Genomic DNA, 57,671 nt, shown 5'->3' on the forward strand with positions numbered 1-57,671 from the left:
TGTTATTTTTCTTCAGTGCAGTAGGAGCATTCAACGGACTTCTGCTGGGGATTTATCTGTTGTTTGTTAAAAAACTGAAGTATCTGCCGGATTTTTTCCTTGGTCTTCTTCTTCTCATGCTAAGTTTAAGAGTAGGAATTTCCGTATGTATTTACTTTTATCCCGACTTGCCGAGAATTATTCCTCATTTGGGGCTTTCAGCCTTATTTTTCACCGGACCGGCTCTATATTACTATGTGAAATCTTCCTTTCAGCAAGACCAGTTTGATTGGAAGAACTGTCAGAAATGGTTTGGAATACTAACCCTGATTTTAGGAGCGGTCGGTTTATTATATCTGCTTTTCCCTGTTACATGGGAACATTATTTTGGAACATTTATTTATACCGCTTGGTCTATATTTGTATTCCTTACAGTTTACCAGTACTATAACTTTTCAAAGCAAAACCGTAAGAGCCCGAACAAATTTATTCTTCCGGTACTGATCAGTAATGTGATTATCTTTTTGACGTATCAGTTGATTTCAACGGGTTGGGTACAGATATACTGTGCAGGAGGAAGTCTGGTGTTTTCATTTGTGTTGTATGCCAACTTTTTAATCTTATTCAATAAAAAATATCAGCAGCTTCCGGTAAAAGAAACAGAAAAATACTCCAATAAAAAAATTTCCGGAGAACAGGTGGACAATTTTGTATCAAGATTAGAAAGATTAATGGATACGGAAGAACTCTATAAAAATCCGAATTTAAAACTGAGCGATCTCGCTTCAAGAATGAATATGTCATCTCATCAGCTTTCCCAATTGCTGAATGATAATTTGGGGAAAAGTTTTGCTACCTGCATTAATGAATACAGGATCAATGAAGCCTGTGAAATGATAGAAAACGGATCTTATTTAAAAATTGAGGAGATTGGTTATGAAGTAGGATTTAATTCCAAGTCAACTTTCTTTTCAACTTTCAAGAAAATTAAAAATACAACCCCTCTTTTGTATAAACAGTCTCAAACCGTTACTGAGCCTAGGTTTCAGAGTTCAAATTTATAATTCAGTACTGCGGAATTTCAATTTCAAAACCGCTTTTTTACGACAAGCCGATACTTTTGATTTCATAAAATTTAAAATTTATGATCATCAAATTGTGGCTTTTGTTATTTCTGCTATTTCTCTCCATTTTTGGAAAAGCACAGGAAATTGTAAAAAGTAAAGTTTCGGATTCTCTGGCTCAGGTAAGATCTTCCACCACAAATATTTCTGAAGTCATTCTTCAATCAGCTCCGCGAAAGATGAAATTGAATGATGGAAACCTGGTTGTATCTGTTGTCGGAAACAGAGATTTTAAAACCTCTACCCATCTTCTTGATGTTTTAAGAAAAACACCCGGTGTTACAGTAGACCAGGAAGACGGGATTTTTATTGGTGGAAGAATTGCTCCGGCTGTTCTTATTGATGGAAAACCTGTTGTAATGAGCAATCAGGAATTGCAGACCTATTTGCGGTCTTTATCTCCGGATATGGTGGAATCTGTAGAAGTGAATACCAATCCGTCTTCAAAATACGATGCCGAATTTAAAGGGATCATTGATATTAAATTAAAAAAGAATATCAGTCTCGGCTGGAAAGCAAGCTATAATGGTAATGTGTATATCAATAAATTCAATTACAAGGAAAATGTATTCAATACATCTTATCATACGGAAAAAGTGACATACACTCTTCAGACAGGTTATAATGAAGGGATTTCTACCTATCGTTATCATGCGTTGCAGCGGTTGGCAAATACCAATATTATGCGTACCCATACCTATCAGGAAGATTTTGGAAAGGTATACAATATTCAGACTGGAGCTGATTTCAGAATGAATGATAAAAACAGGCTTGGGATCAATCTGAGAGGTAATTTCAGGGATAATGACCGTACACGGGACGGCTCTCTTTTTACTACCGATAAAAATGAAACCCAGACAATATTGAATACCGCCAGTGAAAATCCCACCCGTTATTCACAGAATAATTACGGAATTACCACCGATTATTCTTTTCAAAACAAAGGATTTAAAATCAATTTTTTAGGGAACTATCTTTCAGTTAAAAATAAACAGAATGATGATTTTATCAATAGAGATAAGACTACAACTGATCTTCTGTCTTACTGGAAATCTGATTTGATTAATAAAATTAATATCTATACTGCACAGATAGATGCTTCACAGAAAATTGATCATGCAGATCTTGAAGCAGGAGTCAAATACAGCAGTTCAGATACTCAAAACAACATCAGGTACGATACACTGTCTGCCGGAAATCAATTTGTCTTTGATCCTGCGAGAAGTAATGTGTTTTCATATAAAGAAAAAATCTGGGCAGGTTATCTGGCGTACAGACAGAAAATAGGAAACTTACAGATCAATGCAGGATTAAGATTTGAAAATACCAACAGTATTTCCAATGCAGTTACCGTGGATTCCGTTGTTACAAGAAATTATCTGAAATGGCTGCCTTCATTAAGTGCAAATTATACTTTTAATAAATCCAGTGAGTTTTCCCTTTCTTACAGCAGGAAAATAACGAGACCGGTTTTCTCTCAGCTTAATCCGTTCCGGTTTTATTTCAGTCCGTTAAATTACTGGATAGGAAATCCTTATCTGCTTCCTTCCTTTACAAGCCAGATAAAAGCAACCTATCGATATAAAAACTGGATCACCAGCTTTACAGTTGGAAAAGAAAAAGATGTGATGACACGTTATCCATTGTACAACCCGGAAACGAATGTATTGGAGTATCTGGGAACGAATCTTCCGTACAGGAACTTTGCTGTTTTGGAAACCAGCTTTCCAATCCGAATTACAAAATGGTGGAATATTACCAGCCAGATCACGGGATATTATAATGATGAATTCAGGCCTTATCTGGATGAGGTTTTTGCATTGAAAATTTACAATTTTGAAGTAAGGCTAAACCAGGTGTTTTCCCTTCCAAAAGGATTTACCGTAAACGTATTTGCTAACTATGAATCAAAAACGGGAAATAGTCTTTACATTATCAAACCAAGATATACCGTAGATGTATCAGTGCAAAAGTCGTGGTTTGATAACCAACTGAACACTAAATTGGGTTTTAATAATCTTTTGGATTCTTATGAGCAACGATTGGAATTCCGGCACAAGCAGATTATGGATAATCGTTTTACCCATTGGTGGGATAGCCGCCGATTGGTATTTTCTCTCAGTTATAATCTAGGAAGTTCAAAATATCAGGTTAAAGAAACCCAGAAGACAGAAGAAGAAAACAGAACGAGATAAGAAAGCCTGCTTTTTAAAGCAGGCTTTCGTTTTTATTATGGACATTGACATCTGTCGCATGTCCAGATATAACAATTTCCTGCATCATCCCACTCGCAGCATCTTCTGCCTGTTGAGATTGGTGCGCCTCCCATTACGGATTTCTGTTGCTCTCTTCCTAGTTTTTGTGCATTTTTCAGCACCGGATTGTTCTTGTTCATGACTTTGATTTTTGGTGTTAATAGTTAAGTTTTAAGAAATATAATTTCGCGAAAATTATATCACTAATATAGGAAATTAAATAATATGATTATCTGTTTTTTTGTTCTTATGTAGATGGAAAATAGTAAGTTGTAGATGTTTTTGGAGCTATTCACTACAGTTGGCTTTACAGACAAGGAAATTTTGTTGAAGGGTGCTGATTTTAGAGATCAAATTTAATGCATAAAATAATCCAAAAGTTTTACAGGTAGAGACCTTTACTTATATTTGTAGTATTGCATAAATCTTTATGAGACTAAACATTAAAAACGAAACGGGTAGGCTGAAGTCAGTAGTTCTAGGCCAGCCTAATTCATTGGGAGCAGTTCCCACACTAGAGGAAAGTTATGACGCAAAGTCATATTACTCAATCGAACACAATATTTATCCTAAAGAAGAGGATATTATTAATGAAATGAACGCTTTTGAAGCAGTTTTAAAAAAGTATGACGTTGAAGTACTGCGTCCAAGTATCATCAAAGATTACAACCAGGTTTTCTCAAGAGATGTAGCCTTTGTGATTGACGATAAGATGATCATTTCCAATGTGATCGCGGACAGAGCAGACGAGCAGGAGGCATACAAAAGCGTTTTTGAGAAAGTAGCATGGAGAAAGATCATCAACCTTCCGGAAACAGCTCATATTGAAGGAGGAGATGTGATCGTATGGAATGATTTCCTTTTTATAGGAACCTGCTTCAGTGAAGATTACAGAAACTATAAGACGGCAAGAACAAACGAATATGCCATTGAAATCTTAAAAGAATATTTTCCAAAGAAAAGAATTATTGACCTGGAACTGAAGAAAAACGATAAAGTTCCGTTTGAAGGTATCCTGCATTTGGACTGTACATTTAATCCCGTAGGAGAAGACAAATGTATCATTTATAAAAACGGATTTGTAGATGAAAGTGATTACCGCTTAATCATCGATATTTTCGGAGAAGAAAACTGCTTCCATATCAATGATGAAGAAATGTTTGAAATGTTCCCGAATATCTTCTCAATTGCTCCTGATGTAGTAGTTTCAGACAAAGCATTCACAAGAATGAATGACCATTTGAGAAACGTATGGGGAATGACCGTTGAAGAAATCCCTTACAGAGAAATCTCTAAAATGGGTGGTTTGTTGAGATGTTCTACAATGCCGCTTGTGAGAGAATAATGGAGTAGGAGTGTTTTAGGGTTTGAGAGTGGGAGAGTTGTAGTCTTTCAATCTTCAATCTTTTAATTTTTTAAATCAAAAACAATGCAAACAACAGATACAGTATTAATGATAGAACCGATTGCATTCGGTTACAACGCTGAGACAGCAAAAAACAATTATTTTCAGGTAGAACAGACGGGTTCTGATATCCAGTCAAAAGCTTTGGCCGAGTTCAATACCTTTGTTGGAAAGCTGAGAGGAAAAGGAATTAATGTGATCACTATAAAAGATACATTAGATCCTCATACTCCCGATTCTATTTTCCCAAATAACTGGGTAAGTTTTCACAAGGATGGAAAAGTGGTTTTATATCCGATGTTCGCTTCCAACAGAAGAGTAGAAAGAAGAGATGATATTATTGAAAGCATCAAAGATCAGGGCTTTGAAGTTACAGAAATTGATGATTGGTCTTTTCCTGAAACTCAGGGACATTTCCTGGAAGGAACAGGAAGTATGATTTTCGATCACGATAACAAAATTGCTTACGGATCTGTTTCTTTGAGACTGGATGAAAAACTGTTCAGAGAATTCTGTGCAAAATTCGGATTCACTCCGGTTGTATTCCATTCATTTCAGACAGTAGGAACAGAAAGGCTTCCAATCTATCACACCAACGTAATGATGTGTGTGGCAGATAAATTTGTTGTAATCTGTCTTGATTGTATTGATGATGAATTGGAAAGAGAAAAAGTAGTGGAAACTATTAAAGGTTCCGGAAAAGAAATCATCGAAATTTCAGAAGAGCAGATGCAGCAGTTTGCAGGAAATATGCTTCAGGTTCAGAATAAGGATGGTGAGAAATTCCTGGTGATGAGCCAGACTGCTTACCAGTCTTTAACTACAGAACAAGTTGCAGCTATTGAAAAATACTGCGAAATTATCTATTCAGACCTGAATACAATTGAAGTAAATGGAGGAGGAAGTGCAAGATGTATGCTTGCTGAGGTTTTTCTTCCAAAAAAATAATATATTTACGAAAAAATTAATTGAACCCATTATCAAGTAAAGGTTTACATATTCTTCTGACTTTGGAAACGGAGTCAGAAGATTTGTTATTAGACAGCAAAGGTTTTCTGGCGTTTACAGAAGAAATTCTGAAAACCAAAGAGGTAGAAATTGTAGGAGTAACCAATCATATTTTTGAAAATGACAGTTTTACTTCCGCAGTAATCCTTAAAGAGTCTCACCTTTGTATCCACACGTGGCCGGAATTTAAACAGCTTACTTTTGATGTTTTCCTTTGCAATTATACACAGGACAACACCACAAAAGTAGAGCAGATTGCAGATGAGGTGGTTCAGTATTTTAAAGCTAATACCATTCAAAAACACAAAATTTACAGATAAAAATGCACTATGTCTGCCCAGCATGCGAATCAGAAAATACATTAGATCTCACCTTTCCTATCGAGGAATATGTTTGTAAAACCTGCTCTCACCTCATTGATGTAGCAGGAAATAAAAAGACTAAACATTTGAAAGTACCGACAGAAAATGTTGTCTTGGATGTCGGACAGAAAGGAGAAATTAACGGTGTAGAATATACGGTCGTTGCAATTACTGTCAAAAGATACGGAAACAGTATTTTCTGGCGGGAATATTCTTTAAAAGACAGCAAAGGAAATGATGCTTTCCTGAGTGAAAGTGACGGACATTGGGTTTTCCTGACCTCAATGCACCCTGATGATTTTAAAGGTAAAAATTCAAAATTGCCAACCTATCTCGGACGAACTTATCGCTGGTATGAAAATACTCCATGCAGTATCGATGCGGCAGCCGGATTTTTTGATGAACATCTGGATTTCAATCTTGCTACTTACCAGGAATACGTCAACGGAACCCGTATGATCTCACAGGAGACGGTGGGTAAAAAAAATCAATACTTCTACGGAGTTCACATTTCAAAACATGAGGTTAAAAGAGCTTTCAAAATAGCTCATATGCCTTATTATACAGGAATTGGGATTGTTCAACCTTATTATTTTGATATCAGACAGGCGATAAACATTTTTTGTATAGCAGCGTTATTGATATGCCTGCTTCAGCTGTATGTTTATGCATCAAGAACTAACGAAACCGTTTTTGCGGAAACCATCAATTTTTCTGATGTAAAAGATAAGGAATTGGTCAGCAAAAGCTTCACCCTCTCAGGAGGCTCAGCACCGTTAAAAGTCAATGCATTTTCAGGAGTTGATAATTCCTGGGCAAATATCCAGTTGAGTCTTGTGAATGAAAAGACCAATGAAATTATCTATACTTCCAAAGATATCGAACAATATCATGGTTACGAAGATGGAGAAAGCTGGTCAGAAGGAAGTCAGTCCGAAGATTTTAATCTGTGTGGGGTAGGCTCCGGAAAATATCACTTCATTATTTCAGCCGAAAAAGAAGGAGGCTTACCTTCATTTTCAGGTCTTACATCGCCTGATTCAAAGATCATGATATCACGGGATAAATCAGGAATCATTGAGATTACTGATATATTCAAGGTGCAGACCAAAACTTTTACAGACGGACAGACGCTGGAAAAAGATACCTCGGAAGTAATCAGGCTTGCCAAAGCATCGTTCGGAACTCAAAAGCTGGACTCCCTGATTAATACTGAAGCACTTAGACTCACTACAGACCCCATTTCAAGCAATACCTATGTACAGCTCAAAGCAACCTGGCTTCCCGTTTCATTCTGGAACTTCGGATTTATTTTATTCATAATGGTTGTTCTCTTTGTAGCGATGTGGATAGGAAGACATTTCTTTAATGTGAATAAATGGAAGAATAGTTCAAATACCCCTTATGCCACATCATGATGACTAATATTTTAAATTACATAAGACAAAACTGGATAATCTGCCTGATCGGAGGATTCTGCCTGACTTGGTTTGTATATCTTACCTATCAGGGAAATCAGGTCTGCGACTGTGCCAAGACAGAAACATACCGCGACGGAACCACAAGAAGCCATTCCAGAGTAGGATTCTACAGATACTATCACAAATAAAAATATAAAAACTATGGACAACATCAATTTCTTACCCATATTAAACTCGGTTCTTTATTCATTTTTAGGAATCGCCATTTTGCTTGCATGTTATTTCATTATTGAAAAAATTACTCCTGAAAAAACATGGCATGAGATCGCCCAGAACAAAAATATAGCAATTGCTATTGTCTTCGCGGCATTTATTATCGGGATTTCAATGATTATAAGCGCTGCAATTCATGGATAAGAAGAGGATTCCTCTTGAGCTGCTTTTATTGTTTTCAGTATTCGTCATTGCTACATGTGGATTGATTTATGAACTGGTGGCCGGAGCCCTGGCGAGCTATCTTTTAGGAGACTCTGTAAAGCAGTTTTCCTTTATTATCGGGGTGTATTTATTTTCAATGGGAGTAGGTTCCTATTTTGCGAAATTCATCAAAGGGAACCTGATCGATAAATTTATTGAGATTGAGATTCTGGTAGGAATCGTAGGCGGAATCAGCTCTGTTGTGCTCTTTACTTTGTTTAATACACTTGCACATTTTGAAAGCGTTCTCTACCTTTTCGTCTTTTTCACAGGATGTCTCGTTGGAGTGGAAATTCCGCTTTTAATGAATATTCTGAAAGATAGAGTACAGTTTAAAGATTTAGTTTCCAATGTCTTTGCCTTCGATTATATCGGGGCTTTGCTGGCATCCATTCTATTTCCGCTGGTTTTGATTCCGAAGCTGGGAATTGTCAAGACACCTTTGTTTTTCGGACTCATTAATATTTCGATCGCTATATTCTTATGCTATTACCTTAAAAGAGAACTGTCAAAACCGTTTTCATTAAAAGTAAAATCAATTTCAGCATTTATTGTATTGGTAGGACTTTTTATTTTCTCTGATACTATTTTGTCTTATTCTGAAGAAAAATTATATGGTGAAAATGTAGTCTATACCAAAAGCTCTCCTTACCAAAGGATTGTTTTAACAAGAAATACTCATGAATTTCGCTTGTATTTGAATAATAACTTACAGTTTTCTTCCACTGACGAATACCGCTATCATGAAGCTTTAGTACATCCGGCGATGTCTATGGCAAAAAAGATTGATAACGTTCTGATTCTGGGAGGTGGCGACGGTTTTGCAGCGAGAGAAGTGTTAAAATATAAAGACGTTAAAAAAATCACACTGGTAGATCTTGATGGAGAAATGACTCAGTTTTTCAAGACCAACGAAACCATGCGAAGACTGAACCAGAATTCTTTTTCCAATCCGAAAGTGGAGATCATTAATAAAGACGCTTACATTTGGGTAAAGGAGAGCAAAAAAAAGTTTGATGTTATCATCATAGACTTTCCGGATCCATCCAATTACAGCTTAGGAAAACTATACTCCCTGCAGTTTTATAAAGAATTGGAAAGACTGACTACCCTTGATACAAAGATTGTGGTTCAGACCACCTCTCCGTATTTCGCGCCTAAATCTTTCTGGTGTATAGAAAAAACGATCAATCAGATTTTTCCTTTCACAGCAGCGTATCACACCTATGTTCCGTCTTTCGGAGAATGGGGATTTTCTATGGCTTCATTTGAGCCCATCAACAACAGGATTTACAGAAAACTTCCCGGTTTGAAATACTATGATTATAATTTTTCACAGATGTCTTATTTCAATAAAGATATGAAGGTGAAAGATGTAGAAGTTAACCGTCTGGATAACCAGATACTAGTTCGTTATTTTGATGAAGAGTGGGGAAAAGTACAGTAGAAAGGATTTTCTTAAAACTATATTTTTAGGTAGCCTTATGCTTCCCTTTTTGCAGTATTGCGGAAAGAAAGTAAAATCATTGCTGCTGAAGATCACCGGAACCAATCATGTTCTCGGACATCGGCTGTGGGCAAAAGATTTTCCACAGTTTTCGGAAGTTGTCCACACTAAGTATCTTATTGTCGGAGGTGGAATCTCCGGTCTTTCAGCGTGCAGGTTTTTCAGTCAGAATAATGAACAGGATTATCTTCTCCTTGAAATGGAAAATCATCTGGGAGGAAATTCTTCCAACGGCCAGAATTCATTTTCAAAATTTCCGTTAGGAGCCCATTATTTACCGTTGCCGAACAAAGAGAATATAGAAATCATCGAATTCCTGAAAGAATGCGGAATCTGTTTAGGAATTGAGGATAGCGGAGAACCAATCCTTGATGAATACCAAATGACTTTCCCACAGCAGGAAAGACTGTTCTATAAAAACTCCTGGCAGAACGATATTGTTCCACAAAGAGGAATTTCAGCAGAAATCCAGCAAGAGCTTAACCGTTTTTTTAAGTTGATGGACGAATTTCGTTTAAAGAAAGATGCAGAAGGAAAATATTGGTTTGCTATTCCTGTACATGATTCTAGCAAAGATGATGAGGTTTTGAAGCTTGAAAAGGTCATTTTTAAAGACTGGCTCAAAGAAAATAATTATCACTCCGAAGAACTCCTTTGGCTGCTGGATTATTCCTGCAGAGATGACTTCGGATTAGGAATAGATTACGTTTCTGCATGGGCAGGAATTCATTATTTTGCAGGAAGAAAAAACAATTGGAGTACGAAATATAAAGATCAGGTCTTCACATGGCCTGAAGGAAATGCAAGATTGGCAAAACATTTTTCAAAATATACAGAAGGAAAGCATAGGTCCGGAAATCTGGTTTTTGATGTGAAAATTAATGATAAAGTTGAAGTTCTTAGTTTTGATAACACTCAGAAAAAAACAAAGAAAATCATTGCAGATAAAGTACTGTTTGCATCACCGCAGTTTGTAAACGAAAGGATTTTTAATCATCAGAAAGCGGCTTCATTCAACTATGTTCCCTGGCTTTTAACAACCATTACCCTGAAGAATGAATTCGGAGGGGATGAAGAGTTGGCCTGGGATAATGTGATTTATGGATCTTCGGGATTGGGGTATATTTTTGATCAGCATCAGAATCTGAATCAGATTATGGGTGAAAAAGTGATTACCCATTATAAGAGTTTTTCAACCGGAGATTGTAGGAAAGCAAGGAAAAAACTGTATGCTATGAAAGATGCTGAACTGAAAACTTTAGTTTTGGAGGATCTGAAGAAAGCACATCCTTTGATAGAGGATTTTATTCTGGAAATGCAGTTTCATAAAATAGGACATGCCATGATTGCTCCGGTTCCTGATCAGATTTTTGGAGAAAAAACCAAAACAGCAAAAGAACCTATTGAAGATAAAATTTTCTTTGCTCATTCCGATATTTCAGGAATATCTATTTTTGAAGAAGCTTTCTATCAGGGAATCCGGACTGCAGAAAGAATGATTTAAAATAATACAATGAAACAGCCCTGGATACATAATGCAAAAACAGACTGGTGGTTTATCTTATCACCGCCTTTTGTGGTATTGCTGATTATCTTTCTTTTTCAGAAACAGATTCAGGGGCTGGAAAATCATTATTCCTTTTACACATGGCTTTTTCTGATTGTTTTTGTAGATGTGGCTCACGTGTATTCTACACTGTTCAAAACCTATTTTGTAAAAGGAGAAGTACAGAAGAATAAGCTGCTTTATCTCGGTATTCCTGCTGTAAGCTGGATATTGGGAATTGCCCTGTTCCAATTCGGGAGTCTGACATTCTGGTCGGTACTGGCACTGGTTGCCGTTTTTCATTTTATACGGCAGCAGTACGGATTTATGAGAATCTATGCCCGTTTTGAACCGAATAATTGGAGCAAGAAAATAGATGAGGTGGCTGTTTATTCCGCAACAATCTATCCTATGTTATACTGGTTCAGTACACCGCGTGCTTTTACCTGGTTTGTTAATAATGAATTTGACTGGCTTAAAAATCTTCCGGATTATACTCATTTACTCACAGTCATATATTTTAGCATTCTGATTATCTGGATTGTTAAAACTGCTTTTGAAGCTTTTAAAACCAAAAGAATTAATATTCCCAAAACAGCACTGATCTCGGGAACTTTTCTTTCCTGGTATTTTGGAATAGTGTATTTCAACAATGATCTTCTTTTTACTTTTCTGAATGTGGTTTCCCATGGGATTCCTTATATCGCATTGATTTATATCAGGGAAATACATCAAAAGGAAAATAATAAATTGAATGGGATGCAGATTTTTAAATCTTTTTCAGGAATATTTTTATTTGTGAGCATTATTTTAGGATTTGCCTTTGTAGAAGAATTCTTATGGGAAACGCTGGTTTGGAATGAGCATTTTTCCCTGAATGTGATGCTCTCAGAAAAATGGTTCCAGTTTCTGGTGCCGTTATTAGTCGTGCCTCAGCTTACTCATTATCTGCTGGATGGCTTTATTTGGAGAAAACCAAAAAAAGTTAGCTAACTTTGCGGCAATCTTTAAAATCTAAAAATGAGACAATATTTTCTGTCCTTAGCAATTTTTCTCGGAATCATTGTAGGAGCACAGCAGAAGACATTCTGTAATCCGATCAATATTGATTATGGGTATACTCCTTTCGAAGTTTTTTCAAAACAAGGGAAACACCGTGCTACGGCAGATCCGGTGATTGTTAATTTTAAAAATAAACTGTTTCTTTTTTCTACAAATCAGGAAGGATACTGGTACAGTGATGATATGCTGGATTGGAAGTTTGTCAAAAGGAAATTTCTCAGAGACAATAAATATACCCATGACCTTAATGCTCCCGCTGTCTGGGCTATGAAAGACACTCTGTATGTCTATGGTTCTACCTGGGAACAGGATTTTCCGATCTGGAAAAGCACCAATCCCACGAAAGATGACTGGAAAATTGCTGTGGATACTTTAAAAGTGGGGGCATGGGATCCTGCATTCCATTATGATGAAGATAAAAATAAATTATATCTGTATTGGGGCTCCAGCAATGAGTGGCCGCTGCTGGGAACAGAAGTCAAAGTGAAGAATCTTCAATCCGAAGGTTTTGTAAAACCTATTATTAAACTAAAACCAGAAGATCATGGCTGGGAAAGGTTTGGGGAATACAATGATAATGTTTTTCTTCAGCCTTTTGTAGAAGGAGCGTGGATGACGAAGCATAATGGAAAATATTATATGCAGTATGGTGCTCCGGCAACAGAATTCAGTGGATATTCTGATGGAGTATATGTGAGTAAAAATCCTTTGGAAGGCTTCGAATACCAGCAGCATAATCCGTTTTCCTATAAACCGGGAGGCTTTGCCAGAGGTGCTGGCCACGGAGCTACTTTTGAAGACAATTATAAAAACTGGTGGCACATTTCAACCATCTTTATTTCTACTAAAAATAATTTTGAAAGAAGACTGGGAATCTGGCCGGCAGGTTTTGATAAGGATGATGTAATGTACTGTAATACGGCTTATGGTGATTATCCTACATACCTTCCGCAGTATGCACAGGGAAAAGATTTTACAAAAGGTCTTTTTGCCGGATGGATGCTGTTGAATTATAACAAACCGGTTCAGGTTTCATCTACTTTAGGTGGATATCAGCCTAATTATGCTGTAGATGAAGATATCAAAACATACTGGAGTGCCAAAACGGGAAATTCCGGAGAATGGTTTCAGACAGATCTTGGTGAGGTTTCTACCATCAATGCTATTCAGATCAATTATGCGGATCAGGATGCAGAGTTTATGGGGAAAACTTTAGGGAAAATGCATCAATACAAAATCTACGGTTCCAATGACGGGAAAAAGTGGAATGTGATTGTAGATAAAAGTAAAAATACAAAAGATGTTCCTCATGATTATGTAGAACTGGAGCAGCCCGCAAAAGCCCGTTTCCTGAAAATGGAAAATCTGAAAATGCCTACAGGAAAATTTGCATTGAGTGGTTTCAGGGTATTCGGAAAAGGTGCCGGGAAGCAGCCTGCAAAAGTAGAAGGGTTTGTACCTTTAAGAGCTGACCCTAAGAAATATGGTGAAAGAAGAAGCATCTGGATGAAATGGCAGCAGAATCCTGATGCAGACGGTTACGTAATCTATTTTGGAAAATCTCCTGATAAACTGTACGGAAGCATTATGGTATACGGTAAGAATGAATATTTCTTTACAGGAGCAGACAGAACAGATGCTTACTATTTCCAGATTGAAGCTTTCAATGCCAATGGAGTTTCGGAAAGAACAGCCGTTGCAAAGTCTGAATAAATACAATTAAATTATAAAAAAATGACACGTTTTGAAATATCAGAACGTGTTATTTTTTGTCTGTTTTTTTAAGAAAAGTTTCAATTTTATTGATCAGAAGCTTATCATTGGGCTGCTTATCCCAATCCAGATGTCCACCATTGAACTGATAAGACTCATAGATAACATGGTTTTTATTTAAAATTGAATCTAAGATTTTTGCTTGAGTAGAGGGTATGACACGATCCGAGTTTCCATAATAAGATAAAGTAGGAGGGGAGTTTTCTTTTATCCATTTTACAGGACTTGCGAAATCTATTAGTGATATTCCCGATTTCTGTACACGGGGATCAACAAGTCGTTTTTCCACAAAAGAGTATTCCGGGTAGTTTTTGAAACCAGGATCTGAGAGATCTGCTGGACCAACAATATTAATCACGGCTTTTACTTTTTTATCAGTATCAGATTGATAAGCATATAGCATAGACAAATGCCCGCCGGCGCTGTTTCCTAATAAAATCAGGCTGGGGTTGTAGCCCAGTTTATTTTTTAATAGTTCAGTTACTTTTTTAATATCATCAGTTTGGTTTGGAAGTCCAAATTGAGTAGCCGATGTCAGTCTATAGTTCATATTGACGAAAATATGATCAGGGAATTTCTGCATCATAGAAAGTGTGAAGAAAGTCAATTGTGATTTATTTCCACTGCGCCAGCCTCCACCATGAATCATGATAAATACATCTTTTTTGCCCTGATCTTTTTTGTTGGGAACATACAGATCCATAATCTGTTCCGGGCTATTTCCATAATGAATATTTTCTTCTTTATCAAAGCTTATATCTTTGCCCAGTTCTATCTTTTTCTCTTTACAGCCAGTCCATAGAAAAAACATGATTAAGCAAACCGAAATAATATATATGTTTTTTTTCATAGCAATTAAATATAAAAAATCCGCTGAAAAGAATCAGCGGATACTGTAAAGAATAATTAATTGAATATGAAGAAAGATAATCTTTTATCTTGTTCTGCTTTTGATGGCATCTGATGCACCTTCGATGTCTCGTACTTTTTTCACTTTCTGGTTTCCGAAATTATAGGTAAGACTTACCATTACGTTTCTGTTGTAACGGTTTTGGTGGATGTAATTATAATTGCCGTTCTCCTGGAAGTCCTCAATTTTAACGATATTGGTATTAAGGATGTCATTCACGTTTACTGCAAAAGTCCAGTCGTTCCACATTTTCTTGATGCTGAGGTCTAAGCTCATTAAACCTTTTAGTAATCCAAGTTCGATCTGCTGCTTGTCTACGAAGAAATAATTAACACCAAAGAACCATGTTTTCTTTTTGTCAAGACGGATCGTGTTGTTGGTCTGGATCAAAAGACTTGTAGAATTTGTTTTGTTGGTGTATACTATATCTTTACCATCCTGATTTCTGAATCGGTCTCCTGTTGTAGGATCAATATCAAGGCTTCCATTGTTAATGTTATGCTGTACTCCGATATTGAAGTTGGTTGTCCAGTACTGTTTGAAGAACGACTTCTGAATACCTATCATGGCAGACATTTCCTGTTTATTTCCAAAATTGGTTCTTATATATCTAAGAACAGGATTTTCTCCTACTTTACCGTCAGGTGATACCGGATAACCCTGAAGCGGAACCTGGGTTATAGCATCCTGAATATAGGAATGATTTAAAATCAGGAAGTATGAATTTTTGTACATATAAGTCAGCTCCTGATTATAGGTAGATGAAGCCTTTACAAATGGGTTATTTTGAGTATAATTATCATCTGTAAGAATGTTTCTTACCGGATTGATTTCCCAGAAGCTCGGTCTTCTCATTCTGCTTGAAAAGGAATAGGAAATATTGTTTTTATCATTAATTGCATAGTTGAAACTCAGATAAGGAAGAATATTACTGTAATTCCTTTCAATCCTTTTAAGTTCGTCTGTAGGTGCATTGTCAGAAGTTCCAAGACTGTTGGTGATCTCATATCTTGCTCCCACTTTTCCGGAAATTTTATCCGAGATCTTCTTTTCAACAGTTACATACATTCCGTAGATGTTTTCATCGTAGATAAAATGATTGGGCCTTGAGTCCGGAGCCTCTATGGGATCAAAAGAATATGTTATGTTTTTAGAATCGTTGTCTGTTTTGGTTTTGTTATAGTTTCCTCCTACGGAAATTGTCAGGTCATTTTTAAATTTCTGATTGTAATCCACCATTCCGGAGAAGTTATTGATGATCTGTGGAAGGTCCTGAATGACTTGTCTTGTTCTTGATCCTACAACTTTGTCAATATCTGATGCGAAGGTTTTGTTATCCGTGTACTGAAATCTTCTGTAGTTAAGATAAGCTGCATTTACATTCAGTTTACTGCCTAATGAATCCGTTTTTAATTCATAATTTAAATTCACGGAATTGTTATAAGATCTTGCATCTTCTTTGTTTTTGGACCAGGTATATTCCGGTTTTTCTGTACTTGCTTTTTTTATGGTATTGAACAAGTCTACCGTTGAGTTATAGCTTTTATTGGCCCAGGTATTCCATGATAAGGCCAGATTGCTTTTATCATTCAGCTGATAGTCAATATTCAGATAGCCTCCGATGTTTTTGTTCGGATCATCAATATCTCCCGTAGATTCGTTAGATGTTTTGGCTGTTCCATTTCTTAATGTGTAAGTTTGTGCCTCTATATTTTCACCACCGCTAAGATTGGCGCTCACTCCCAGTTTACCTTTTCTGTAGTTGGCAGAGAAGCTGGCCTGGCTTCCGTTGTATTTACTGGTTGTATTAGACATCCTCATATTTCCGTTGAGACCGTCACTCATTTTTTTCTTTAAAACGATATTGATGATCCCGTCTGATGATTCAACCTGGAATTCACTTCCCGGAACGGTAATAACTTCAATTTTCTGAATGTTTTCAGCCGGAGTATTTTTCAGGAACTGTGCCAGGGACTCAGAGTCCATATTGCTTTTTCTTCCGTTGATATAGATCAGGGCATTATTCTTTCCGGCGATTTTTAATGTTTTATCATCTGTGGAAGATAATAGGGGAGTCTGCTTCAGAAGGTCGAAAGTGGTATTTCCTTTAGCTACAGGAGATGCTGCCACATCATATACAAAACGGTCACTTTGCTTTTTGAAAACCTGTTTTGTAATGGTAACTCCTTCTATATTTTTTGTTTTTGCCGTATCAGATTTCTTCTCCTGGGCAAATGCACAAGTACCGAATACGATAGCCATTGACAAAATTATACGTTTCATGTTGTTTTTTATTTAAGAGTGGTTTAGTGATATAAGTTTTATAGATTAGGTTCTTGATTTTACAGCATCATTAGCTGATTTCATTTCCCTTGCTTTTTTCAGTTTCTGATTTCCGAAATTGTAAGTAACCCCGATGCTCATCAGTCTTGGATAGTTGAAATTGGTGATATTGTTATATTTTCCGTTAGGCTGTACTCCCTTAATCCTGTAAAAGCTTTGGTTAAATAAATCGCTTACTTCCGCTACGATAGTCCAGTCGCCTGCAATTTTTTTCAGACTGAGATCGAAGCTTTGTCTTGCGCCTATCATACCACCTTCCATCGCTGTCTGGCTTGCAAAGAAGTAATTGACTCCTAAAAACCAGTCTTTCTTGGATGAAAGTCTGATAATGTTATTGATAGTTGCAGACATATTGTAGTTTTTTACATCAATGATATAAGGATCCAGTGACTCGGATTCATACTGGCCTAGCTGAGATGTCGGGTCTTCCCATACTCCGCCTTTGTAGGTAACATAGCCCAAATTGACAGAATAGTTGGTTGTCCATATGTCTTTAAACCATGATTTATTCATTCCCAGCGTAAGAGCGAGTTCTCTGTTTTTACCGTAATTGGTTCTTATATATCTTAGGAATCTTGTTGTTTGCATGATCATATTTCCATCTGGATCATAGAGAATATTTCCATTTTTATCCTTTTCAGGAGCTGTTAAAGTCCCTTGTAACGGAAGCATATCAGAAGCAGAGGCATCTTCCACCATATTAAAGCTAAGATTAGCGTAGAATGCATTTTTGTACATATAGTTCAGCTCCTGATTATAAAATTTTGAAGCAAGAACAAACGGATTGTTCTGTGTATAATTCGTAGGAGTGAAGTAAGTTCTGGATGGGTTCAGTTCCCAGAATCTTGGTCTTCGGATTCTGCTCGAGAAAGTATAGCTCAGGTTGTGATCAGAATTGATGGCATAATTTAAATTCAGATAAGGTAAGAGATTGTTATAATTTCTTTCAAACCCTGTTTTTTCAAGAATTTCTCCGGTACTTCTGGTCATTTCATATCGGGCTCCTATTTTTCCGGATATTTTCTCAGTCAGTTTACGTTCATAGTTCAGGTAAATACCTAAAATATTTTCTTTATAAATGAAGTGATTGGTTTGTTTGGGATCTATCACAAAATCACTGCCTATTAATTTGTCTTGTTTGGTGTCATTATCCGTGTTCGTATGGTTGTAGCTGATTCCCATTAACCATGTTGCACCTTTAGCTGTTTTTTTCAGATAATCGATATTAGCGGCATAATTGTTAATGATCTGGGGTACTGATTGATGAAGGGCCGAATACTTGTTGATGGTGTCATTTGTTAAAGGAAGACTTTCGTTAAAACTTACTTTATCTCTGTTGAACCACAGGTAAGAAATGTTTGAGGTAAGCTTGCTTCCCAGAGAATCTGTTTTCATTTCATAATTTAAATTGAATGAATGATTTCTGGTTTGAGCATCTTCATTATTAATCGTTCTGTTATTTAAAACCCCATTTTGCCAGTTGGTAATATCCAGTACAGAATTGAAGCTTTTATTATATCTCATGTTGTAGGAAAAGCCAAGACTATGTTTTTTATTGATTTCATAATCAACATTAAATCCTCCGCCAAAATTTTTATTAGGATCATCATTAAACCCATATGATTCATTTCTGAAAGTAGGATCTCCGTTAGAGAGCGTATATCTTTGTCTGTCTGTCCAGCTTCCTGTTCTGAAATTTGAATTACCGGACCATTTTCCCTGTCTGAAGTTAAAAGAAGCTCCTGCATTAGGATTATTGTAATAAGCCTGCTCATTCTGCATTTTCAACGTTCCGTTGTAACCGTTGTTCTTGCTTTTTTTCATGACAATATTAATCACCCCTTCTTTGGATTCAACCTGGAATTCACTTCCGGGAACCGTAATCACTTCAATTTTCTGGATATCCTCGGATGGAGTAGACTTCAGCATTTCAATCAGTGCCTCAGAATCCATATTTGTTTTCTTATTGTTGATGTAGATCACCGCATCATTTTTTCCCAAAATCTTCAGTGTTTTTCCGTCTATGCTGGAAATCATGGGAGTTTGTTTCAAAAGATTAAAGGTGTTCGTTCCTTTAGCAATAGATGAAGAAGCTACATCGTACACTAAACGGTCTCCCTGTTTTTTGAAAACCTGCTTCTTGATATTCACTGCATCAATAGCATTTACTTTCAAACTGTCTTTTTTCTGCTGGGCAGCTGCAGTTACAAGTCCACCGAAAAAGAGTGCTGCAATAAGAATTTGAGTTTTCATGATATTATTTTTTAATTAATAGCTTGTATGGTTTGTTATTTTACATTGCAAAGATATATAATAAATTTAGTATCATGCAATGCAAAGTACTTAAAATGTTTTTAATTATTATTTAAGTAATTGATTGTCAGTAACTAAAATTTTACATCAATTTTAAGCTTCAATGACTTTGTTACTTAATTAGACAATTTAAAGTTCAATTTTGTTACATGATAAAATTAAATAGGTTGAAATTTGAAAAAATATTTGACGAGAAATGAGAAAAAATAACAATGATTATTATTGTGCTGCGGTAAAAGAAAATTTTACCATATAAAAGTAACGAAATCCAGATATGTAAATGCATCAAGGGCTTTGGTCGCTACCAACGGAATTAGATAGGGCCAACATAATGATGGTCCCTGCAATAACAGATCTACAGTCAGTGTAGTAGATCTTCCGAAAACTCAAACCTAGCAAAGAATATGTAAGAAAGACCGGTTATAACTATAAAAATTAAAAGGACCGAACAGGTCCTTTTTTATACAATATTTTTATTTTATTCTCTGTCGAATCGGGCTAATTTCTTGTCTACCCAAACCGTTGCAAAGGGGAAGAATGCCGATAATAAGGCAAAAACAAAATCTTCATCATCCCAATGATAAATTTTTCTTGCAGGAAGGCAGAGTATAAGGTAAAGCGTAAAAAATAATCCGTGTAAACTGCCGATAACGCTGATGAAGATAATAGAATATAAATTTTCATCATATCGGATCCAGATCATCGCAACACAGTACAGTAAAAGACATGAAACAGCTTCTGCAACACAAATCTGTTTAAACCATTTGATGATTTTTTCCTGAGAATATTTTGAGAAAAATTTTTCGATGAAGTTCATGAATCATTATTTATAGTAGATAAAAAAGGAAGTTTCGCTTTTTACCGGATATCCACTGTATTTTACAGGCTCAAATTTAGTGTATTTTATAAACTTATTGATCTCCTTTTCGAAATAAGAGATATATTTCAAATTGTGATCATTATAAATACGATGACTAAATTGATGCTTCAAAACCTTTCCTTTTTGATCTAATGTAAGCGTAACCACGGTGCTTGAACGATATTTTTGAAAAGAAGGATTGTAATTTTCATAACCTTCCGGATAGGTGAAACTATGGAAGAAATCTTTATTTAACTGATCATTATCATCTGTATAACTGAGATATTTACCTTTATAAGTCCATTCACAATGCTCATCGTTATCAAAGATTTTATCAGGGTGTTTTTTTACATACATAGCTACAGATTCTTTAACGAGACCGTCAATAAAATCTTTACCAAACTTTTTTTCAGTCAACTCAGTCATTACAGAATAATAACATTCACCTGAATAACCGCCCATATCACTGCCCATCCATTCTCCGCCCCAAATGATATTATGCTTTTTTAAAATCATTCTGAGTTCTTCTCCTGGCAAAAACTTATCACCAGAGGGAGCAGCAATATTGATAAAATATTTATTTTGAATTTCCGAAGATTTTACAGCTCTGATTGAATCTTCGCTGCAGCGCTTTTTATTATAGTTTATCCTTTCAGCAAGAGCAATTTTTTGTAATTCTTTAAGAGAGTCACTTTTTAAGGTTGTTGATTCCTGAGCATAAAAACAGCTTTGCAAAAAAACAGAGAATAAGAATAAATATAATTTCATTGCTTATTGATAAAAATTACTACCATCCAAATATTCAAAAACTTCAGGTGGCAGCATAGGCCTTACATTTTTACCATCTTTAATCATAGTACGGATTTCAGTGGCAGAAAGTTCTATAACCGGCGCCTTGATCAGAGAAATATTTTCATGCTGTAAATAGTCAGAATCTTTCTTTTCTCCCTCAAATACCCTTGGATAAACAATGATATGATGATTTTTGATCAGGATATCAGAATTTTTCCATTTATGAAGACTCTTCAGATTATCTTCTCCCATAATCAGGCTGAAAGAATATTCAGGATATTTTTCATGAAGATAGGTAAGAGTATCAATTGTGTAACTTGGTTTCGGAAGAGAGAATTCCACATTGGAAGCTCTCATATTGGGGTAATTTTTTACTGCCAGCTGTACCATATCCAATCTGTTATGGTCATTCAGTAAAGATTTTTTGTCTTTAAACGGATTTTGTGGGCTCACTACAAACCAAAGCTCATCCATATCAGAATTTTCCAGAATATAATTCGCCAGAATAAGATGTCCGATATGAATTGGATTGAATGATCCGAAAAATAAACCGATTTTTTTCATTTTTTGTTAGATAGTAGGTAGCGGGTGATAGGTAACAGTATCTAAATATTGATATCAGGATTCTTTTTAAGATTTACAAGGGATAGTTGATTTCTATTACCTGCAAACTAAATCCTGCAACTCCTATCAATCCCTGAATTTCACATCCTTAATATTTAGATAATGAGTGACATTGCCTTTCCAGTGATTTTCTTCAAGGGTAAAAGCAAGGTCGAAATTTTTATTTTTAAAATCTTCAACAAATGGTCCTAGCTTGAATCCTACACATTCAATATTTCGTCCTGTAGATTCCTGCTTGATATAAAACTTCAGATGATTATTATCTTTCCCCATCGTTTTCACATAACCTGACAATTTCTGGTTGGTCAATGTAAAGATAGGTTTCATATTGTGAGGCCCGAATGGAGCCAGTTTTCTGTGGAAATTGATAAACTCTCTGTTGATTTCATCAACTGTAATTTCAGTATCAATGGCAATGGAAGGTTCTTTTTGATGGTCTTTGATTTTTTCAGAAACAATTTTTTCAAACCTTTCCTTGAAAGCATCAAATTTGTCTTTCTCCATAGAAAGTCCGGCTGCCGCATGATGGCCCCCAAACTTAAGAAAATATTCAGAACACATATCAAGAGCTTCATGCACATCGAAGTCAGAAACAGATCTTGCAGAAGCTACCATTTCCCCGTTATTACCATCAGTAAATACCAGGGTAGGTTTATAATATGTTTCAATAAGTCGGGAAGCTACAATTCCAATTACTCCTTTATTCCATTCAGGATGATAAACAATGGTTGTGTGCTTGGTTTCCTGCTGAGATTCTATAATTTGGTTCAATGCAGAAAGAGTAGAATTCATATCCAGCTCTCTTCTTTCGTCGTTGAGGTTCATGATATCACCTACAATCTGGTTGGCGTGTTTCAGATTGTCAGAAACCATAAGTTCTACGGCCGCTTTACCATGGGAGATTCTTCCGGCTGCATTAATTTTAGGAGCTATTTCAAAAACAATATTTGAAATTTCAAAATGAGAAAGCTTATCCTCAGGAATCAGCAATCTTAATCCCAGATTTCTGGTTTTTCTAAGGGTTTTCAATCCCATTTTAGCCAGTACTCTGTTTTCACCTGTCATGGAAACAATATCGGCAGCAATAGAAATGGCCAGAAGATCAGTAAGTTCAAATAATTCCGCTTCCGGTAATTTATAAATTGTATTTAATCCCTGGCAAAGCTTAAAGCCTACGCCACATCCCGAAAGTTCTTTGAAAGGATATCGGCAGTCAGTTCTTTTAGGGTCAAGTACGGCCGCAGCATCAGGAATTTCTTCACCTGGAAGGTGATGATCACAGATAATAAAATCTATTTCCAGATTTTTGGCATAGTTGATCATATCAATAGCCTTTATTCCGCAATCCAGAGCAATGATTAATGAAAATCCATTTTCTTTGGCAAAATCAATTCCTTCAGTAGAAATTCCATATCCTTCAGAATTTCTGTCAGGAATATAATAGTCCAGATATTTTTTCTCAACAATTTTGCTGAGATAAAGGTACATCAGAGCAACCGCTGTGGTTCCGTCCACATCATAGTCACCATAGACCAATATTTTTTCACCATTTTCAATAGCCGTTGCAATACGCTCTACAGCTTTTTGCATATCTGCCATTAAAAACGGATTGTGTATATCGTTAAGGTTTGGTTTGAAGAATTCTCTGGCCTTTTGATAATTGTCAATCCCTCTTAAAACGAGGATTTTAGATTCAAAAGTACCAAAACCAAGTGACGAACTTAGTCTGTCCACAACTTCCTCATCGGGTTCAGGCTTATAAATCCATTTTTGACTCATTTCACAAAAATAAGGAAAAAAAATAGCATTCCAGAAAGAACTGGAACGAAGTTTCGACTTAATAATTGTTAAAAAAAGGCTATCTTCGTGCTCCAAAATTTTAAATGACTATGAAAAAAATTACTCTATGCCTTATGTTATTTGGGGCTATGTATTCGATTAATGCACAAAAAATTAACCTCGGGAAAGCTGCCGGAATGGTTTCAAATGGTGCAAAAGCTCTAACATTTACGAACGAAGATGCGGTTAAATTATCCAAAGAGTCAGTAGACTGGATGGATAAAAATAATGCTGTAGCAGGACCTAAAGACCCATACACTGTGAGACTGAACAAACTGTTTGGAAAGCACAAATCTCAGGACGGTCTGAATTTGAATTATAAAGTTTATAAAGTTAAAGATATCAATGCGTTTGCCTGCGCGGACGGAAGTGTACGCGTATTCTCTTCTCTGATGGATATCATGACGGACAATGAATTGCTAGCGGTTATCGGGCATGAGATTGGGCACGTGAAAAATCAGGATACAAAAGATGCAATGAAATCTGCTTATCTGAAAGCGGCGGCACTAGATGCTGCATCATCGGCTTCTTCTGCTGTAGCTACTCTTAATGAAAGTCAGGTAGGAAAGATGGCTAATGCATTTTTGGATGCTTCACACAGCAAAAAACAGGAATCAGAGGCAGATACTTACTCATATGATTTTATGAAAGCTAATAAATATGATGTTGTAGGGGCTTATACAGCTTTCAAAAAGTTAGCGCTGCTCTCAGAAGGAAGTACACAAACGAACTTTGAAAAAATGTTCAATTCTCACCCTGACAGTAACAAAAGGGCAGAATCTATTAAAAAACGAGCTGAGAAGGACGGGTTATGGAAAGATCCGGGAACGGTAACTTTACCCAAAACAAAGTTGATAAAATAATTTAGACGATTAAAATAGGACCTCAAAGAATTTCTTTGAGGTTTTTTTATGGGATTTATGAAAAAATTTAAAATAACGTAAAGTATAGAAATCGAAAAAAATATCCATTAAAACTAATAATAAGATTTTTTAGGATATATTAAATTTCAATTATTATAATATAATTTTTATGTTATTTGTTTGGTTTTAATCTGTTAATTATAGTTAATTTATTGATTATTTATTTTTAATTTTTACATTTGTATTGAATAAAATATAAATAATGAATAAAAAAATTACATTTGCCTTACTTGGCTTAATGGCTGCTATTCTTTGTGGTCAAGTCAATGCTCAAAGCTATCAAACCTTAAATGTTACAAGTGGCTATAATGAAGATCTTATAGCAAATGGTGCGGGAACGGCTTCTTCTAGTACCTCGCAAAGTGTGGATACCCCAACCAATGGGTATGTGTTTATGTCAACGGATTTTGTCAACGGTTCGGGGATAAGTCCTGTTTCAGGATTGCCAGGTAATGGTTTAGTTAATTCAGTAAATACATCAGGGTTAACGTTTCAATTGGCTCCTTATAGCTCTAATAATTCCTTAAGGCTCTTAAATGCAAATGACTCCGGAACTTTATCATTTGGTTCAACTCCAAAAGCTTCAAAATTATATATGTTGGCAACTACAGGAAGTGGCAGTTCTACAGCGGATATTCTTGTGACTTTTACAGATGGAACAAGTCAGGCATTTACTAATAATAATGTGAATGATTGGTATGGAGGAACTTCTTTCGCTATCAAAGGAATTGGTAGAACAAGTAGGGTAAGTGATGCTATTGAAAATAATATTAATAATCCAAGATTGTATGAGATTGCTTTGCCAATTAACGCTGCAAATCAGACTAAGAATATTTCAAGTGTTAAAGTGACTAAAACTTCATCAGGATCAGGGATTTTATGTGTTTTTGGCTTTTCTTATAAAGCTGCAAACAGTTGTATAACTCCGGATAATGTTACTTCTTCCAATGTTACTTCAAGTTCTGTTGATATTTCCTGGAATCCGGTTGCTGGAATTTCATCTTATGAAATTTACACAAGCACTTCCAGCACAACTCCAACTAGTTCAACTACACCTACTACAGGAGTTAGCGGATCTTCAACAAATATTTCAGGATTGTCTCCAAATACCTCGTATAATGTTTGGGTGAGAAGCAATTGTGGAGGAGGGAGTACAGGTGACTGGGCTCCTGTTGTAAATTTTACTACGCTATGTGCAGTCGTAAATGTACCTTATATAGAGAATTTTAATACTACTCCAGATAATTCAATTCCTGGCTGTACTTCAACTCAGGTGATTAATAATACAGGTAATAATTGGCAGGTAGTTAACACTTATGGAAGCGTAATCGGGTTTGATCAAAAAGTGCTTTTTAGCAATACATCTACTACAACAAATACAAATATCTGGTTTTATACACAAGGTGTAAATCTACAGGCAGGAATCAATTATACGTTTAGTTTTCTTTATGCTAGTTTTTCGGGTTCACAAAGTTTAAAAGTGGCATATGGTGGTGCTCCTGCAGATACCTCAATGACAAACGCTATTGTTGATTATCCAGATGTAAATGTGACGACTGCTACACCTGCAACATTTACAATTACACCTGCAGCTTCAGGTACTTATTATTTTGGATTTAATAATTACACAGCAGGAGGAACAATTGGAATGTTGTTATTGGATGATATTTCAGTTACAGCAGCTAGCTTAGGTACGAAAGAGAATCACTTACAGAATAATGATGTGAATGTCTATCCCAATCCGACGTCAGATTATTTGTATGTAATAGGAAAAGGAAAATTTGTGGAAGCTAAAATACTTGATGCTTCTGGTAGCATAGTTATGTCATTTAATAAAGTTGGCCAAAAGATAGATGTTTCTCAATTGACTAAAGGGGTGTATGTCCTTGTGATTAAAAATACAGACGGAACTCAACTTAGCCATAAGTTTATCAAAAAATAAATATTCTGCTTTTACTATTAATGTATTTAATCAAAAATAGCTACTCCGAAAAGAGTAGCTATTTATTATTGATGATGTATTTCTATGAATTAAGAATACATTTTTTCTCTTAATTCTTTTACCTTTTTATCAGCAAGGTATTCGTCATAAGTCATTTCTCTGTCGATAATTCCTGCAGGAGTCAGTTCGATAATTCTGTTACAGACTGTTGAAAGCATTTCGTGGTCATGAGATGCTAATAAAAGATTTCCTTTGAAGTTCGATAAAGAGTTGTTCAAAGTGGTGATACTTTCAAGGTCTAAGTGGTTGGTAGGTTCATCCAATAAAAGAACATTTGCTTTTTGAAGCATCATTCTGCTGAACATACATCTCATTTTTTCACCTCCGGAAAGTACTTTACAAGATTTTAAAGCTTCATCACCTGAGAAAAGCATTCTTCCAAGGAATCCTCTTACAAACTCTTCGTGACGCTCTTCGTCATTTTTTGTAAATTGTCTCAACCAGTCAACCAGGCTTAGATCTTCCTGGAAGAAGTTGGTGTTATCCAAAGGCATGTGAGATTGGTTAGTTGTAACACCCCATGCAACAGTTCCTTTGTCGGCTTCTACATTTCCTGCTAAAATTTCGAAAAATTCTGTAATTGCTAAAGAGTTTTTAGAAAGTACAGCTACTTTGTCTCCTTTCTTAAGATTCAAATCAATATTAGAGAATAGCAATTCTCCATCTTTTGTTTTCTCAAGACCTTTTACATCTAAAATCTGATCACCTGCCTCTCTTTCCATTTCGAAAATAATAGCCGGATATCTTCTTGAAGATGGTTTAATATCGTCAATGTTTAACTTGTCGATCATTTTCTTTCTTGCTGTAGCCTGTTTTGCTTTAGCAACGTTTGAGCTGAATCTTGCAATGAAGTCCTGAAGTTCTTTTTTCTTCTCTTCAGCTTTCTTGTTGGCCTGAGCTCTTTGTCTTGTTGCTAACTGAGAAGCTTGGTACCAGAAAGAGTAGTTACCTGTGTAAAGATTAAGTTTAGCGTAATCCAAGTCACCGATATGAGTACAAACCGTATCTAAGAAGTGACGGTCGTGAGATACCACGATTACCGTGTTTTCATAGTCTGCAAGGAAATCCTCCAGCCATGAGATCGTATCGATATCAAGGTCGTTGGTAGGCTCATCCAGAATCAACACATCCGGGTTACCGAAAAGAGCCTGAGCCAAAAGAACCTTTACTTTGTCTTTGTTCTCAAGTTCGCTCATCATCTGCCAGTGCATATCATCTTTAACCCCAACGTTTGAAAGCATGGTCTGCGCATCAGATTCTGCAGTCCAACCTCCCATTTCATCATAAATTACACCTAGTTCGCCGGCTTTAATTCCGTCTTCGTCAGAGAAATCTTCTTTTGCGTATAACGCATCCATTTCCTCTTTTATCTCAAATAATTTCTTATTACCTCTTAAAACTGCCTCAAGAACAGTATATTGATCATAAGCAAAGTGATCCTGCTCCAAAACTGACATTCTTTTCCCTGGTTCCAGAGATACATGTCCTGTTGTAGGATCCTGCTTTCCTGTTAATATTTTCAGGAATGTAGACTTTCCCGCACCGTTTGCTCCGATGATCCCGTAGCAGTTTCCTTTGGTAAACATAATATTTACCTCGTCAAAAAGAACTCTTTTCCCGAATTGTAAAGATAAGTTAGATACTGTTAACATATAGTTTTGTAAATTTGGCGCAAAAATACGAAAAGAATTTGGGTATTTTGTAATAATATAATAGTCAAGTTTTTAATTGTATGGTATTTTTTATATATTTCATTAACGAAATTTTAAAATGATGAAGATTGAGAAAACAGTTAGCATATTAAACAGAAGAGCCCGTTTTGAATATGAAATTCTTGAAGAATATGAAGCAGGAATGGTTTTGACGGGTACCGAAATAAAATCTTTACGTTCATCCAAAGCATCCATTACAGAATCCTTCTGTCAGTTTATTGATGGGGAATTGTACATCATTAACATGATGATTGATGAGTATAAATTAGGTACTTTTTACAATCACAAAACAAAAAGGGAACGGAAATTGCTCTTGCACAAAAAAGAATTACAAAAACTTGAAAAAAAGTTAAAGGATGCTGGGAACACCATAATACCTTTAAAATTATATATCACTGACCGAGGTAAAGCAAAGGTGCTGATAGCGCTGGGTAGAGGGAAAAAGCTTTTCGATAAAAGAGAGGCGATAAAAGATAGAGAAAATAAACGGAACCTGGACAGAATATTAAAGAAAAGTTAAAAATCATTTGAAAAACTTTGTATATAAAGAAAAATTATATTTATTTTGCATTATCAATTATTTAATCATTTAATTCTATGAAAAATCTAAAATTAGGAATTTCAGCATTGGCGCTTACTGTTGCCTCTACTGTTTTCGCACAGACTACCAACAATCCGTGGTTAATCGGAGTTGGTGCTCATGCTGAAAACCACGTAGCAGCAAGAGGTAACTTCAGTAATACGTTCTCTGCTAACAATTTGACGAAGAGTATGTTCAATGTGAACAACTTCTCTATTACTCCTCCATTATCTAAGTTAACAGTTGCTAGAAATGTTGGTAAAGGTTTAGTAATTGACTGGCAGACTTCTGTTGGGAACGTTGAAAACAAAAGATTCAACATGGGGAAAGAATTTTTCCTAATGACAGGTCTTGGTTTCCAAGCTCACGCTGCAGGTCTTTTATGGAACGAAGAATCTTGGTTTGATCCATATTTAAGAGTTGGTGCTAACTACTTAAGACATGACTATACAGCTCTTACTTTCCCTAGAACATCTGTTGACGCTAACGGTAATCCAATCGAAACTGTTGTTAATGGTAAGGATGGTAACGAAAACGGTAAAGCTAACCACTTTACAGTTGCTACAGGTGCTGGTGCTAACTTCTGGGTAACTAAGAACTTCGGTCTTGGTATTCAGGGAGATTATGTATCAACTCCAGGTGACAACTCTACAGTGGCTAACTTCTGGCAAGCTTCTGCTTCTATCTTATTCAGATTTGGAAACAGAGATAGAGATAAGGATGGTATCCTAGATAAAGATGACCTTTGTCCAGATACTCCAGGTTTACCAGAATTCCAAGGATGTCCTGATACTGACGGTGACGGAGTTCCAGATAAAGACGATCAATGTCCAGAAGTGGCAGGTCCAGTTGAAAACAACGGATGCCCTTGGCCAGATACTGACGGTGATGGTGTAATCGACAAAGATGACGCTTGTCCTACAGTAGCAGGTCCTGCTGAAAACAATGGTTGTCCTTGGCCAGATACAGACGGTGACGGTATCTTAGATAAAGATGATGCTTGTCCTACTGTTCCAGGTCTTCCTGAATACAACGGATGTCCTAAGCCAAAAGATGTTATCGCTAAAGAGGCTACAGGTGCTCTTAAAGATATCTTATTTGACTTCAATAAAGCTACTATCAGACCTGAATCTAGCGGTAAATTAGATCAAGCTGCAACAATCATTAAGCAATCTAACGATGGTACATTCTTAGTAACTGGTCACACAGATAAGAAAGGTGCTGATGCTTACAACTTGAAACTTTCTAGACAAAGAGCTGCTTCAGTAGTAGGTGCTCTAGAAGCTAGAGGTGTTAGCGGTAATCAGTTAAAATCTGTAGGAGTTGGTGAAAGAGACGCTACTGTTTCTGAAAAAGCTTCTGACGCTGAAAGAATGGTTGACAGAAAAGTAGTTGTTGAGGCTATCAACGGTGCTGCTTGGGATGCACTTAAGAAATCTGATCTAGAAGTTGTAGAGAAGAAGACTGTAGTGAAAAAAGCTAAAAAAGCTCCAGCTAAGAAAAAAGCTGCTGCTAAAAAGAAAAAATAATTAATTTTTCTAAATAATGAATACCTCCAATTTAATTGGAGGTATTTTTTTTTTTGTTGACTTTTAAGTAATTTTGTTGGAAATTTAAAATTAAAATGGGAAGAGCATTTGAATATAGAAAAGCTTCTAAAATGGCCAGATGGGATAAGATGGCCAAAACATTCTCCAAAATAGGTAAAGACATTGCATTAGCTGTAAAGGCTGGTGGAACAGATCCGGAAGCCAATCCGGCCCTGAGAAGATGTATCCAGAATGCAAAAGGGGCAAACATGCCTAAGGACAACGTAGAACGTGCAATTAAGAAAGCAAGCGGTGCCGATGCAGAGAACTATGAAGAAATCACGTATGAAGGTTATGGACAAGGTGGTGTTGCTTTTTTTGTAGAATGTACTACAAACAACACAACAAGAACTGTAGCGAACGTGAGAGCTATTTTTAACAAGTTTGATGGTAACCTTGGGAAAAATGGTGAATTAGCATTTATCTTTGATAGAAAAGGAATTTTCACCATTGATCTGGCTCAGATCAAAATGGATTGGGATGATTTTGAAATGGAAATGATTGATGGTGGTGCAGAAGATGTGGAAAAAGATGAAGAAGAAGTAATGATTACAACTGCTTTTGAAGATTTCGGTTCTTTATCTCACAAATTGGATGATTTGGGAATTGAAGCAAAAAGTGCAGAACTTCAAAGAATTCCAAACAATACAAAAGAAGTAAATGCAGAACAGTTTAAAGCTAACATGAAAATGCTTGAGCGTTTCGAAGAGGATGATGACGTTCAAAACGTTTACCACAATATGGAAATCACAGAAGAGCTGATGGACTCTTTATAAAAAATAATATAGCATTCATATACAGTTAACTTTCAATTAGTTTCTTTGTACAAAACTATGAAAAGAAACGTTGAATTAGTTGTTATATCGGATGTTCATTTGGGAACTTATGGATGTAAGGCTAAAGAATTGCTGAGATATCTCAATTCTATCCAGCCTAAAACTTTAGTTTTGAACGGTGATATTATTGATATCTGGCAGTTTAAAAAGTCTTACTTCCCTAAACCTCATTTGAAAGTAATCAGAAAGATTCTTTCATTGGCGACCAAGAACACAGACGTCTATTACATCACGGGTAATCATGATGAAATGTTTCGGAAGTTCACAGATTTTGAACTTGGAAAACTTAAAGTCTGCAATAAAATCTGTCTGAATATTGATCAGAAAAAAACCTGGATATTTCACGGTGATGTTTTCGATGCATCCGTCCAGCATTCAAAATGGATCGCCAAACTAGGCGGAAAAGGCTACGATCTCCTTATTATTATCAATAATGTTGTAAATTGGTTCTTAGAAAAAATGGGTAAAGAGAAATACTCATTTTCCAAAAAGATCAAAAACAATGTGAAAAAAGCGGTGAAATATATTGGTGATTTTGAACTTACAGCTTCGGAGCTGGCTATTGACAATAATTATGATTATGTAGTTTGCGGACATATCCATCAGCCACAGATCCGTGAGGTTGTTAATAAAAAAGGATCCTGCACCTATTTGAATTCAGGGGACTGGATTGAAAATCTCTCTGCTTTAGAATACAATAATAAAGAATGGACCATTTTTTATTATGATGAGCATAAACACTTGCTGAAAGATGATGAAGTGGAAGAAATTCAGGAAATGGATAATTCTGCTCTTTTAAAAATCATAACCAATTTTTCCTAGATGAAGATTTTATATGCATTCCAGGGTACTGGGAACGGTCATGTTGCCAGAGCACAGGAAATTATTCCTCTTCTCAAAAAATATGCATCCGTTGATACATTGATCAGCGGACATCAATCGCAATTAAAGGCTGATTTTGACATCAATTTCCAATACAGAGGTATTTCCCTTCTTTATAATAAAACAGGCGGTTTATCCTACCGAAAAACGTTTACCGAAAATAAATTCCTTGAAGCAGCCAAAACAATAAAGGAACTGGAACTCTCACAATATGATTTAATCATTAACGATTATGAGCCTTTGACGGGCTGGGCTTCCAAACTGAAAAAGCTTCCGATGATAGAACTTAGCCATCAGGCTTCCATGAGTTTTCCGGAAACACCCAAACCAAAGAAAAAAGACTTTCTGGGAGAAATGATTTTAAAATATTATGTTCCCAGTGAAAGAAAAATAGGGTTTCATTTTGAGAACTACCATCCTCAGATCAAAAAACCGGTGATCAGAAGAAAAATCAGAAATCTTAATCCTTATAAACAGGGATATTATCTGGTCTATCTTCCCAGCTTTGCGGATGAAAACATCATTAAGGTTTTAAGAAAAATTCCTGTGGAATGGAAAGTATTTTCAAAATACAGTAAAGTACAGGTTAAAGTAAAAAATGTAGAAGTATTTCCTATTGATGAAGTGCAATACCTGAAGTACTTTGAAGGCTGTGAGGGAATTTTGTGCAACGCAGGTTTTGAAAGCCCGGCAGAAGCACTCTTTATGGATAAAAAGCTATTCGTAATTCCTATTCATAATCAGTATGAACAGGAATGTAATGCATGTGCCCTTGATAAAATGGGAATCCCTAATTCCAAAGTATTAGATCTTCAGGAAATTATGGAATGGGTAGCTTCAGATCATCATCTGAAAGTGGATTACCCGGATGATATTGAAGAGATTCTACTGAATGAGGTGTTAATTCTTTAAAAATATATCATCCACATCACTCATTCTCATCATCACAGATCTTGCATAGGAACAGTGCGGATATACTTTCCAATTGTTTTCTCTTGCAAACCTGATGGCTTCTTCCACTAAAAATTTACCCATTCCTCTGCCTTCAAATTCGGGATGTACCAGAACAAATGAAATAATCAGTTTATGATCTTCAGGGAAAATGGTATAGGTAAGTCTGCCTACCTCTTTTATTTCGTTGTTTAGGGTAAGAACCCCGCCGTTTCCGGATTTATTGTTTTCAAATTTCATGATTCTGAACTTTAGGGTAAACATACAAAAATTGCACCGACCTTTGCATAAGCAATAAGCAATAAGCAATAAGCAATAAGCAATAAGCAATCGGGAATGGTAAATTTGAGATACTGCCAATTCATTTGGGAAGCAAAATTGACGATTGACACTAATTGTCTTTTCCCGTGTAGTAATTGTAATCTTTAATAATCACATTGATAAACTGCCTTTCCGTCATTTTAGTAGCGTCAATTTCCAGTTTCAGAATACTTTTAATTTTCTCAGACAGCTTACTGATGATCTGGCGGTCATCTACTTTCAGTGCTTTGGTGTAATTATCTTTGATGATTCTCATATCATTATCACTTAAAGCAATGACTTGCGGAAAAGAAGGAATGTAATTTTCGTGGATATTCTCCAGGATTGTATGTGAAATATTGATATTGTTTTTCAGGGAAATGACAGCGGTTCCGGAAGCTATATCACCCAAACGTTGGTTATTTTTAGAAACAATCATAGAGATCAATCCTATAACTCCGGCAAAGGATACATCAACAATCCTGAAAACCCAACGGATCATATAATCGGCGAAACTTGCCTGATACCCGTCAATCTTTACCACTTTGATTTTCATTAGTTTTTTGCCGGGCGTCTGGCCCTCCATCAAGCTTTCCAATACAAGCGGATAAATGTAAATAGGAAAAGTAAGGATAAGATATACCGCTCTTATAGACCATTCATCAAGGCCGTCTAATAAATATCCCAGGTCAAGAATATTGAAGAATAAATACAGGATAATCACCACATAAGCGATCCTGATCAGAAGATCAATTATGAAGGCAAGCATCCTTTCTCCTACGCCTGCAATATTAAAATTAATATTTACATTTTGTGAGGTATTTATCGCAATTTGAGACATATTTTTTATTATTTTAGCCTTAACAATTATGAGAGAAGTTTATTTCATTAAACAAAATAAAGAAAAATGGTTGGGAATAGAACAGGTTATTCAAGGGAAAATTAAAAAAAATCCTGATGACCTGTCTTCGTTATATATAAATCTGATCAATGATCTTTCTTTTGCCCAGACCTATTATCCGAAAAGTAACACTACAGTTTACCTGAACCATTTGTCTGCGCAGATTTTTCAGAAGATCTATAAAACAAAAAGGGTAGAGGAAAACAGGCTTGTTTATTTTTTCAAAACTGAAGTCCCATTGCTGATGTATCAGTACAGAAGGTATCTGATGTATGCATTTCTCTTTTTTATTTTTTTTACCTCAATAGGAGTGCTTTCTGCCATTTATGATAAAGACTTTGTCAATATTATTCTGGGGGAAGGCTATGTGAATGAAACCATTGAAAATATTAAACATAATAATGCGGTAGGAGTTTACCAGAGTGGCAGTACATGGGGAAGTACCATCGGGATTATTTTTAATAATATTCAGGTGGGAGCAAAACTGTATATTTACGGAATTGCAGGTGGGGTAGGAACTTTATTCGCTTTGCTTTCCAACAGTGTGATGCTGGGTGCTTTCCAATATTTTTTCTATGATTACGGGGCTTTGAAAGACAGTGCAAGAGGGATATGGCTTCACGGAGTTTTTGAGATCTTTGCCATGGTGGTGGAAGCGATGTGCGGATTGATTCTTGGGGCATCTATTTTATTCCCGAGAACGTTTTCAAGGTTTAATTCTTTTAAAAAAGGATTTAAAGATTCATTTAAAATATTCTTAAGTACGATTCCTTTCACTATTTGTGCAGGGATTATAGAAGGTTATGTCACCAGACATGCATTGACGATGCCTTTAATTTTGAACCTTATCATTATTTTTGGCTCACTGACAATTATTGGATTCTACTATTTTGTGTATCCTTCTATTGTTTACAAAAAAACTAATAAACACATTCATGATACAATTTTATAAAAAAAGAGATTTTGGAACTTTTATCAGTGACAGTTTCAATTTTTTCAAATTATACGGGAAGAATTATTTTAAGAACTATATTCTGATCAATGGATTGCTTTTGATCTTAATGGTAACCGTTGTAATTTTCGGATATAAAGAACTCTTTTCACAGATATTCGGGTCCAATCTTGGTGGAGAAACGTATTATTTTGAACAGTATTTTTCAGATAATGCGGGCATGCTGATTACAGTAGGAATACTTACTTTTCTGCTTTTTATGGTTCTGATGATTGTCAACTATCTGTATCCGGTCTTTTACTTAAAAAGAATTGCACAGGGAGCAGAGAAAATAAAAACGGATGAAATCCTGAATGATTTTAAAAGCAATGCAGGAAGAATAGCTAAGCTGTGCCTTGGAATGATTTTTATCGTCACACCTGCGATTTTGTTTGTGGTAGGATTTTCTTATATCCTGATTTTTATTATTATCGGATTTTTTCTGATACTGCTTCTTTATCCTACGATATTTAACTTTACTACATTCTTGATGTATGATTATTTTAATTCAAACAGAGGTTTCTGGGAAAGTTTGAGCTACGCATTAAGATCGCAGTTTTCCTATCCGAACGGTAGTGAGAAATCCCCCTTCTGGAAATATTGGGGATCAGCATTTGTGATGTTTATTATTATTTACATGATAACATCTATATTCACATTTATTCCGATGATATTCTTTTACGGATCGCTTCTTACTTCTACGCCTGACGGGAATTTTGAGCAGAATCCTTTTACCGGAGCTGCAGGAATTTTGTTTTTTGTATTCTATGGAGTTTCAATGCTGATATCATTTTTTCTTTCAAATCTGATGTATGTGAATGCAGGATTGATGTATTATGACAGCAGAACAGATCTTCACCAGAAAGTAGAACTTGCAGAAATAGATACTATTGGAATCAATGAGTAAAATTTTCCTTTTCATATTGCTTTTTCTCTCTCTTGGGCTGGTTCAGGCTCAGGATGATACTCCCACTTCTGATGATCTGGTAGATTCACTCTATACAACCGGGCATTACAGAAATATGCTGCGTGCGGATTCAGTACTGATGAAAAATCCGGTATCTGAGAATACAGCTTATCCGAAAACATTCAAAGAAAATATTCCATCAAGATATAAAGGAAATGAATTTGACTATTCCGTATCAAAGCCCAGAGAGTCTTTCTTTCAAAAGCTGATGCGGAAGCTCAACCAAATTATACAGGGGATTTTCGGGGAAACAGCATTGACAAAGTCTGGGGAATTTACCGCAATCCTTATCCGTCTGTTTGCAATTATCCTGGTAGGTTTTCTATTGTATTTCATCATTAAATATATCATGGGAAAAGACGGGAACTTTCTTTTTGGTAAAAAGAATAAAAAGCTGGATCTCAATGTGCAGGAACTCCATGAAAATATCCATGAAATCAATTTTCCTGAAAGTATCGCAAAATTTGAGATGGCGGGAGATTATCGTTCGGCAGTCCGTTACCAGTTTCTGTTTATTCTTAAAAAACTGAGTGATAAAAAGCTGATCAACTGGAATCCGGAAAAAACCAATAAGGATTATGCCGTAGAGTTAAAAGCTCCCCATCTGAAAAATGACTTTTCTAATCTGTCTTATATTTTTGATTATGTCTGGTATGGAGAATTCAGTATTGAAGAACAGAGCTATCAGAAATTTAAAAATCAATATCAGGCATTTAAACCCTAACAATAGTAACCATGAATAAAACTTTCAAAACATATGCTGCAATTTTCATCATTGTGATGATTATTCTGGCATTGCTTGAAGTTAACAAAAAAGAAACGACAGACTGGCGAAAGAATTTTGATATCAATGAAAAGTCTCCGTTCGGGCTATTTGTTTTTAATAATGAAGCTAAAAATCTTTTTAAAAACAATCTGAAGAAGATTGAACAGATTCCCTACGAATACTACAATCAGCATAAAAAAGGATCTCACAATATTGTCGTTATTGAAAATAATTTTGACAAAGAATCCTGGAATAAAATCCTGACGCAGGTATCTGAAGGTTCGGATGCATTTCTAATGGTCTCCCGTATGCCGAAAGAAATTTCAGACAGTATCGGATATTATGATTCCGAAATCTCTTTTGAAGAAGAAAATGTACTGAAGCTTACCGACAAAAAATATCAGAATGATTTTGTTAAATTAGATAAATTTCCATCAGGAAGAGGATTTTCATTCATTAAACCTAACGTCGAAGTCCTGGGAAAAACGGTGGAAAAAAAGAATACAGATCAGGCTAATTTTATCAAAGTAAAGTTTGGGAAAGGACATGTTTACGCTCATACTGAACCTCTTTTTCTGACCAATTATTATCTTCTGAAACCCGGAAACGTAAAGTATGCACAAGATGTATTTTCATATCTTCCGGATAGGGAAACGCTTTGGTTTGTATCCAATAAAAGTTCTGCATCACGTTTCTTTATGAGATTTGTACTGTCGAATCCGGCTTTAAAGTATGCATGGTGGGTATTTTTGGGAGGATTTATCCTTTTCATTTTCTTTAATGCCAAAAGAAAACAGAGAATAGTACCGGTAACAGAGCCTCTGAGGAATACTTCTCTGGATTTTGTAAAAAGTATTGGAAATCTATATCTTCAGGAAGGTGATTTTCATGATATGATGGCAAAGAAATCGCAGTATTTTCTGAACAAAGTGAGAATGGATCTGTTGATAGATACTCAGAATTTAGATGAAGAATTTGCAAAAAAACTACAGCTGAAAACCGGGAAAACCATGGAGATGATTAATGAAGCTATTACGCTTATCAAAAAAGGGCAGGACCCTTATGCCAGTGTAATAAAAGAAGATCTTACAAGGATCAATAAACTCCTTGACGAAATATTTAAATAATATAACAATATAATAACCTAATGATGTAGCAGTTTTTCAATGCTGATAACGACAATTCACAGGAAGGAATACCGTTGTTTCATTGCCGGACTGACCAAATAAAATGTATTATGGAAAACTTTGATAACCCGAATATAGAAGACCAAAGCTCTATCAATCTTAATAAACAGGAAGAGCAGTTTCAGTCGAGAATTGATATGATTGAACTTCGTGCAAGCTTAGAGAAAGTAAAATCTGAGATTGGAAAAGTAATTGTAGGACAGGAGAAGATGATTGAACATCTTTTGGCTGCCTTACTTTCAAACGGACACGTTCTGATTGAAGGTGTTCCCGGAGTAGCTAAAACGATTACGGCAAAATTATTGGCTAAGACAATTGATGTAGGCTTCAGCAGAATTCAGTTTACACCGGATCTGATGCCTTCCGATATTTTGGGAACTTCTGTATTCAATGTGAAAAACTCAGAATTTGAATTTAAAAAAGGACCTATCTTCTCCAATTTCATCCTGATTGATGAGATCAACAGATCGCCTGCAAAAACGCAGTCTGCATTATTTGAAGTCATGGAAGAAAGGCAGATCACGATGGATGGTATCCGTTATATTTTGGAAGAACCTTTCCTGGTGATAGCTACACAAAACCCTATAGAGCATGAAGGAACGTATAGACTTCCGGAAGCTCAGCTGGACCGTTTTTTATTCAAAATCAATGTAGGGTATCCTAATCTTGAGCAGGAAATAGCGATCATTAAAAACCAGCACGAAAGTAAAAAAGAAGATAAAACAGAAGGAGTAAATCGTGTTATCACAGCTGAACAATTGAAAAACTACCAGCATCTGGTAAAAGAAATCATTGTGGAAAGCCAACTGATGGAATATATTGCTAAGATTATCATCAACACAAGAGAAAACCAATTCTTATATCTGGGCGCTTCACCAAGAGCTTCACTAGCACTTCTTACTGCCTCAAAAGCATTTGCCGCTCTGAGAGGAAGAGATTTTGTGACTCCTGAAGATATTAAAGAAGCAAGCTACGCAGTTTTGAGACACAGAGTTATCGTATCTCCGGAAAGAGAAATGGAAGGTCTCACCGCAGATGAAATTATCCGTCAGATTTTAGAAGGAATAGAGATTCCAAGATAGGTAGTAGTTAATAGGTGGCAGGTAGCAGCTGATGAAGAGTTCTAATTTAATTAAAGTACAAAATATTACAAATGGCAAATTTTAAAGAACTTATAGTTTGGCAAAAGTCTATTGATTTTGTTACTGAAATTTACAAAACCACAGAAGCTTTTCCTAAGGATGAAATCTACGGATTAATATCACAAATCAGACGAGCCGCCATTTCTATACCCTCGAATATTGCAGAGGGGAACTCAAGAACAAGTAAAACCTGATTATCTGCAATTTTTAAAAATATCAAGAGGTAGTTGTGCAGAAGTAGAAACACAATTAATTATTTCAAAAAATCTCAAATTTTTAAATGAAGAAGATTATTTAAAACTGAATGAAAGGATTATAGAAATATCTAAAATGTTAAACGGATTAATTAATTCCATGCAATAGTAATGATAGTGAAAAAGCTAATAAACGTCCACCTAAAACCTTTCATCTGCAACCAGCAACCTAAATAATGAAAAACTTATACATCAATACACGTTTCTTTTTTACACTTATCGGAGTGGGGATTCTGTATGTCCTGGCATTTTTCTTTCCGGTGCTGATGTGGGTAGCCCATATTGCACTGTTGATCTGCTTCCTGGCTGCAATGGTAGATTTCCTGTTGCTTTTTAATCAAAAGAATGCATTACAGGTTCAGAGAATTTTGCCGGAAAAATTGTCCAATGGCGATGAGAATTTTGTGAAAATTGATATTAAAAATAATTACAGCTTTACAATAGATACTAAAATTATTGATGAAATCCCATTCCAGTTTCAGAAAAGAGATTTTCTGATTGAAAAACAGATTACTTCAGGAGCGAATACATTCTTTCAATATTCATTGGAACCTAAAGAAAGAGGAGAATATCACTTTGGAGGACTGAATATTTATGCATCTTCACCATTAGGTTTAATCTCAAAAAGATTTATTTTCCAGAAGGATGCTGTCTTGCCTTCCTATCCATCATTTATCCATCTCAGAAAATATGAACTGATGGCCATTCAAAGTGAATTTTTATTGGGTGGAATTAAAAAGGTCAGAAAACTGGGACATACTATGGAATTTGAGCAAATCAAAGAATATGTCCCTGGAGATGATATCAGAACGATCAACTGGAAAGCAACTTCCAAAACGAACCGTTTGATGGTAAACCAGTTTCAGGATGAAAAATCACAGCGTATTTTTATGCTGATTGATAAAGGAAGAACTATGAAAATGCCTTTCAATGGATTAAGTTTACTGGATTACTCCATCAATGCAACCATGGCGTTGTCTCATATTATTTTGAGAAAAGGAGACAGGGCAGGTATGATGACTTTTTCTAAAAAGGCTGAAAATAAAATTGCTGCTGATAATAAATCAGGACAACTGAAAAAAATCTCTGAAGCACTTTATAATATCAAAACAGATTTCTTTGAAAGTGATTTCAACCGTTTGTATCAGGATGTAAAATATTCCATCAATCAAAGAAGTTTAATTCTGCTTTTCACGAACTTTGAAACACTGGATGGATTGAACAGACAGTTGAAATATCTTCGAGGTATTGCTAAAAACCATTTGTTGGTTGTTGTATTTTTCAAAAATTCAGAACTGCAGACAATCATTAACAAAAATCCTGAAAATATGCAGGAAATCTATGATGAGATCATCGCTGAGAAATTTGAGTTTGAAAAGAAACTGATTATTCAGGAACTTCGCAAATATGGAATTTATACAGTATATACTCTTCCGGAAAATTTGAATATCGATGTTATCAATAAATATCTGGAGATAAAAGCGCGAGGAATTTTATAACTTTGCAGAAGCAATAAGCAATAAATAATGAAAATTACACTTAACAGAATAAACGACGATTTTTTATTTGAATGTACCAATGCGCAGGGGAATTCTATTCTTTTGGATAATACTTCCCAGCCGGGTGCCAAAGGAGTTTCTCCAATGGAAAGTGTGTTGATGGCTGTAGCAGGCTGCAGCGGAATTGATGTGGTTTCTATTTTAAAGAAGCAGCGTCAGAATATTACAGGCTTTCAGGCAGAGGTAGAGGGAGAAAGAGTACAGGTAGATGATGCAAAACCATTTAAATCTATTAACGTTAAGTTCTTTTTAGAAGGAGAAATTGATCCTAAAAAAGCACAGAAAGCAGCAGAGCTTTCTTTTGAAAAATACTGTTCCGTATCCAAAACCTTAGAACCGAATGTAGAAATCGGATATGAAGTCTATGTGAACGGAGAAAAAATTTGATCTCTTATTTAAAAATAGAAAAAGCCGGATGACTCATCCGGCTTTTTTTATTACTTATTACCTATTATTCATTGCTTATTAAAAGGTAAGTCTTGGTTTTATCAGTTTCGCTACAGTGGCAGTCCATCCCGTCTGATGGGAAGCTCCTACACCACGGCCATTATCTCCATGGAAATATTCAAAAAAGGTGATGTAATCTCTGAAGTGTTCATCATAATTGAATTTAGGATTTCCTCCGTTGAAAGCTCGTTGCCCATGTTCATCCTTTAAAAATAGAGAACAAAGTCTTTTGCTGATGTTTTGAGCTACTTCATCAAGGTTTCTTTTATCACCGCTTCCCGTTGGAAGTTCTACTTTCAGGCTATTTCCATAATAATAATGGAAGCGCTGCAGGCTTTCCACAATCAGGAAGTTGATAGGAAACCATATCGGTCCGCGCCAGTTGCTGTTTCCGCCAAACATTCGGCTGTCACTCTCTGCAGGAGTGTAATAGACCATATTCTGATTCCCATGTACAGAAAATACAAAAGGATTCTCTTCATATACCTTAGACATAGCCCGGATTCCATAAGAACTCAGGAACTCATTTTCATCAAGCATTCTGGTCAAAACCTTTGTCAGTCTGTTTTTACGGAGGATACTCATCAGGTGTTTTCTGCCGTGTCCTTCCTCGTCCCAGTGAGAAACAAGTTTGGTGAGCTCTGGTTTATTTTTTAAGATCCATTCCATTCTGCTTCTGAAATTTGGCATCTTTTCCAGTAAACGATGGTCTACGATCTCAACAGCAAACATCGGAATTAGACCTACAATACTTCTTAATCTTAAAGAAACACTGTCTCCGTTGCCAAGCTGCAATACATCATAGAAGAAACCGTCTTCCTCGTTCCAGAGTCCTTTCGTTCCTTCACCCAGGTTTTCCATAGCTTCAGCGATATAAAGATAATGTTCAAAAAATTTGATCGCCATATCTTCGTACACCTGATAATACTGGGCTAGCTCCATTGCAATACGCATCATATTCAGTGCATACATTGCCATCCAGCTTGTTCCGTCTGCCTGCTCAAGATGCTGACCGTCCTTTAATTCCATATTCCGGTCAAAAGCACCAATATTATCGAGACCAAGAAAGCCTCCTCCAAAAATATTTTTTCCGTTTTTATCCTTTCTGTTCACCCACCAAGTAAAATTCAGCAGTAACTTTTGAAATACTTTTTCTAAAAATAATAAATCCGGCTTCCCATTATTCTTTTCATCAATTTTAAAAACACGGAAGCAGGACCATGCATGTACTGGTGGATTTACATCACTCATATTCCATTCATAGGCAGGAAGCTGTCCGTTGGGATGCATATACCATTCTTTCGTAAGCAATAAAAGCTGTCCTTTGGCAAATTCTGCATCAATAATAGAAAAAGGAACACAGTGGAATGCCAGATCCCAGGTAGCATACCATGGATACTCCCATTTATCAGGCATAGAAATAATATCCTTATTGTGAAGATGATTCCATTCCGTATTTCTTACGTATTCACTGAAATTTCTCGGCGCTTCAAAGTTCGGATCACCTTTCAGCCATTTTCCGATATTGTAGTGATAGAACTGCTTATTCCAAAGAAGTCCTGCAAAAGCCTGTCGCTGAACATTTCTCTCATCTTCATTTACCGTATCATTCTGAATTTCCTGATAAAACTCTTCCGCTTCAGCCTGTCGGGTATTAAAAATTTCATCAAAGTTTTCAAAAGGGTCATCATTTTCCTCAGGACTTAATCTGAATTCAAAAATTTTAGATTCTCCTGCACCCACTATTTCATCAATCAGAAAAGATGCTTTTGTTCCTCTTTTTTCAGGGTTTACAGTATCTCCCTGATGAATAATAAAATCATTGATGCCATCTTTGAAATAAGTATTCTCTGTTTTAGGAGTTCCGTAAAGCTTAGAGGTATTTGTCTCGTTATCACAGAATACACTTTGTGCATTTGTGTTTCGCGAATAGACTTTTTTGATCGAAATGCTGTCGTGTCCTATATTGATACTTCCGTCATGAGAAGCATTCAGCTCTGCCTTATAAGTGTTATACCCCCATTTCCAATTATTTCTGAACCATGCAGTAGGTGCTACGACAATAGGTGCATCATGCTGGCTTCGGTTGCAGACGGTTACTCTGGCCAGTATATCATTGTGATCAGCTTTACAGTATTCAATGAAAATATCAAAATATTCATCATTATAAAAAATTCCGGTATCGAAAATCTCATATTCCGGTTCCTTTTTACTGCGTCTTCCATTTTCAGCAAGAAGTTCATCATAAGGAAACTCGTTGATCGGGTATTTATACACCATTTTCATATAGCTGTGAGTGGGTGTATTATCCAGATAATAAAAGATTTCTTTGATGTCTTCACCATGATTTCCCTGAGGGTTACTCAATCCGAAGAACCGTTCTTTTACCATTTTATCTTTTCTGTTCCAAAATGAAAAAGCAAAACAGAATAACTGTTTTACATCAGAAATTCCGGCGATGCCTTCCTCACCCCAGCGGTACGCATAACTTTCAGCGTTATTATGATTGGTAAAATCCCAGGCATTCCCGTTTGAGCTGTAATCCTCACGTACATTTCCCCACTGCCGGTTACTTACATACGGGCCCCAGTTTTTCCATTTGGTATCTTGTAATCTTTCTTTTTCGGCGCTCATATCTCATCATTTTTCCATACGAAGTTAGTTTTTTTGAAAAATAATTCCAATTTTTTTCATCTGAACAATTATTAATATGCTCTTGAAATACTTGTATTTAAGGGCTTTTTAAAATATTAAAATAATTTTTTTTTGAAATTAAAAGAAAAGAACTACCTTTGCACCATTCGTTCATTTAAATATTGAAAATGTTATCAAGAAAGGTTGAGGGATTAGACCCTATGAAACCTTAGCAACCCTTTGCGCAAGCAAAGAAGGTGCTACGTTCTACCAAAGTATTTTGGACAGATAACTTACTGAAGTTCTTTTCAGCCATTTCCTGTGGCATTTTCAATTGTATTTGTATAAAAATATAATAGAATTGAAAACAGAACTAAACTATATTAATCTTTCGTATCAAACCAATTCCCAAAAGGAATACCATATCCCGTTAAGCTATCAGCTTTTTGGGAAAGATCTGTTTACAGCACCCATCATTTTAATCAATCATGCACTTACCGGAAACTCAGAGGTATCCGGAGAAAAAGGCTGGTGGAAACAGTTGGTGGGAGAAAATCAGATTGTTGATACTGATCAATACACTGTTCTGTGTTTCAATATACCCGGAAACGGCTATGACGATTTTTTAATTGAAGACTATGAAGATTTTACCCCTTCAGATATCGCAGCGATATTTTTGAAAGGGCTTGAAGCTTTACATATCAAAAACCTATATGCCATTATTGGAGGCTCTCTGGGAGGAGGAATTGCCTGGGAAATGCTTGCCAAGCAGCCGGATCTCGCAGAAATATTTATTCCTATAGCCTGTGATTACAGGACACACGACTGGCTTCATGCACAATGTCTGGTTCAGAAATTTTTATTGAATGATAAAGACGAACCGCTACAGAAAGCAAGAATTCATGCTATGTTGTGTTACAGAACGCCACAGTCGCTCAATGACAGATTTCAAAACCAATATAACCAGGAAAAACAACGTCTGGAATCAGAAGACTGGTTGGTTTATCATGGTAATGCGCTAAACGAAAGGTTTAGTTTAAAAGCATACAAACTGATGAATCATCTCTTGATGAATATAAATGCTGATGAAACAGCACTAGAGAACATACAGGCACGAATGCACATGATCTCCGTAGATACAGACTTATTCTTCCCGGCTTCTGAAATCCGAATGTGTTTTGAAAACTTAAAAGAGAAAAATAAGAATGTTTCTTATCACGAGATCCAATCTATACACGGGCATGATGCCTTCCTAATGGAATATCAACAATTAAATAATATCATTAAAAACATTTTACAGAAGTAATGAAAAATGCTAACGAAATAAAATTTTTGAAGAACAGATCAATCGTCAAATTTGAAGGAGAAGATTTCCTGGGAGAAATCGGGATTGACGGACGAATTTTTAAAGCGCTTACTTTAGCGCGTATCAGTGTGGGAGTAATCTCTCAGCAAGCCATAGAAAACGGAATTTCTATTCTGGTTCAGGAAATTGATGCCGAAAAAGCAGTCGCTTGTCTTATTGATGAATTTGAAGCAGAAAGAAAATCTGGAAAAGTTTCCCAGATCTACAGTATCAATAATGTTTCTGTCATCGGTTTTGTGGCAGAAGATTTCAATAAAGTTTTTGCTGAGCTGGCAAGAAACAATGTTTTCCCATTATTGCTGAATCAGGTTGCAGGAGAGAACAGGGTAAACATCGTAGTAACTTCTTCACAGGACGAAAAAACAAAAAACATTATAGAATCTGAAATTTTCAAGAAGCCAAAGACCGTTCATCTGGCGATCATAGGACACGGAAATGTAGGAAAGACTTTGATACAACAGGTACTGGAATCTTCTGAAGAGATTAAAAGGCGTAAAAAAATAGACCTTAAAGTAGTGGCAGTGGCCAATTCAAAGAAAATAGCCTTCAACAAAAAAGGATTTGATGCAAATTGGAGTGATGAGGTTTTGACAGCAGAACATCCTTCAAGTGTTCAGGAGCTCATTAATTTCTCCAACGAAAACCAGCTGGAAAACCTTATCGTTGTAGATAACACGGCAAGCAAGGATTTTGTGAAAAACTATCACGCTTTGGCAGAAAACGGATTCGATCTCGTTTCCTCAAACAAGATTTTTAATACCCTTCCAATTGAAGAATACAGAAAACTAAGATATACGTTGAATAAAAACAACAGACGTTATCTCTATGAAACCAATGTGGGTGCGGGATTACCGTTAATTGACACCATCAAATTATTACACCTTTCAGGAGAAAATATCACAAGAATTAAAGGCGTATTCTCCGGAACACTGAGCTATGTTTTCAACAATTTTTCTTTAAGAGATGATAAATTTTCAACCATCATCAACGAAGCATTAGAAAAAGGATACACAGAACCGGATCCGAGAGAAGACTTATCAGGAAATGACGTAGCTAGAAAATTATTAATTCTGGCGAGAGAATTAGACTTAATCAATGAATTCGGAGATATCAATATTCAGAATCTTGTTCCGGAAAGCTTACTTGAGGTTTCAAAATCAGAATTCCTTTCAAGACTTGAAGAACTGGATGAAGAATATCAGAAAATCAAAGAAAATCAGGAACCAGGGCATGTATTGAGATATGTGGGGGATCTGCACGGTGATCTGCAGAAAGATAAAGGCGAGTTGGATGTGAAATTGATTTCAGTTCCGGCAACATCTGCATTAGGACAGCTGAAAGGTTCAGATTCAATCTTTGAAATTTATACAGAAAGTTATGGTGAAAATCCAATTGTGATTATGGGAGCCGGAGCCGGAGCACAGGTGACAGCCAGAGGAGTATTCGGGGATATTTTAAGAGTAAGTGAAACAAAATAATATTTAACTATAACAATCTACAGTTTAGCAGTGTAACAGTTATTGCAATTGTCATTCTGAGCATAGCGAAGAATCTGATGGTTACACTGCTAAATTGCCAAATTAAAACTATATGGAAAATTTTGAAACATCAGCAATAAGAACCCAGACTGAAAGAACCCAGTTTGACGAGCATTCTACGCCATTATACCTTACATCAAGTTTTATATTTCAGGATGCTGAGGATATGAGAGCAAGCTTTGCTGAAGAAAAACCTAAAAATTTATACAGCCGTTTTTCCAATCCTAACGTAACAGAGTTTACAGATAAGATAGCTAAAATGGAAGGCGCAGAAGCCGGATATGCTTTTGCAACAGGAATGGCTGCCATCTATTCTACATTTGCAACTTTGTTGAATGCCGGAGATCATATCGTAAGCTGCCAGTCAGTTTTCGGATCTACGCATACCTTATTCACTAAATATTTCCCGAAATGGAATATTGAAACCTCTTATTTCAAAGCAGAAGATGCAGAGAATGTAGAACAATATATTAAGCCCAATACAAAGATCTTATACCTTGAAACGCCTACCAACCCGGCTATTGAAATTCTTGACCTTGAATTTTTCGGGCAGATAGCAAAAAAACATAATCTGATATTTGTTGTAGATAATTGTTTTGCAACACCTTATCTTCAGCAGCCTATCAAATATGGTGCAGATATTGTTGTACATTCAGCAACGAAATTGATTGACGGACAGGGAAGAGTTTTAGGAGGAATAGCAGTAGGAAAAGAAGACCTGATCAGAGAAATTTATCTTTTCGCAAGAAATACAGGTCCTGCATTGTCTCCTTTTAATGCATGGGTATTATCAAAAAGCCTTGAAACATTGGCCATTCGTGTAGAAAAACATTGTGAAAATGCATTGAAGGTAGCCGAATTTTTAGAAAGCCATCCGAACGTAGAATTAGTAAAATATCCATTCCTGAAATCTCACCCGAGTTATGAAGTTGCCAAAAAGCAGATGAAGCTTGGAGGAAATATCGTGGCATTTGAAATCAAGGGCGGAATAGAAGGCGGAAGAAACTTTTTAGATAAGATACAAATGTGTTCGCTTTCTGCCAATTTAGGTGATACAAGAACAATCGTTACGCACCCGGCATCCACAACACACTCTAAACTGTCAGATGAAGAAAGAAATGAAGTAGGGATTACTGCAGGACTGGTTCGTTGTTCAGTAGGTTTGGAAAATGTGGAAGATATCATTGCAGATCTTAAACAGGCCTTAGACTAGTTCAATAGGAACGGGCTAAAGCCCATTATGTTGACCAAAATAGATAAAAATGAAAAATTCAGAACAATTATATAAAGCTCTATCCGAAAGAATTTTAATTCTTGACGGTGCTATGGGAACTATGCTTCAGAGGTACAAGTTTGAAGAAGAAGATTACCGTGGAGAGCGTTTCAAAGACTGGGAGCATCCGGTAAAAGGAAATAATGACCTTCTTTCTCTGACGCAACCTCAGGCCATTGAGGAAGTTCACAAGAAATACCTGGAAGCAGGTGCTGATATCATAGAAACCAATACCTTTTCAGGAACTACCATTGCTATGGCAGATTATCATATGGAAGACCTGGTGTATGAACTGAACTATGAGTCTGCAAAGATTGCCAGAAAAGCCTGTGATGAGTACACTGCAAAAAATCCGGATAAGCCGAGATTTGTAGCAGGATCTATCGGGCCAACGAACAGAACTGCGAGTTTAAGTCCTGATGTCAATGACCCAGGATACAGAGCCATTACTTTTGAAGAACTGAGAGTGGCTTACAAACAGCAGTGTGAGGCATTGCTGGACGGAGGTTCAGATATCCTTCTGGTAGAAACCATTTTTGATACACTGAATGCAAAAGCAGCTTTATTCGCTATTGATGAATTGCAGGATGAAAGAGGAATAAAAATTCCAATCATGGTTTCAGGAACCATTACCGATGCCTCGGGAAGAACATTGAGCGGACAGACAGCGGAAGCTTTTCTGATCTCAGTTTCCCACCTGAATTTGTTAAGTGTAGGTTTCAACTGCGCATTGGGAGCAGATCAGCTGACTCCTTATCTTGAAACGCTGGCTCATAATTCAGAATTCTACGTTTCAGCATACCCGAATGCCGGTTTACCGAATGCTTTTGGAAAATATGATGAAACTCCTGAAGATATGGCGAGACAGATCAAAGAATATGTAGAGAAAGGATTAATCAATATTATAGGAGGATGTTGCGGTACAACGCCTGAGCACATCAAAGCGATAGCTGACCTGGTAGAGAAATATGAGCCAAGGAAATTGAAGAAATTTGTGTGATTTGATAGATTTTTTTAATTAAAATCAAGAATAAAGGCTGAAATATAAATGTTAACTTTAAGTAAACCATAAAGTTAAACATATGGAAAAGCCAATTTACTTAAAAGATTCGGAGGATGTCAGATTATTTAATGAGCTGAGAAAGAAAGTGAACCAAAGAGTAGAATCCATTTCTGAAAACAGAGATATCTATATTCAGATCAAAGCGGTAGTACTTCCACTGGTCTATATTGGCTTATATATTCTGGCTGTTCTGAATGCCGAAAAGCATTGGATCTATATTCTGAGTTTTATTTTAATGGGAATTTCTCTGGTTTTGATTTATTTAAACTTAATCCACGAAGCAGCCCATAATAACATTTATAAAAGTAAAAAACTGAACGGGCTGGTTCTTCACATTTTTGATTTTATAGGAGCCAATTCCTATATCTGGAAAAAAAGACATATCGCGAGCCATCATGCTTACCCCAATGTAGATGGATGGGACACGGATATCGAACAGAGCGGATTACTTTTAATTGTACCATGGGTTAAAGCGAAAGGAGTACAGAAGCATCAGGATAAGTTTTTCTTTTTAGTCTATCCGTTGTATTTGTTCAATTGGATGTTTATAAGAGACTTCCGGGACTTCTTTGATAAGGAAAGGGTGATTTTAAAAACCCAGGGCAAGATACCCACCGTTGAAAAAGTAAAAATGATCAGTTATAAGCTGTTCTACTTCATTTATCAGATTGTGATTCCTGTAATGTTCTTTAAAGTATCAATAGGGTTGGCTTTGGGTGCGTGGTTTTTACAGGTGATTTCAGCAAGTATTTTTGCATTGTTTGTTTTACTGCCTTTGCATCCGCTTCCTGATAATGCCTTTCCGAGATTAAATAAAGAGAATGGTCTTCCATTCAGCTGGCTGCGTCACCAGTTTGAAGTGACGAACGATTTAAAAGAAAATAACTGGCTGGTAAAAAATATGTTGGGGAATTTCAATTTTCATGTGGCCCATCACCTATTTCCAAATTACAGTTATATGTATTACAATGAGATCACAGAAGAAATTGAAGAATTTGCTAAGGAACACAATTTAGCGTATAAAAGATTTCCACTGATTACAGCTTTAAGTAAGCATAGGGATTTATTGAGGCAGAATGCAAATAATGCCTACTATATTTTAGAAGAATAAAATGAAATATTTAAGATTATCAGGCCTTGAGCCTCTTATCATAACCCCGGAAAGTAATTTCATCAACGTTGGTGAAAGGACCAATGTTGCCGGTTCCAAAAAGTTTTTAAGACTCATCAAAGAGGAGAAGTTCTCTGAAGCATTAGATATTGCCCGCCATCAGGTAGAAGGAGGTGCCCAGATTCTGGATGTCAACTTCGATGATGGATTGATTGATGGGAAAGCATCCATGATCAAATTCCTGAATTTAATTGCCTCCGAACCGGATATCGCAAGAATCCCGATCATGGTAGACTCTTCCAAATGGGAAATTCTGGAAGCCGGCCTTCAGGTAGCGCAGGGAAAATGTGTGGTAAATTCTATCAGCTTAAAAGAAAGTGAGGAAGAATTTATCAAACATGCAAAAGCCATTAAAAGATATGGAGCAGCAGTCATTGTAATGGCATTTGATGAGGTAGGACAGGCTGACAGTTTTGAACGAAGAATAGAAATTTCAAAAAGATCCTATGATATTCTGGTAAACCAAATCGGATTTCCGGCAGAGGATATCATTTTCGACTTAAATATCTTTCCGGTGGCAACAGGAATGGATGAGCACAGAAGAAATGCCATCGACTTTATTGAAGCTACACGCTGGGTAAGACAAAATCTTCCTTATGCATCCGTAAGTGGGGGAGTGAGTAATGTTTCCTTCTCTTTCCGTGGAAATGATACCGTAAGAGAAGCAATGCACTCTGTTTTTCTTTATCATGCTATTCAGGCAGGAATGAACATTGGTATCGTAAATCCGGCGATGCTGGAAGTGTATGATGAGATCAATAAAGAATTACTGGAGCTTGTAGAAGACGTAATCCTGGATAAAAGAGAAGATGCTACAGAAAGACTTCTTGACTATTCGGAAAAACATAAATCGGTCAAAAAAGAAAAGACCGAAGATTTAGAGTGGAGAAACAATCCACTACAGGAAAGAATTACTTATGCCCTGGTAAAAGGTATCGACCGTTTTATTGAAGAAGATGTAGAAGAAGCAAGACAATCTGCAGAAAGACCACTTCATGTTATCGAAATTAATCTGATGACAGGAATGGGAGTAGTGGGAGACTTATTCGGAAGTGGAAAAATGTTCCTGCCTCAGGTAGTAAAGTCTGCAAGGGTAATGAAAAAAGCGGTGGCATATTTACAACCTTTCATTGAAGCTGAAAAAGACGGAGCAAAACCCGCCAATGGGAAAATCCTGATGGCAACTGTAAAAGGAGACGTTCATGATATTGGTAAAAATATTGTGAGTGTTGTTTTGGGTTGTAACAATTATGAAATCGTTGACCTTGGAGTAATGGTTCCCGCTGAAAAGATTATCCAGACAGCTATTGCTGAAAAAGTAGACGTTATAGGATTAAGCGGATTGATTACACCAAGTTTGGATGAAATGGTGTATATCGCTTCAGAATTAGAAAGACAAAATTTAGATTTTCCTTTATTAATCGGTGGTGCTACAACTTCAAAGGCACATACCGCAGTGAAAATCGATTTAAAATATAAAAATGCAGTCGTTCACGTGAATGATGCATCAAGAGCCGTAAACGTAGTAAGTTCATTATTAGGTGACAGAAATAAAGAATATGTTTCGGATTTAAAGAATGACTATTCCGACTTCAGAGAAAAGTTTCTGAACAGACAGGTAGATAAAGATTATGTATCCATCGAAGAAGCAAGAGAAAACCATTTTAAAATCGATTGGGAAAACGAAGAGATTTTCACTCCAAATAATCTCGGAATAAAAGTCTTCGAAAATCAGGATTTAAATGAACTTCTTCCTTTCATCGACTGGTCTCCGTTTTTCAGAAGCTGGGATCTCCACGGAAAATATCCGAATATCCTGAAAGATGAGGTAGTAGGAGCTCAGGCTAAAGAATTATTCAAAGATGCTCAGGTTATTTTAAAGAGAATTCTGGATGAAAAACTTTTAACGGCAAAAGCAATCTTCGGGATTTTTAAAGCGAATTCCAATGAATCTGATGACATTTTGATTTTTGATGAAAATAACAATGAACAGACGAAGTTTTTAACCCTAAGACAACAGGCTCAAAGATCAAAAGGTAAAGAATATCTGGCTCTAAGTGATTTCATCGCTCCTCAAAGTTCAGGAAAGACCGATTATGTGGGAGCTTTCTGTGTAACGACGGGATTTGGCACCGATGAATTGTCTACTGAATACGAAAAAGCTAATGACGATTACAATTCCATCATGGTGAAAGCCCTAGCAGATCGTTTTGCAGAAGCCTATGCTGAATTCTTACACAAAAAAGTGAGAACAGAATACTGGGGATATGCCAATCAGGAAAGCTTAAGTAACGAAGAACTTATTGCCGAAAAATATAAAGGAATCCGTCCGGCACCAGGATATCCGGCTTGCCCAGATCACTTGGAAAAGAAAACCATCTGGGATCTTTTAAAAGTAGAAGAAAATATAGGCGTTTTCCTTACAGAAAGCTTAGCCATGTTCCCAACGGCATCTGTTTCCGGGTATTATTTCGGAAGCCCGCATGCCAAATATTTCGGATTAGGGAAAATTACAGAAGACCAGCTTGAAGATTATGCAGCAAGAAGAAGTTGTAGCATCCAGGAAGCGAAAAAATGGTTGTCACCAAATTTAGCAGATTAAAATTGACATGAAGATAACAGAACACATTAAAAATGCAAATGGAAAAACTTTATTCTCCTTAGAAGTTGTTCCACCACAAAAGGGAATAGGTATTGAAGATCTGTATACCAATATAGATCCATTGATGGAATTCAAACCGCCTTTCATTGATGTTACAACATCCAGAGAAGAATACATCTATCTGGATAAAGGGAATGGCCTTATGGAACGTCGTATTACGAGAATGCGCCCGGGAACTCTGGGAATTTGTGCTGCTATTCAACATAAATATAATGTAGATACCGTACCACATCTTCTTTGCGGTGGTTTCACCAAAGAAGAAACAGAATATCTGCTGGTAGATTGTATGTACCTTGGAATTGATAATGTAATGGCCTTAAGAGGAGATGCTATGAAAGGACATCAGTATTTTGAACCTACTCAGGGAGGGCACGCCAGTGCAATGGATCTTGTCAACCAGATTAATGACCTTGGAAGAGGAAAATATCTTCATAATGAAGAACAGGTGAGTGATGAACTCAATAAATTCTGCATTGGTGTAGCCGGATATCCGGAAAAGCATATGGAAGCTCCATCCATGAATTATGACCTGAAATGGTTGAAACAAAAAGTAGATGCCGGAGCAGATTATATCGTTACTCAAATGTTCTTTGACAATAAAAAGTATATAGAATTCGTTCAGAAAGCAAGAGAGATGGGAATTACTGTTCCTATTATTCCGGGGATTAAGCCAATTGCAACGAAGAAGCATTTAAAAATACTGCCACAGGTATTCAAAATAGATCTTCCGGAAGAACTCATCAATGAAGTGGAAAATGCAAAAAATAATGAAGCAGTAAAGCAGATCGGAGTAGAGTGGGCTATTACTCAATGCAAGGAATTGCTGGATTTTGGAGTTCCTGTTCTGCATTTTTACTCCATGGGAAAAAGTGACAACATAAAAAAAGTAGCCGGTGAGCTATTCTAATAAAAGTACCAAAATGAAGGAACCCCTGTGAATTTTCACAGGGGTTATTTTTTATTGATTTAAGAACTTAACCAGTTTGATGAGGTCTTCTTCTTTATTTATTTTAATATTATTAGATTTCACGAATTTTTCAATTTCATCCTTTTTTGCTGGAAAGGCATCAGCAATATCTCTTACTTTTTTTGTTTTTTTAATATACCCTGATTCTGTTTTAATGTAGTAAACAGGATCTAGAGTTTTAAAAAAAGCTGCTTTATCAGTTGCATATGAATTGGCCGCAGGAATGGCATCTTGAAATTTAACCTTTATTTTTTTGTACAGTGGGATTTTACCACTAACTAGTTCAAAAAAATAACCACTCAGGTCATCATTAGTTTTTAATAATACTATAGTACTTTTAGGCGAAATAATTTCAATTCTGGAAAACTGTTCTTCTTTAGGCAGTACTAATGGTTTACCTTCTTTCTGAAATTCTACTTCATCTTTATAACTATTATATCTTACAGGTACTTTTTCAACATTTTCAGCTACATTAGCAAGGTGAAATTCAGCATTGTAATAAGGAGAACCGGCTATCTCATTATACTTTAATGCTCTTCCAAAGTTTTCTGATCGTACTCCAAATACTGCATGATCTCCTCCAAGACTATTGACGGACATTGTACTTGAGTAGCTGGATGAGTAGTTGTTAGGTGTGAAATCTTGTGCATATGCAATGCATGAAGCAACCAGTAAGGCACTTATAATTACTTTTCTCATTTTGTTAGTTTTATTTAAAGTTTTCAAAAGTTATTTTCAAAAATACAACTATTATTCTTAAAGTAATAAAATTTTATTGATGTATTTAACTATAAGCTTGGATGCCTTTCAAACTCTTTATTCCGATCAAACAAATACCGGTAAGTAGCCAGCTTTCGCGTTACTGAAGTATCCAGTGTTTCTGCAATCTTGATCATTTTTGGATTAAAATCACCAATCCATTGAAGTTCTGTGACCTTAAAATCAGTATGTTTTCTCAAATGCTGGGTTCCTTCCCAGATCATATATCCGTCAATTCCCTTTTTCTGCCATTCCGGGATAACTCCAAAAACAAGCCCCACCATTTTTTCATTCTTTTTAAACCGTTTTAGAAACAAGAACTTAAGTTTTTCAAAAGGTCCGAATTTCCCATTCAAATATTTAAACCATTGGTTGAGGTCGGGAATGTTGATCCACATGGCAATCGGTTTCTCATTTTCATATACAAACCAGGAAATATGCTCATTGATAATAGGTTTCATGGTATTGAACATTTTCAGAACCTTTGCTTCTTCCAGATGTTTTCCTTCCCCGTGGCAGGCCCACGCTTTATTATAAACTTCAGTAAAATCTTTTGCAAACTTAGTCAGGTTATTCTTTTTCATAGGCTGTGCTGAAATAGCAGGATTTCTTCTGTTTCTTTCATGAGCAATCTTAAAAATCCTTGAAACTTCCGCAAAAATAGGTCTGGTAAAACAAAGCTGTTCAAAATAAATCTGAAACCCATAATTTTCAAAAAGGTCTTTGTAGTAAGGAAGGTTGTAATTCATTCCAAATAAAGGCTCGATAAAACCTTCAATTAAAAGCCCCCAGAATTTGTCCCGTTCCCCAAAATTGATAGGTCCATCCATTGCTTCCATTCCTTTTTCCTGAAGCCAGTTTTTACAATGGTCAAAAATAAAATTGGCAATTTCCTGATCATTAATACAGTCGAAAAAACCAATTCCCCCTGTAGGCTGCTTCTGTTCATAAGAATGGATGATAAAAACAGCTACTTTACCAACCGTTTTGCTATTCTTTTTAAACAGAAATCTTTTACACTCACCGTTTTTAAAAAATTTATTCTTTTCAGGATCAAAAATCTCCTCAATGTGCTTATCTAAAGGACGGATATAATTTTTGTCGTGTTGATAAAGTTGGGTAGGAAATTCAAGAAATTCCCTTTTATGGAGTTGTTTTTGTACTTCTTCGACAATAATCATAGGCTTTTTAATCAGAAATGGCTATAAAAGATAATGTTTTTCATCTTATTTGAAATAGATAAATAGATATTATCCGTATTTTTGCTGCAAATTAAATAAAAATGGTTGATTTTACTGATAACGACGATGATATTTTCACTGGAAAAGAACATACGCCTATAAGGGAAGATGCTTTTGATAAATCGCCACAGGAAAAAATAGAAAAGATTACTGAGCTTTTTGGTGAGATTATGCAAACATTGGGGATGGATATGACGGATGATTCTCTGAAGGATTCTCCCAGACGTGTTGCCAAAATGTATGTGAATGAGATTTTCGGAGGACTTCTTCCTGAAAATAAGCCGGGAATTTCTACTTTTTCTAATAAATACAAATACCGTCAGATGTTGGTGGAGAAGGATATCACGGTATATTCTTTCTGCGAGCATCACTTCTTACCCATCATCGGAAGGGCTCATGTAGCTTATATTTCCAATGGTGAGGTAATAGGTCTTTCAAAAATCAATAGAATTGTTGATTACTATGCGAAAAGACCACAGGTTCAGGAAAGACTTACAATGCAGATTGTAGATGCTTTGAAAGAAGCTTTAGGAACAAAAGATGTAGCCTGTATCATTGATGCAAAACACCTTTGTGTAAACTGCAGAGGAATAAAAGATACGGCAAGCTCTACCATTACTGCAGAACTAAGTGGTATTTTCAGAACTAACCCTATTACAAGACAGGAATTCCTTCATTACGTAGGAAGCCATGCAAAACTTGATTAATAAACAATGAACTACCAAATTCTTAAAAATATTATTGATGCCGAACTTCAGAGATTTCAAAATATCCCTGAAGAAGAATGGTCATACAGAAGCGCTCCGGAAAAATGGTCTAAAAAAGAAATTATAGGACATCTTTGTGACAGCGCTTTTACAAATATTCGTAGATTTGTTGTCACTCAATATAAAGAGAACGAAAATATTGTATATGATCAGAATATCTGGGTAAAAGCTCAGAACTATCAGAATGTTCCTGTTTCGGATCTTATTGATCTTTGGAAGTCTTTGAACTATCAGATTGTTCATGTAGTGGAAAACATCCCGGATGAAGCATTACAGAGAACCTGCGATACAACCAAAACAGAACCACAGGTTTTTACATTGGAGTTTATTATTAATGATTATGTAGACCATTTGCAGCATCATTTAAAAGCGATTTAATTATGATAAAATTTAAAAAAGTTTCAGATAAAATTTTTATCACAACAATTATTTGTTGTGACAGAATTATTTTTTAACTAATTTTTGAATCTTTAAAATCATTGAATCTTTTAACTTAAAAATAAATGCAACTAAAAATATATAACTCCCTTACAGCGGAAAAAGAAATATTTAAACCTATTTTAGACGGAAATATCGGGATGTATGTCTGCGGACCTACGGTGTACAGTAATGTGCATTTAGGAAATGTGAGAACTTTCCTTT

The 57,671-nt window shown here is 36.0% G+C and carries 52 protein-coding genes and 1 riboswitch (2 of these 53 only partly in view); of the genes, 38 read left to right on the forward strand and 14 right to left on the reverse strand.

Annotated features, from left to right (window positions below; genetic code table 11):
- A protein-coding gene (locus tag DYR29_RS17755; protein ID WP_213277898.1) for a helix-turn-helix domain-containing protein crosses the window boundary here: on the forward strand, positions 1 to 1,043 show its 3' portion. Its footprint begins 19 nt before the window's first position; the window shows 1,043 of its 1,062 coding nt (coding positions 20–1,062); its start codon lies off the left edge, out of view; its stop codon occupies positions 1,041 to 1,043.
- An 80-nt stretch (positions 1,044 to 1,123) separates the two neighbouring features.
- Positions 1,124 to 3,298 carry a TonB-dependent receptor domain-containing protein gene (locus DYR29_RS17760; protein WP_213277899.1) on the forward strand — a complete coding sequence of 725 codons (2,175 nt, stop codon included), beginning with the start codon at positions 1,124 to 1,126 and terminating at the stop codon, positions 3,296 to 3,298.
- A 35-nt stretch (positions 3,299 to 3,333) separates the two neighbouring features.
- On the opposite strand, the gene DYR29_RS17765 is transcribed toward DYR29_RS17760, so the two are convergent.
- On the reverse strand, positions 3,334 to 3,498 hold the full coding sequence (locus tag DYR29_RS17765; protein WP_156121012.1) for a hypothetical protein: 165 nt from the start codon (positions 3,496 to 3,498) through the stop codon (positions 3,334 to 3,336).
- 290 nt (positions 3,499 to 3,788) lie between these two features.
- Between DYR29_RS17765 and DYR29_RS17770 the strand changes: the two genes are divergently transcribed.
- The 10 genes from DYR29_RS17770 to DYR29_RS17815 all read left to right on the forward strand — a co-directional run bounded on the left by DYR29_RS17770 (position 3,789) and on the right by DYR29_RS17815 (position 13,859).
- Positions 3,789 to 4,703, forward strand: coding sequence for a dimethylarginine dimethylaminohydrolase family protein (locus tag DYR29_RS17770; protein ID WP_047422426.1), 915 nt, complete (start codon positions 3,789 to 3,791; stop codon positions 4,701 to 4,703).
- Between the two features lie 84 nt (positions 4,704 to 4,787).
- Positions 4,788 to 5,711: a citrulline utilization hydrolase CtlX gene (ctlX, locus tag DYR29_RS17775; RefSeq protein WP_213277900.1), complete on the forward strand. Its 924-nt coding sequence runs from the start codon at positions 4,788 to 4,790 to the stop codon at positions 5,709 to 5,711.
- Between the two features lie 20 nt (positions 5,712 to 5,731).
- Complete coding sequence (locus tag DYR29_RS17780) at positions 5,732 to 6,091, forward strand: S-adenosylmethionine decarboxylase family protein (RefSeq protein ID WP_213277901.1); 360 nt, start codon at positions 5,732 to 5,734, stop codon at positions 6,089 to 6,091.
- 2 nt (positions 6,092 to 6,093) lie between these two features.
- Positions 6,094 to 7,551, forward strand: a complete 1,458-nt coding sequence (locus DYR29_RS17785; protein WP_213277902.1) for a DUF4178 domain-containing protein — start codon at positions 6,094 to 6,096, stop codon at positions 7,549 to 7,551.
- Positions 7,548 to 7,742: a hypothetical protein gene (locus tag DYR29_RS17790; protein ID WP_213277903.1), complete on the forward strand. Its 195-nt coding sequence runs from the start codon at positions 7,548 to 7,550 to the stop codon at positions 7,740 to 7,742. The genes DYR29_RS17785 and DYR29_RS17790 overlap by 4 nt, the downstream gene beginning before the upstream one ends.
- A 13-nt stretch (positions 7,743 to 7,755) precedes the next feature.
- Complete coding sequence (locus DYR29_RS17795; RefSeq protein ID WP_213277904.1) at positions 7,756 to 7,971, forward strand: DUF350 domain-containing protein; 216 nt, start codon at positions 7,756 to 7,758, stop codon at positions 7,969 to 7,971.
- Entirely contained in the window at positions 7,964 to 9,478 is a 1,515-nt protein-coding gene (locus DYR29_RS17800) for a polyamine aminopropyltransferase (protein WP_213277905.1), read from the forward strand. The genes DYR29_RS17795 and DYR29_RS17800 overlap by 8 nt, the downstream gene beginning before the upstream one ends.
- A 37-nt stretch (positions 9,479 to 9,515) precedes the next feature.
- A complete protein-coding gene (locus tag DYR29_RS17805) occupies positions 9,516 to 11,042 on the forward strand; it encodes an NAD(P)/FAD-dependent oxidoreductase (protein WP_249413532.1) in 1,527 nt (508 codons plus the stop codon).
- 9 nt (positions 11,043 to 11,051) lie between these two features.
- Entirely contained in the window at positions 11,052 to 12,077 is a 1,026-nt protein-coding gene (locus DYR29_RS17810) for a hypothetical protein (RefSeq protein ID WP_213277907.1), read from the forward strand.
- A 27-nt stretch (positions 12,078 to 12,104) separates the two neighbouring features.
- Positions 12,105 to 13,859: a discoidin domain-containing protein gene (locus DYR29_RS17815; protein WP_213277908.1), complete on the forward strand. Its 1,755-nt coding sequence runs from the start codon at positions 12,105 to 12,107 to the stop codon at positions 13,857 to 13,859.
- 49 nt (positions 13,860 to 13,908) lie between these two features.
- Here the strand turns inward: DYR29_RS17815 and DYR29_RS17820 are convergent, their stop codons facing one another.
- The 7 genes from DYR29_RS17820 to recJ all read right to left on the reverse strand — a co-directional run bounded on the left by DYR29_RS17820 (position 13,909) and on the right by recJ (position 23,539).
- Entirely contained in the window at positions 13,909 to 14,769 is an 861-nt protein-coding gene (locus DYR29_RS17820) for an alpha/beta hydrolase (RefSeq protein WP_213277909.1), read from the reverse strand.
- Between the two features lie 84 nt (positions 14,770 to 14,853).
- Positions 14,854 to 17,112, reverse strand: a complete 2,259-nt coding sequence (locus DYR29_RS17825; RefSeq protein WP_213277910.1) for a TonB-dependent receptor domain-containing protein — start codon at positions 17,110 to 17,112, stop codon at positions 14,854 to 14,856.
- 45 nt (positions 17,113 to 17,157) lie between these two features.
- Complete coding sequence (locus tag DYR29_RS17830) at positions 17,158 to 19,425, reverse strand: outer membrane beta-barrel family protein (protein WP_213277911.1); 2,268 nt, start codon at positions 19,423 to 19,425, stop codon at positions 17,158 to 17,160.
- Positions 19,426 to 19,963: 538 nt separating this feature from the next.
- Complete coding sequence (locus DYR29_RS17835; protein WP_213277912.1) at positions 19,964 to 20,302, reverse strand: DUF3817 domain-containing protein; 339 nt, start codon at positions 20,300 to 20,302, stop codon at positions 19,964 to 19,966.
- Between the two features lie 6 nt (positions 20,303 to 20,308).
- The gene (locus DYR29_RS17840) at positions 20,309 to 21,112 is read right to left on the reverse strand and encodes a hypothetical protein (protein WP_213277913.1); all 804 of its coding nucleotides are present in this window, start codon (positions 21,110 to 21,112) and stop codon (positions 20,309 to 20,311) included.
- Between the two features lie 3 nt (positions 21,113 to 21,115).
- Positions 21,116 to 21,700, reverse strand: a complete 585-nt coding sequence (nadD, locus tag DYR29_RS17845; protein ID WP_213277914.1) for a nicotinate (nicotinamide) nucleotide adenylyltransferase — start codon at positions 21,698 to 21,700, stop codon at positions 21,116 to 21,118.
- A gap of 126 nt (positions 21,701 to 21,826) precedes the next feature.
- Complete coding sequence (recJ, locus tag DYR29_RS17850) at positions 21,827 to 23,539, reverse strand: single-stranded-DNA-specific exonuclease RecJ (protein ID WP_213277915.1); 1,713 nt, start codon at positions 23,537 to 23,539, stop codon at positions 21,827 to 21,829.
- Between the two features lie 110 nt (positions 23,540 to 23,649).
- On the opposite strand from recJ, the gene DYR29_RS17855 reads away from it, so the two are divergent.
- Positions 23,650 to 24,462: a M48 family metallopeptidase gene (locus tag DYR29_RS17855; protein ID WP_213277916.1), complete on the forward strand. Its 813-nt coding sequence runs from the start codon at positions 23,650 to 23,652 to the stop codon at positions 24,460 to 24,462.
- Positions 24,463 to 24,724: 262 nt separating this feature from the next.
- On the forward strand, positions 24,725 to 26,464 hold the full coding sequence (locus tag DYR29_RS17860; protein WP_213277917.1) for a T9SS type A sorting domain-containing protein: 1,740 nt from the start codon (positions 24,725 to 24,727) through the stop codon (positions 26,462 to 26,464).
- A gap of 89 nt (positions 26,465 to 26,553) precedes the next feature.
- Here the strand turns inward: DYR29_RS17860 and DYR29_RS17865 are convergent, their stop codons facing one another.
- A complete protein-coding gene (locus DYR29_RS17865) occupies positions 26,554 to 28,176 on the reverse strand; it encodes an ABC-F family ATP-binding cassette domain-containing protein (RefSeq protein ID WP_142717083.1) in 1,623 nt (540 codons plus the stop codon).
- A 121-nt stretch (positions 28,177 to 28,297) separates the two neighbouring features.
- Here DYR29_RS17865 and smpB point away from each other — a divergent pair, with 121 nt between their 5' ends.
- From smpB to DYR29_RS17890, 5 genes are all read left to right on the forward strand, one after another.
- Positions 28,298 to 28,756 (forward strand): SsrA-binding protein SmpB, encoded by a 459-nt coding sequence (smpB, locus tag DYR29_RS17870; RefSeq protein WP_045501613.1) that lies wholly within the window; start codon positions 28,298 to 28,300, stop codon positions 28,754 to 28,756.
- Positions 28,757 to 28,833: 77 nt separating this feature from the next.
- On the forward strand, positions 28,834 to 30,345 hold the full coding sequence (locus tag DYR29_RS17875) for an OmpA family protein (RefSeq protein WP_213277918.1): 1,512 nt from the start codon (positions 28,834 to 28,836) through the stop codon (positions 30,343 to 30,345).
- Between the two features lie 95 nt (positions 30,346 to 30,440).
- Positions 30,441 to 31,181 carry a YebC/PmpR family DNA-binding transcriptional regulator gene (locus DYR29_RS17880; RefSeq protein ID WP_213277919.1) on the forward strand — a complete coding sequence of 247 codons (741 nt, stop codon included), beginning with the start codon at positions 30,441 to 30,443 and terminating at the stop codon, positions 31,179 to 31,181.
- A gap of 57 nt (positions 31,182 to 31,238) precedes the next feature.
- A complete protein-coding gene (locus DYR29_RS17885; protein ID WP_213277920.1) occupies positions 31,239 to 32,063 on the forward strand; it encodes a UDP-2,3-diacylglucosamine diphosphatase in 825 nt (274 codons plus the stop codon).
- Positions 32,064 to 33,035, forward strand: coding sequence for a glycosyltransferase family protein (locus DYR29_RS17890; protein WP_213277921.1), 972 nt, complete (start codon positions 32,064 to 32,066; stop codon positions 33,033 to 33,035). It begins immediately after the preceding gene.
- Here DYR29_RS17890 and DYR29_RS17895 read toward each other — a convergent pair.
- Both DYR29_RS17895 and DYR29_RS17900 read right to left on the reverse strand, forming a co-directional pair.
- Positions 33,024 to 33,314, reverse strand: a complete 291-nt coding sequence (locus DYR29_RS17895) for a GNAT family N-acetyltransferase (protein ID WP_002983358.1) — start codon at positions 33,312 to 33,314, stop codon at positions 33,024 to 33,026. The two genes, DYR29_RS17890 and DYR29_RS17895, sit on opposite strands and share 12 nt — an antisense overlap.
- Before the next feature lie 151 nt (positions 33,315 to 33,465).
- Complete coding sequence (locus tag DYR29_RS17900) at positions 33,466 to 34,215, reverse strand: RDD family protein (RefSeq protein WP_213277922.1); 750 nt, start codon at positions 34,213 to 34,215, stop codon at positions 33,466 to 33,468.
- A 28-nt stretch (positions 34,216 to 34,243) separates the two neighbouring features.
- Between DYR29_RS17900 and DYR29_RS17905 the strand changes: the two genes are divergently transcribed.
- The 9 genes from DYR29_RS17905 (at position 34,244) to DYR29_RS17940 (ending at position 41,528) form a co-directional block, all read left to right on the forward strand.
- On the forward strand, positions 34,244 to 35,227 hold the full coding sequence (locus tag DYR29_RS17905) for a stage II sporulation protein M (RefSeq protein ID WP_213277923.1): 984 nt from the start codon (positions 34,244 to 34,246) through the stop codon (positions 35,225 to 35,227).
- Positions 35,211 to 36,173: a DUF4013 domain-containing protein gene (locus tag DYR29_RS17910; protein ID WP_213277924.1), complete on the forward strand. Its 963-nt coding sequence runs from the start codon at positions 35,211 to 35,213 to the stop codon at positions 36,171 to 36,173. Before DYR29_RS17905 ends, DYR29_RS17910 begins: the two co-directional genes overlap by 17 nt.
- Positions 36,166 to 36,957: a DUF4129 domain-containing protein gene (locus tag DYR29_RS17915; protein WP_213277925.1), complete on the forward strand. Its 792-nt coding sequence runs from the start codon at positions 36,166 to 36,168 to the stop codon at positions 36,955 to 36,957. The genes DYR29_RS17910 and DYR29_RS17915 overlap by 8 nt, the downstream gene beginning before the upstream one ends.
- Positions 36,958 to 36,968: 11 nt before the next feature.
- On the forward strand, positions 36,969 to 38,126 hold the full coding sequence (locus DYR29_RS17920; protein ID WP_213277926.1) for a DUF4350 domain-containing protein: 1,158 nt from the start codon (positions 36,969 to 36,971) through the stop codon (positions 38,124 to 38,126).
- Between the two features lie 110 nt (positions 38,127 to 38,236).
- On the forward strand, positions 38,237 to 39,268 hold the full coding sequence (locus tag DYR29_RS17925; RefSeq protein WP_409016619.1) for an AAA family ATPase: 1,032 nt from the start codon (positions 38,237 to 38,239) through the stop codon (positions 39,266 to 39,268).
- Between the two features lie 71 nt (positions 39,269 to 39,339).
- Complete coding sequence (locus DYR29_RS22980; RefSeq protein ID WP_342213438.1) at positions 39,340 to 39,522, forward strand: four helix bundle protein; 183 nt, start codon at positions 39,340 to 39,342, stop codon at positions 39,520 to 39,522.
- Positions 39,488 to 39,691: a four helix bundle protein gene (locus DYR29_RS22985; RefSeq protein ID WP_342213439.1), complete on the forward strand. Its 204-nt coding sequence runs from the start codon at positions 39,488 to 39,490 to the stop codon at positions 39,689 to 39,691. The genes DYR29_RS22980 and DYR29_RS22985 overlap by 35 nt, the downstream gene beginning before the upstream one ends.
- A gap of 67 nt (positions 39,692 to 39,758) precedes the next feature.
- Positions 39,759 to 41,081 (forward strand): DUF58 domain-containing protein, encoded by a 1,323-nt coding sequence (locus DYR29_RS17935; RefSeq protein WP_213277927.1) that lies wholly within the window; start codon positions 39,759 to 39,761, stop codon positions 41,079 to 41,081.
- A 27-nt stretch (positions 41,082 to 41,108) separates the two neighbouring features.
- Complete coding sequence (locus DYR29_RS17940) at positions 41,109 to 41,528, forward strand: OsmC family protein (protein WP_213277928.1); 420 nt, start codon at positions 41,109 to 41,111, stop codon at positions 41,526 to 41,528.
- A 78-nt stretch (positions 41,529 to 41,606) separates the two neighbouring features.
- Here the strand turns inward: DYR29_RS17940 and DYR29_RS17945 are convergent, their stop codons facing one another.
- Positions 41,607 to 44,222: an MGH1-like glycoside hydrolase domain-containing protein gene (locus DYR29_RS17945; protein ID WP_213277929.1), complete on the reverse strand. Its 2,616-nt coding sequence runs from the start codon at positions 44,220 to 44,222 to the stop codon at positions 41,607 to 41,609.
- A 188-nt stretch (positions 44,223 to 44,410) separates the two neighbouring features.
- A riboswitch (SAM riboswitch) is annotated at positions 44,411 to 44,517 on the forward strand.
- Positions 44,518 to 44,583: 66 nt separating this feature from the next.
- Between DYR29_RS17945 and DYR29_RS17950 the strand changes: the two genes are divergently transcribed.
- The 7 genes from DYR29_RS17950 to metF all read left to right on the forward strand — a co-directional run bounded on the left by DYR29_RS17950 (position 44,584) and on the right by metF (position 54,202).
- The gene (locus DYR29_RS17950) at positions 44,584 to 45,528 is read left to right on the forward strand and encodes an alpha/beta fold hydrolase (RefSeq protein ID WP_213277930.1); all 945 of its coding nucleotides are present in this window, start codon (positions 44,584 to 44,586) and stop codon (positions 45,526 to 45,528) included.
- Positions 45,528 to 47,066, forward strand: a complete 1,539-nt coding sequence (locus DYR29_RS17955) for an ACT domain-containing protein (protein ID WP_213277931.1) — start codon at positions 45,528 to 45,530, stop codon at positions 47,064 to 47,066. Before DYR29_RS17950 ends, DYR29_RS17955 begins: the two co-directional genes overlap by 1 nt.
- Positions 47,067 to 47,178: 112 nt before the next feature.
- On the forward strand, positions 47,179 to 48,339 hold the full coding sequence (locus DYR29_RS17960) for an O-succinylhomoserine sulfhydrylase (protein WP_213277932.1): 1,161 nt from the start codon (positions 47,179 to 47,181) through the stop codon (positions 48,337 to 48,339).
- A gap of 49 nt (positions 48,340 to 48,388) precedes the next feature.
- A complete protein-coding gene (locus DYR29_RS17965; protein WP_213277933.1) occupies positions 48,389 to 49,399 on the forward strand; it encodes a homocysteine S-methyltransferase family protein in 1,011 nt (336 codons plus the stop codon).
- 82 nt (positions 49,400 to 49,481) lie between these two features.
- On the forward strand, positions 49,482 to 50,573 hold the full coding sequence (locus tag DYR29_RS17970) for a fatty acid desaturase family protein (protein ID WP_213277934.1): 1,092 nt from the start codon (positions 49,482 to 49,484) through the stop codon (positions 50,571 to 50,573).
- Between the two features lies 1 nt (position 50,574).
- Positions 50,575 to 53,235 (forward strand): methionine synthase, encoded by a 2,661-nt coding sequence (metH, locus tag DYR29_RS17975; RefSeq protein ID WP_213277935.1) that lies wholly within the window; start codon positions 50,575 to 50,577, stop codon positions 53,233 to 53,235.
- A gap of 7 nt (positions 53,236 to 53,242) precedes the next feature.
- On the forward strand, positions 53,243 to 54,202 hold the full coding sequence (metF, locus tag DYR29_RS17980) for a methylenetetrahydrofolate reductase [NAD(P)H] (protein WP_213277936.1): 960 nt from the start codon (positions 53,243 to 53,245) through the stop codon (positions 54,200 to 54,202).
- Between the two features lie 51 nt (positions 54,203 to 54,253).
- Here the strand turns inward: metF and DYR29_RS17985 are convergent, their stop codons facing one another.
- Positions 54,254 to 54,961 (reverse strand): hypothetical protein, encoded by a 708-nt coding sequence (locus tag DYR29_RS17985; RefSeq protein WP_213277937.1) that lies wholly within the window; start codon positions 54,959 to 54,961, stop codon positions 54,254 to 54,256.
- 89 nt (positions 54,962 to 55,050) lie between these two features.
- On the reverse strand, positions 55,051 to 56,202 hold the full coding sequence (locus DYR29_RS17990) for a hypothetical protein (RefSeq protein WP_213277938.1): 1,152 nt from the start codon (positions 56,200 to 56,202) through the stop codon (positions 55,051 to 55,053).
- A 101-nt stretch (positions 56,203 to 56,303) separates the two neighbouring features.
- Between DYR29_RS17990 and folE the strand changes: the two genes are divergently transcribed.
- The 3 genes from folE to cysS form a co-directional block, all read left to right on the forward strand.
- Positions 56,304 to 56,969 carry a GTP cyclohydrolase I FolE gene (gene folE / locus DYR29_RS17995; protein WP_213277939.1) on the forward strand — a complete coding sequence of 222 codons (666 nt, stop codon included), beginning with the start codon at positions 56,304 to 56,306 and terminating at the stop codon, positions 56,967 to 56,969.
- A 6-nt stretch (positions 56,970 to 56,975) separates the two neighbouring features.
- Positions 56,976 to 57,407: a DinB family protein gene (locus tag DYR29_RS18000; protein ID WP_213277940.1), complete on the forward strand. Its 432-nt coding sequence runs from the start codon at positions 56,976 to 56,978 to the stop codon at positions 57,405 to 57,407.
- Between the two features lie 125 nt (positions 57,408 to 57,532).
- On the forward strand, positions 57,533 to 57,671 hold the start of the coding sequence (gene cysS / locus DYR29_RS18005; RefSeq protein WP_213277941.1) for a cysteine--tRNA ligase. Its footprint extends 1,328 nt past the window's final position; 139 of the gene's 1,467 nt are visible here — the first part of the coding sequence; it begins with the start codon at positions 57,533 to 57,535; its stop codon lies off the right edge, out of view.

Origin of the sequence: Chryseobacterium indologenes (genome assembly GCF_018362995.1) — a bacterium.
GTDB classification, from domain to species: Bacteria; Bacteroidota; Bacteroidia; order Flavobacteriales; family Weeksellaceae; genus Chryseobacterium; species Chryseobacterium indologenes_G.

Bases quoted from the DNA above. Each gene is read 5' to 3' on its own strand.
- DYR29_RS18000 (WP_213277940.1), top strand. From the start codon at position 56,976: ATGAACTACCAAATTCTTAAAAATATTATTGATGCCGAACTTCAGAGA.
- DYR29_RS17985 (WP_213277937.1), bottom strand. From the start codon at position 54,961: ATGAGAAAAGTAATTATAAGTGCCTTACTGGTTGCTTCATGCATTGCA.
- metH (WP_213277935.1), top strand. From the start codon at position 50,575: ATGAAATATTTAAGATTATCAGGCCTTGAGCCTCTTATCATAACCCCG.
- DYR29_RS17885 (WP_213277920.1), top strand. From the start codon at position 31,239: ATGAAAAGAAACGTTGAATTAGTTGTTATATCGGATGTTCATTTGGGA.
- DYR29_RS17905 (WP_213277923.1), top strand. From the start codon at position 34,244: ATGAGAGAAGTTTATTTCATTAAACAAAATAAAGAAAAATGGTTGGGA.
- DYR29_RS17840 (WP_213277913.1), bottom strand. From the start codon at position 21,112: ATGAAATTATATTTATTCTTATTCTCTGTTTTTTTGCAAAGCTGTTTT.
- DYR29_RS17970 (WP_213277934.1), top strand. From the start codon at position 49,482: ATGGAAAAGCCAATTTACTTAAAAGATTCGGAGGATGTCAGATTATTT.
- DYR29_RS17920 (WP_213277926.1), top strand. From the start codon at position 36,969: ATGAATAAAACTTTCAAAACATATGCTGCAATTTTCATCATTGTGATG.
- DYR29_RS17835 (WP_213277912.1), bottom strand. From the start codon at position 20,302: ATGAACTTCATCGAAAAATTTTTCTCAAAATATTCTCAGGAAAAAATC.
- DYR29_RS17900 (WP_213277922.1), bottom strand. From the start codon at position 34,215: ATGTCTCAAATTGCGATAAATACCTCACAAAATGTAAATATTAATTTT.
- smpB (WP_045501613.1), top strand. From the start codon at position 28,298: ATGAAGATTGAGAAAACAGTTAGCATATTAAACAGAAGAGCCCGTTTT.
- DYR29_RS17955 (WP_213277931.1), top strand. From the start codon at position 45,528: ATGAAAAATGCTAACGAAATAAAATTTTTGAAGAACAGATCAATCGTC.
- DYR29_RS17860 (WP_213277917.1), top strand. From the start codon at position 24,725: ATGAATAAAAAAATTACATTTGCCTTACTTGGCTTAATGGCTGCTATT.
- DYR29_RS17880 (WP_213277919.1), top strand. From the start codon at position 30,441: ATGGGAAGAGCATTTGAATATAGAAAAGCTTCTAAAATGGCCAGATGG.
- DYR29_RS17945 (WP_213277929.1), bottom strand. From the start codon at position 44,222: ATGAGCGCCGAAAAAGAAAGATTACAAGATACCAAATGGAAAAACTGG.
- DYR29_RS17825 (WP_213277910.1), bottom strand. From the start codon at position 17,112: ATGAAACGTATAATTTTGTCAATGGCTATCGTATTCGGTACTTGTGCA.
- DYR29_RS17795 (WP_213277904.1), top strand. From the start codon at position 7,756: ATGGACAACATCAATTTCTTACCCATATTAAACTCGGTTCTTTATTCA.
- DYR29_RS17925 (WP_409016619.1), top strand. From the start codon at position 38,237: ATGGAAAACTTTGATAACCCGAATATAGAAGACCAAAGCTCTATCAAT.
- DYR29_RS17895 (WP_002983358.1), bottom strand. From the start codon at position 33,314: ATGAAATTTGAAAACAATAAATCCGGAAACGGCGGGGTTCTTACCCTA.
- DYR29_RS17865 (WP_142717083.1), bottom strand. From the start codon at position 28,176: ATGTTAACAGTATCTAACTTATCTTTACAATTCGGGAAAAGAGTTCTT.
- DYR29_RS17935 (WP_213277927.1), top strand. From the start codon at position 39,759: ATGAAAAACTTATACATCAATACACGTTTCTTTTTTACACTTATCGGA.
- DYR29_RS17805 (WP_249413532.1), top strand. From the start codon at position 9,516: ATGCTTCCCTTTTTGCAGTATTGCGGAAAGAAAGTAAAATCATTGCTG.
- DYR29_RS17830 (WP_213277911.1), bottom strand. From the start codon at position 19,425: ATGAAAACTCAAATTCTTATTGCAGCACTCTTTTTCGGTGGACTTGTA.
- DYR29_RS17770 (WP_047422426.1), top strand. From the start codon at position 3,789: ATGAGACTAAACATTAAAAACGAAACGGGTAGGCTGAAGTCAGTAGTT.
- DYR29_RS17820 (WP_213277909.1), bottom strand. From the start codon at position 14,769: ATGAAAAAAAACATATATATTATTTCGGTTTGCTTAATCATGTTTTTT.
- metF (WP_213277936.1), top strand. From the start codon at position 53,243: ATGAAGATAACAGAACACATTAAAAATGCAAATGGAAAAACTTTATTC.
- DYR29_RS17990 (WP_213277938.1), bottom strand. From the start codon at position 56,202: ATGATTATTGTCGAAGAAGTACAAAAACAACTCCATAAAAGGGAATTT.
- DYR29_RS17785 (WP_213277902.1), top strand. From the start codon at position 6,094: ATGCACTATGTCTGCCCAGCATGCGAATCAGAAAATACATTAGATCTC.
- nadD (WP_213277914.1), bottom strand. From the start codon at position 21,700: ATGAAAAAAATCGGTTTATTTTTCGGATCATTCAATCCAATTCATATC.
- DYR29_RS17875 (WP_213277918.1), top strand. From the start codon at position 28,834: ATGAAAAATCTAAAATTAGGAATTTCAGCATTGGCGCTTACTGTTGCC.
- ctlX (WP_213277900.1), top strand. From the start codon at position 4,788: ATGCAAACAACAGATACAGTATTAATGATAGAACCGATTGCATTCGGT.
- DYR29_RS17855 (WP_213277916.1), top strand. From the start codon at position 23,650: ATGAAAAAAATTACTCTATGCCTTATGTTATTTGGGGCTATGTATTCG.
- DYR29_RS17800 (WP_213277905.1), top strand. From the start codon at position 7,964: ATGGATAAGAAGAGGATTCCTCTTGAGCTGCTTTTATTGTTTTCAGTA.
- DYR29_RS17760 (WP_213277899.1), top strand. From the start codon at position 1,124: ATGATCATCAAATTGTGGCTTTTGTTATTTCTGCTATTTCTCTCCATT.
- DYR29_RS17960 (WP_213277932.1), top strand. From the start codon at position 47,179: ATGGAAAATTTTGAAACATCAGCAATAAGAACCCAGACTGAAAGAACC.
- DYR29_RS17965 (WP_213277933.1), top strand. From the start codon at position 48,389: ATGAAAAATTCAGAACAATTATATAAAGCTCTATCCGAAAGAATTTTA.
- recJ (WP_213277915.1), bottom strand. From the start codon at position 23,539: ATGAGTCAAAAATGGATTTATAAGCCTGAACCCGATGAGGAAGTTGTG.
- DYR29_RS17815 (WP_213277908.1), top strand. From the start codon at position 12,105: ATGAGACAATATTTTCTGTCCTTAGCAATTTTTCTCGGAATCATTGTA.
- DYR29_RS17890 (WP_213277921.1), top strand. From the start codon at position 32,064: ATGAAGATTTTATATGCATTCCAGGGTACTGGGAACGGTCATGTTGCC.
- DYR29_RS17765 (WP_156121012.1), bottom strand. From the start codon at position 3,498: ATGAACAAGAACAATCCGGTGCTGAAAAATGCACAAAAACTAGGAAGA.
- DYR29_RS17915 (WP_213277925.1), top strand. From the start codon at position 36,166: ATGAGTAAAATTTTCCTTTTCATATTGCTTTTTCTCTCTCTTGGGCTG.
- DYR29_RS17910 (WP_213277924.1), top strand. From the start codon at position 35,211: ATGATACAATTTTATAAAAAAAGAGATTTTGGAACTTTTATCAGTGAC.
- folE (WP_213277939.1), top strand. From the start codon at position 56,304: ATGGTTGATTTTACTGATAACGACGATGATATTTTCACTGGAAAAGAA.
- DYR29_RS17790 (WP_213277903.1), top strand. From the start codon at position 7,548: ATGATGACTAATATTTTAAATTACATAAGACAAAACTGGATAATCTGC.
- DYR29_RS17810 (WP_213277907.1), top strand. From the start codon at position 11,052: ATGAAACAGCCCTGGATACATAATGCAAAAACAGACTGGTGGTTTATC.
- DYR29_RS17940 (WP_213277928.1), top strand. From the start codon at position 41,109: ATGAAAATTACACTTAACAGAATAAACGACGATTTTTTATTTGAATGT.
- DYR29_RS22980 (WP_342213438.1), top strand. From the start codon at position 39,340: ATGGCAAATTTTAAAGAACTTATAGTTTGGCAAAAGTCTATTGATTTT.